Source organism: Heliorestis acidaminivorans (assembly GCF_008933955.1).
Classification (GTDB): domain Bacteria; phylum Bacillota; class Desulfitobacteriia; order Heliobacteriales; family Heliobacteriaceae; genus Heliorestis; species Heliorestis acidaminivorans.
The window spans coordinates 230,687-288,357 of the sequence record NZ_WBXO01000002.1; the positions used below are offsets into that span (position 1 = coordinate 230,687).

At 46.4% G+C, this 57,671-nt stretch carries 47 protein-coding genes (2 of these 47 running past the window's edge); 1 reads left to right on the top strand and 46 read right to left on the bottom strand.

What is annotated here, in order from left to right:
- Positions 1-633, top strand: the 3' portion of a protein-coding gene (locus F9B85_RS03975; RefSeq protein ID WP_151618761.1) for a zf-HC2 domain-containing protein. The gene continues 528 nt to the left of window position 1, outside the view; the window shows 633 of its 1,161 coding nt (coding positions 529-1,161); the start codon falls outside the window, past its left edge; its stop codon occupies positions 631-633.
- 179 nt (positions 634-812) lie between these two features.
- On the opposite strand, the gene F9B85_RS03980 is transcribed toward F9B85_RS03975, so the two are convergent.
- From F9B85_RS03980 to fsa, 46 genes are all read right to left on the bottom strand, one after another.
- Positions 813-4,568 carry a S8 family serine peptidase gene (locus tag F9B85_RS03980; protein ID WP_151618763.1) on the bottom strand — a complete coding sequence of 1,252 codons (3,756 nt, stop codon included), beginning with the start codon at positions 4,566-4,568 and terminating at the stop codon, positions 813-815.
- 129 nt (positions 4,569-4,697) lie between these two features.
- A complete protein-coding gene (locus F9B85_RS03985) occupies positions 4,698-5,474 on the bottom strand; it encodes a WecB/TagA/CpsF family glycosyltransferase (protein ID WP_243138054.1) in 777 nt (258 codons plus the stop codon).
- A 35-nt stretch (positions 5,475-5,509) separates the two neighbouring features.
- Positions 5,510-6,652 (bottom strand): polysaccharide pyruvyl transferase CsaB, encoded by a 1,143-nt coding sequence (csaB, locus tag F9B85_RS03990; RefSeq protein ID WP_170270160.1) that lies wholly within the window; start codon positions 6,650-6,652, stop codon positions 5,510-5,512.
- A gap of 201 nt (positions 6,653-6,853) precedes the next feature.
- Positions 6,854-9,016 (bottom strand): S-layer homology domain-containing protein, encoded by a 2,163-nt coding sequence (locus F9B85_RS03995; RefSeq protein ID WP_151618767.1) that lies wholly within the window; start codon positions 9,014-9,016, stop codon positions 6,854-6,856.
- Between the two features lie 89 nt (positions 9,017-9,105).
- A complete protein-coding gene (locus tag F9B85_RS04000) occupies positions 9,106-10,740 on the bottom strand; it encodes an S-layer homology domain-containing protein (RefSeq protein WP_151618769.1) in 1,635 nt (544 codons plus the stop codon).
- Between the two features lie 24 nt (positions 10,741-10,764).
- A complete protein-coding gene (locus F9B85_RS04005) occupies positions 10,765-13,485 on the bottom strand; it encodes a hypothetical protein (protein ID WP_151618771.1) in 2,721 nt (906 codons plus the stop codon).
- Between the two features lie 159 nt (positions 13,486-13,644).
- The gene (locus F9B85_RS04010) at positions 13,645-20,697 is read right to left on the bottom strand and encodes an IPT/TIG domain-containing protein (protein ID WP_151618772.1); all 7,053 of its coding nucleotides are present in this window, start codon (positions 20,695-20,697) and stop codon (positions 13,645-13,647) included.
- Positions 20,698-20,977: 280 nt separating this feature from the next.
- The gene (locus tag F9B85_RS04015; protein WP_151618774.1) at positions 20,978-22,438 is read right to left on the bottom strand and encodes a copper amine oxidase N-terminal domain-containing protein; all 1,461 of its coding nucleotides are present in this window, start codon (positions 22,436-22,438) and stop codon (positions 20,978-20,980) included.
- Between the two features lie 77 nt (positions 22,439-22,515).
- Positions 22,516-23,295 carry a flagellar basal-body rod protein FlgG gene (gene flgG / locus F9B85_RS04020; RefSeq protein WP_151618776.1) on the bottom strand — a complete coding sequence of 260 codons (780 nt, stop codon included), beginning with the start codon at positions 23,293-23,295 and terminating at the stop codon, positions 22,516-22,518.
- A 27-nt stretch (positions 23,296-23,322) separates the two neighbouring features.
- A complete protein-coding gene (locus F9B85_RS04025) occupies positions 23,323-24,192 on the bottom strand; it encodes a flagellar hook-basal body protein (RefSeq protein WP_151618778.1) in 870 nt (289 codons plus the stop codon).
- A 354-nt stretch (positions 24,193-24,546) separates the two neighbouring features.
- Positions 24,547-25,452 carry a UTP--glucose-1-phosphate uridylyltransferase GalU gene (galU, locus tag F9B85_RS04030; protein ID WP_151618780.1) on the bottom strand — a complete coding sequence of 302 codons (906 nt, stop codon included), beginning with the start codon at positions 25,450-25,452 and terminating at the stop codon, positions 24,547-24,549.
- A 133-nt stretch (positions 25,453-25,585) separates the two neighbouring features.
- Positions 25,586-26,614, bottom strand: a complete 1,029-nt coding sequence (mreB, locus tag F9B85_RS04035) for a rod shape-determining protein (protein ID WP_151618782.1) — start codon at positions 26,612-26,614, stop codon at positions 25,586-25,588.
- A gap of 289 nt (positions 26,615-26,903) precedes the next feature.
- Positions 26,904-27,152, bottom strand: coding sequence for a sporulation transcriptional regulator SpoIIID (gene spoIIID / locus F9B85_RS04040; protein ID WP_151618784.1), 249 nt, complete (start codon positions 27,150-27,152; stop codon positions 26,904-26,906).
- 96 nt (positions 27,153-27,248) lie between these two features.
- A complete protein-coding gene (gene spoIID / locus F9B85_RS04045; RefSeq protein WP_151618786.1) occupies positions 27,249-28,226 on the bottom strand; it encodes a stage II sporulation protein D in 978 nt (325 codons plus the stop codon).
- Positions 28,227-28,439: 213 nt separating this feature from the next.
- Positions 28,440-29,516: a hypothetical protein gene (locus tag F9B85_RS04050; protein WP_151618788.1), complete on the bottom strand. Its 1,077-nt coding sequence runs from the start codon at positions 29,514-29,516 to the stop codon at positions 28,440-28,442.
- A complete protein-coding gene (locus tag F9B85_RS04055) occupies positions 29,506-29,694 on the bottom strand; it encodes a hypothetical protein (protein WP_151618790.1) in 189 nt (62 codons plus the stop codon). The genes F9B85_RS04050 and F9B85_RS04055 overlap by 11 nt, the downstream gene beginning before the upstream one ends.
- Before the next feature lie 150 nt (positions 29,695-29,844).
- Complete coding sequence (murA, locus tag F9B85_RS04060) at positions 29,845-31,101, bottom strand: UDP-N-acetylglucosamine 1-carboxyvinyltransferase (protein ID WP_151619094.1); 1,257 nt, start codon at positions 31,099-31,101, stop codon at positions 29,845-29,847.
- A gap of 472 nt (positions 31,102-31,573) precedes the next feature.
- On the bottom strand, positions 31,574-32,632 hold the full coding sequence (locus F9B85_RS04065; protein ID WP_151618792.1) for a YwmB family TATA-box binding protein: 1,059 nt from the start codon (positions 32,630-32,632) through the stop codon (positions 31,574-31,576).
- 154 nt (positions 32,633-32,786) lie between these two features.
- On the bottom strand, positions 32,787-33,098 hold the full coding sequence (locus F9B85_RS04070) for an MTH1187 family thiamine-binding protein (RefSeq protein WP_151618794.1): 312 nt from the start codon (positions 33,096-33,098) through the stop codon (positions 32,787-32,789).
- 118 nt (positions 33,099-33,216) lie between these two features.
- Positions 33,217-34,773, bottom strand: coding sequence for a B12-binding domain-containing radical SAM protein (locus tag F9B85_RS04075; protein WP_151618796.1), 1,557 nt, complete (start codon positions 34,771-34,773; stop codon positions 33,217-33,219).
- A 222-nt stretch (positions 34,774-34,995) separates the two neighbouring features.
- Positions 34,996-35,430: a F0F1 ATP synthase subunit epsilon gene (locus F9B85_RS04080; protein ID WP_151618798.1), complete on the bottom strand. Its 435-nt coding sequence runs from the start codon at positions 35,428-35,430 to the stop codon at positions 34,996-34,998.
- Between the two features lie 17 nt (positions 35,431-35,447).
- A complete protein-coding gene (atpD, locus tag F9B85_RS04085) occupies positions 35,448-36,863 on the bottom strand; it encodes a F0F1 ATP synthase subunit beta (protein ID WP_151618800.1) in 1,416 nt (471 codons plus the stop codon).
- Positions 36,864-36,931: 68 nt separating this feature from the next.
- Positions 36,932-37,810, bottom strand: coding sequence for an ATP synthase F1 subunit gamma (gene atpG / locus F9B85_RS04090; protein WP_151618802.1), 879 nt, complete (start codon positions 37,808-37,810; stop codon positions 36,932-36,934).
- A gap of 74 nt (positions 37,811-37,884) precedes the next feature.
- Positions 37,885-39,393 (bottom strand): F0F1 ATP synthase subunit alpha, encoded by a 1,509-nt coding sequence (atpA, locus tag F9B85_RS04095; RefSeq protein WP_151618804.1) that lies wholly within the window; start codon positions 39,391-39,393, stop codon positions 37,885-37,887.
- 168 nt (positions 39,394-39,561) lie between these two features.
- Positions 39,562-40,116: a F0F1 ATP synthase subunit delta gene (locus F9B85_RS04100; RefSeq protein WP_151618806.1), complete on the bottom strand. Its 555-nt coding sequence runs from the start codon at positions 40,114-40,116 to the stop codon at positions 39,562-39,564.
- Positions 40,110-40,610 carry a F0F1 ATP synthase subunit B gene (gene atpF, locus F9B85_RS04105; RefSeq protein ID WP_243138055.1) on the bottom strand — a complete coding sequence of 167 codons (501 nt, stop codon included), beginning with the start codon at positions 40,608-40,610 and terminating at the stop codon, positions 40,110-40,112. Before atpF ends, F9B85_RS04100 begins: the two co-directional genes overlap by 7 nt.
- 106 nt (positions 40,611-40,716) lie before the next feature.
- Positions 40,717-40,953, bottom strand: a complete 237-nt coding sequence (gene atpE, locus F9B85_RS04110; protein WP_151618808.1) for a F0F1 ATP synthase subunit C — start codon at positions 40,951-40,953, stop codon at positions 40,717-40,719.
- A 69-nt stretch (positions 40,954-41,022) separates the two neighbouring features.
- Positions 41,023-41,751 (bottom strand): F0F1 ATP synthase subunit A, encoded by a 729-nt coding sequence (gene atpB, locus F9B85_RS04115; RefSeq protein WP_243138056.1) that lies wholly within the window; start codon positions 41,749-41,751, stop codon positions 41,023-41,025.
- Positions 41,748-42,161: an ATP synthase subunit I gene (locus tag F9B85_RS04120; protein ID WP_151618810.1), complete on the bottom strand. Its 414-nt coding sequence runs from the start codon at positions 42,159-42,161 to the stop codon at positions 41,748-41,750. Before F9B85_RS04120 ends, atpB begins: the two co-directional genes overlap by 4 nt.
- A gap of 18 nt (positions 42,162-42,179) precedes the next feature.
- Positions 42,180-42,458 (bottom strand): AtpZ/AtpI family protein, encoded by a 279-nt coding sequence (locus F9B85_RS04125; RefSeq protein WP_243138057.1) that lies wholly within the window; start codon positions 42,456-42,458, stop codon positions 42,180-42,182.
- 401 nt (positions 42,459-42,859) lie between these two features.
- Positions 42,860-44,017, bottom strand: coding sequence for a non-hydrolyzing UDP-N-acetylglucosamine 2-epimerase (wecB, locus tag F9B85_RS04130; protein ID WP_151618814.1), 1,158 nt, complete (start codon positions 44,015-44,017; stop codon positions 42,860-42,862).
- Positions 44,018-44,213: 196 nt separating this feature from the next.
- Positions 44,214-44,687 carry a deoxycytidylate deaminase gene (locus F9B85_RS04135; RefSeq protein WP_151618816.1) on the bottom strand — a complete coding sequence of 158 codons (474 nt, stop codon included), beginning with the start codon at positions 44,685-44,687 and terminating at the stop codon, positions 44,214-44,216.
- Positions 44,688-44,757: 70 nt separating this feature from the next.
- Positions 44,758-45,387 (bottom strand): uracil phosphoribosyltransferase, encoded by a 630-nt coding sequence (gene upp / locus F9B85_RS04140; protein WP_151618818.1) that lies wholly within the window; start codon positions 45,385-45,387, stop codon positions 44,758-44,760.
- Between the two features lie 292 nt (positions 45,388-45,679).
- Complete coding sequence (locus F9B85_RS04145; RefSeq protein WP_151618820.1) at positions 45,680-46,921, bottom strand: serine hydroxymethyltransferase; 1,242 nt, start codon at positions 46,919-46,921, stop codon at positions 45,680-45,682.
- Positions 46,922-46,994: 73 nt separating this feature from the next.
- Positions 46,995-47,537, bottom strand: coding sequence for a TIGR01440 family protein (locus tag F9B85_RS04150; RefSeq protein WP_243138058.1), 543 nt, complete (start codon positions 47,535-47,537; stop codon positions 46,995-46,997).
- 62 nt (positions 47,538-47,599) lie between these two features.
- Positions 47,600-48,076, bottom strand: a complete 477-nt coding sequence (gene rpiB, locus F9B85_RS04155) for a ribose 5-phosphate isomerase B (protein WP_151618822.1) — start codon at positions 48,074-48,076, stop codon at positions 47,600-47,602.
- Positions 48,077-48,304: 228 nt separating this feature from the next.
- A complete protein-coding gene (locus F9B85_RS04160) occupies positions 48,305-48,784 on the bottom strand; it encodes a low molecular weight protein arginine phosphatase (protein ID WP_151618824.1) in 480 nt (159 codons plus the stop codon).
- A 68-nt stretch (positions 48,785-48,852) separates the two neighbouring features.
- Positions 48,853-49,455, bottom strand: a complete 603-nt coding sequence (locus tag F9B85_RS04165; protein ID WP_151618826.1) for a manganese efflux pump MntP — start codon at positions 49,453-49,455, stop codon at positions 48,853-48,855.
- Between the two features lie 49 nt (positions 49,456-49,504).
- Positions 49,505-50,536: an L-threonylcarbamoyladenylate synthase gene (locus F9B85_RS04170; protein ID WP_151618828.1), complete on the bottom strand. Its 1,032-nt coding sequence runs from the start codon at positions 50,534-50,536 to the stop codon at positions 49,505-49,507.
- A 50-nt stretch (positions 50,537-50,586) separates the two neighbouring features.
- Positions 50,587-51,549, bottom strand: a complete 963-nt coding sequence (gene prmC, locus F9B85_RS04175; protein ID WP_151618830.1) for a peptide chain release factor N(5)-glutamine methyltransferase — start codon at positions 51,547-51,549, stop codon at positions 50,587-50,589.
- A gap of 1 nt (position 51,550) precedes the next feature.
- Entirely contained in the window at positions 51,551-52,618 is a 1,068-nt protein-coding gene (gene prfA / locus F9B85_RS04180; protein WP_151618832.1) for a peptide chain release factor 1, read from the bottom strand.
- Between the two features lie 154 nt (positions 52,619-52,772).
- A complete protein-coding gene (gene rpmE / locus F9B85_RS04185) occupies positions 52,773-52,970 on the bottom strand; it encodes a 50S ribosomal protein L31 (RefSeq protein ID WP_151618834.1) in 198 nt (65 codons plus the stop codon).
- A gap of 132 nt (positions 52,971-53,102) precedes the next feature.
- Positions 53,103-54,056 carry a peptidoglycan DD-metalloendopeptidase family protein gene (locus tag F9B85_RS04190; protein WP_151618836.1) on the bottom strand — a complete coding sequence of 318 codons (954 nt, stop codon included), beginning with the start codon at positions 54,054-54,056 and terminating at the stop codon, positions 53,103-53,105.
- 158 nt (positions 54,057-54,214) lie between these two features.
- Positions 54,215-55,846 carry an outer membrane protein assembly factor BamB family protein gene (locus F9B85_RS04195; protein WP_151618837.1) on the bottom strand — a complete coding sequence of 544 codons (1,632 nt, stop codon included), beginning with the start codon at positions 55,844-55,846 and terminating at the stop codon, positions 54,215-54,217.
- A gap of 185 nt (positions 55,847-56,031) precedes the next feature.
- Positions 56,032-57,036, bottom strand: coding sequence for a class II fructose-bisphosphatase (gene glpX, locus F9B85_RS04200; RefSeq protein WP_151618839.1), 1,005 nt, complete (start codon positions 57,034-57,036; stop codon positions 56,032-56,034).
- A gap of 255 nt (positions 57,037-57,291) precedes the next feature.
- Positions 57,292-57,671, bottom strand: partial view of a fructose-6-phosphate aldolase gene (gene fsa, locus F9B85_RS04205; protein WP_151618841.1) — the 3' portion only. 268 nt of this gene lie beyond the right edge of the window; the window shows 380 of its 648 coding nt (coding positions 269-648); the start codon falls outside the window, past its right edge — the gene reads right to left on this strand; its stop codon occupies positions 57,292-57,294.

Below are 57,671 nucleotides of genomic sequence, written 5' to 3' on the forward strand. Positions count from 1 at the left end.
TTCAATTCTAATGGCGCTGGTGATGAGTCTTCATCTATAGCTAGTTCTGATGACATAGGATCTATAGAAGGTAATGGTGCGGCTGGTTCTACAGGCTCTACTGGTACAGCTCCTGTAGAACAGAGGGCGCGAGATACTAGTTCAGGTCGAGATGCTGTACAAATGGCGGCTGTTGATGATAGTAAAGTCTTTTTGAGCAAGGAACGGGTTATTACGAGTACGCTCTTTAAGATAGCTGTTGATAATCTAGAGGCCGCACAAGCTGATGTAATCGCCTTGGCAAACCAGGCTGGTAACGCTGTTCATAAAGTGTCTACGCGAGATGATCAGGGAAATGTTGTGGAGATCTTACGTTTCTACGGTGCTGTAGGTGCTTCTGATTATTACGCTCAGCAAGCACAAGGCGTAGGTAATGTTCTAGAGCGCAAAGTAGAAAGCCAGAATATAACGGAAAGATTTAATGAAATGGTAGAACAGCGTCGTCAATTAATGGCTCAGCGAGATAGCACGAGTGATCTTGCAAAGCGACGTCATATTGATGGTCAGCTTAACTCCTTAGAGAAGCAGTTGGAGACATGGGAGAAAGAGTCTTCTAGTCATGTTATTGTCTTCTGGTTAACAGTTGCTAGGTAAAGCTCTAGGGTATACGGGTATACTTTAAGGATATGTTACAGTAGAAAAGAAGAAGGTAGTGAACGGAGTCTTGTAACTCCTGTCCACTACCTTCTTCTTTTTCTTCTTAAGTTTCTTTAGCTGAACTTTGTATTCTTTAGGAATTTATGCTTTAGCTTTAGCTTTATCTTATTGCTCTTTCAATCTACTTTGATATCTTGTTCTGCAAGATGGTGAAGCAGTTGTTCTATGAGAATAATACTTTGCGCTCTTGTAAGTGGTTCAAAAGGACGATAGCCTTCTTCTCCCCACTTTTCAGGAAACGGAAATGGTTGATTAGGAAGTCTAGAAAGAATAGACCAGCCTTCTCCCTGCTGTACTTCTTGTTGTGGAAAAAAGAAGTTGTGTTCGCTATTATGAAAAATTTCCCTTTGCCAACTCTGAGCAACAGCATGTTGAGCCCACAACGGGATAGCATCATGATCTTCTATTGTAGCTAAGATTGCAGAGACTTCTTCTTCCTGCGGCCAACCTAGGGCTCTTGATAGGAGTAAAGCAAATTCAAGGCGGTTGATGGCCTCATCTGGACGAAAATAGCGGTCTTCGTTTCCTGTGATGATGCCTTTGAGGGAAAGTCTTTGCAGGCTTTCTTCAGCCCAGTGTCCTTTTATGTCTTGTAGTGTCGATGCTTGGGTAGTTGGTATGGATACTTTTTGTCCCGTTATAGCACCTGTTGCCGCCATGGCTACTAGTTGGATCTCCTTTTCTCCTGCTGGATAGTCAAAATACCAGACAAATCTGCCCTGACTGTCTACTGTTACTTTTTCCCGTACTGTGCCGCTCTGGTAATAGGCATATAGCTTTGTTGCTGAAGTTTGGCCTGTTACAAAGAGTCGATTCTGGAGCTGAAAGAAGGATTGGATTTGCAGGTAAGGTGCTGTGAAAGCTTCTCTGCTTTTGCCTTGTACCATGGCGACAATTTCTTCTGTAGGCGGTGGTGCCATGAGAGTAGTTAGTTCTATTGTTTCTCCTACTACTAGATCAGTTGGTTCTATGAGGTAGCCGTTTTTTAGAATGACTGTTCGTGGGCTTAACTGATAGGATCTGCCACTTAAAGTAATTAGACTGTGATCACTGCTTCGATAGTTAGCAAAGATCTCTTCTCTTTCTTCAGCTACTTCTATGCTATCTATGCGTTTGACTTGTTGGCCTGTGGAGTTAAGAGTAAGCCAAGTCCAAGTGCCTAGTGGTACTGTAACCAAGTCGGCAGGCATGCCCCAGCGATATACTTGCAAATCTGGTGCTAATGTGTACTGCTCTAGTCGATTGTGTTGGTTGACTAGGTAGAGCTGTTTTTGTTGATTGTTGTGATAGACGACGCGACCCCAGCGTATCTGTGAGTAGGCTCTAATGTCTACTAAGCTCTGACTGTCTGGCAACACCATAGCGGTGATGTAGTCACCAACTTGAAGGTCTTCAATTACCGCTTCTTCATCGTCTCGATGTACCTGACTACCTTCAAGAAGTTGATAGGTGTCGCCACCTTCTACAAAAGTTAGTCTTTTGCTATTAGGATCGATGCTCTCAATAGTGCCCTGTATACTTTGGCGACGAATGGCTAGATGATGGATTTGTCCTGTCTGAGGTGATTGGACGAGACGGACAGCCATACCGGGTAAAAGTTCTTGAAAGTTAGTTGTACTGTGAAAAGGCATGTCTCGCCAGACTTTGCCGACTGGTGCATCTTCGAAGGTGACAGCTAGTTGAGGACTGCCTCTATAGATGGTACTGTCTCGGAGCAGGCGAAGCTGATTCTCTCCTTGATTGGCTCTTTCGACGATACCTTCTTTTTCTATGTAGGTGCTGTCAGCTTGCCAGATTGTTTGTGTGGAAGGGTTAACTATGGCTCTAATTTCACTGCCTGGTAAAAGGGACTGCAGGGTTTCTTGCTTTTCTCCGTTTACTGTTAAGGCTATCTGTGGTGAAAGGTAGTAACCTCCTTCACGGACAGCTGAACTCATCTCTAGAATCATGGCCTGTTCTCCATCGATGACTGCTTGGACAGCACCTGTATGCCAGATCCGAGAGATAAGGTAGGTGCGGAGGTTCGTCTGATAGAGATCTGCTCCGTAAGGAAGGCCCTCTATCTCTAGGTTTTTGATCGCTTCGTTTTCTACATAAAGGCTCTGGTAGGCTTTCCAGGGCACTTTCTTTCCATTGTCTAAGTGCAGGTAGGTGATTGTTTCCTTTTGGGCCGCTGAAATTTCATCTTCATCTTCTGGTTGGCTTTCTTGTGACAATGAGAAAAAGGGTTCTTCAGAAGGAATTGCTCCTCTTCCCTGTCCTGTGACGATGCCTTGTAAAGGTAATTGACCGTAAACAAGGGCATAATCCTGTGCTACTTGGCCCGTACTTTGGGTACTTTGCGATGCTTTTTCTGCTACTGTAGAAGCTCGGACAATGATCTGATATGTACCATATTGTGGTTCGGCTATGTAGACTTGCTCTACGTTATTAAGTCGATCAAAATCATTACTTCCAAGAAAGTGGTTGCCCATAAATTCTTGACCGTCCGGGGCAATTACGAGTAGATCTAGATCGTTTACTAATGTATTGCTCGTACTTGTGCCTGCCTCAGCGGCAGGATCGGTCCAAGCAAGTGTAATTTTGAGTGGTTCAGTAGAGTTATATACAGAGTAACGATAAATAGCTTCTTCGTCTTCTTGTAGGCCTTTGTGTTCGTCACGGTAGAAGAAACTTTTATCTTGTAAGGCCAAGATTGTGCTGGCTAGATCGATTGTGCCAAAGCCTTCTAGGGAGGGTCCGGCTTCATTAGTTCGAGCTCCGTTAATAAGCAGGGCTTTGATAAGGGCTGAGGAAGGAGATTCCTTTGGTCCGCTTTGAGGTCCTTGATTAGATGTTGTCATTAAGTATTGTCTTAGCAAAGCAACAGCACCGCCCGCAACAGCTGAAGCCATACTAGTGCCTTGCATGCGTGTGTATTCTTCATGAGCTGGAAAGTTACTTTCTATGTATCTAGAGCGAGGAGCAACTATAGAAGTTCCTGGAGCAAGTAATTCTGGTTTTATGCGTCCATCTGCTGTAGGTCCACGACTAGATAGTTCCACTGCTGAACCTAGGGGCAGTAAGGTACTGTCAAAGCCTGGTCGAGGACTCTGGGAAGCACCGATGACGAGGGCATTTTTGCTGTTGCTCTCTGTAGTTATAGTTCCTCTCTCTGGTCCTGAATTACCAGCGCCAAAAATAACGAGAAAGTCAGGGTTCTGTCGAATAAAATCGTCTATTTGAGCTGTTGTGACGCCATAGTAGTTACCGCGACCACCCCAACCGTTGACGTGAATCCGCGCGCCTGCTGAGTAGGCAGGATAAAAAAGTTGTTCTAGATTAGCCGGCGTTCTTAGTACGCCTTCTTCATTCAGAAGTCCTTGTATGTAAAGGCTAGCACCAGGTGCTAGTCCTTTGTATTGTCCTTTTGAGGCACTGCCTGTTCCAGCGATGATGCCAGCCATGTGAGTGCCATGTCCGTTAGTATCGTCGGCTCGATCTCTTCCTGCCCAGGATTGTAGTTGAATGACTTTAGGCATTTTACCTTCTTCAGAGTGAAAATCAGGATGAAGATCGCTAAGCTGACCGCTGTCAAGGCCACTGTCAGCTAGAGCAACTATTTGTCCTTCTCCTGTAAGTCCTTTTGCAGTGATTAGACCAGGCAGGCTAACAGGTGTTGCTCCAACTATGTCTCGAGCTCTATCGCTGAGCAGTTCTATTTCTTGATGAGGTTGTTCTATTTGTGCTTCGTAAGAATATGCAGTATTGGAATTAGCAGGTAGTGATATGAGTAATCCTGCCATGCATAGGACCATGAGGAGCAAGATTGGGAGGTAAGTTGCAGGACCTTCTTGATGGTTACTGCGAAGTGTTGGAATGGTTCTCTTCATAGAGTTCCACCTTCCGATAGGAGAATGTCTCCCCTAGCAATCTATCTTAGATTCTTTTAAATTCTTGAAGTAGTCTAGTCTAGATAGGGTAAAGGGTTTGCTGGGAGTTAGCCGGGAGTTAGCTGGGCGTTAGTTAGATCTTTTTTGTCTTAGTACTTCTAGGGCAAAAAGTGGTAGCCGTACTTGCCTTTTGATTCTTGTCGGTTGGCTGAGTAGGCGGTATAACCATTCGATATGCATTTTTTGAGTCCATTGGGGCGCTCTTTTTACAGTGCCGGCAAAAACGTCAAAACTCCCACCGACGCCCATGGCAATGTGACCTGCTTGTTGCAGGTTTCTCGCTTGCTTTTCTGTTACTGTCTTAAAGAGGTTATTGATCCATTTTTCTTGTCGCGGTGCTCCGAGACCGACGAATAGAAGTTGTGGTTTTTTTTCTAGAATTTCTTCTATGATGATCTGTTCTTCTTCTTTTTTAAAATAACCGTGTCTTGTTCCTGCGATGGACAGGCCGGGGTGAAGTTCTTTTATCTTTTGCCCTGCTTTTTCCGCTACACCTGGTGCGGCACCGAGGAAGTAGCAAGACCAGTTCTTGCTTCCCGCTACTGTCAGTAGTTCTGCCATAAGATCGATTCCTGTTACTCTTTCTCTAAGCTTTTCCCCTTGTTGACGGGCGGCCCAGACGACACCAATGCCGTCAGCTGTAACAAGAGAAGCTCCTGCGATGAGTTTTTGTAAGTCTTCGTCCTTTCTGGCGCTGTAGAGGATCTCGGGGTTAGCAGTAATGATCTGGTGTAGCCCTCCTCTTTCAAGCAACTTACTGATGTGTTGAACTGATTCTTGCAGGGTAAGTGTGTGAACAGGACTGCCGAGTATATAAATAGAAGGTACCTTATTGATGACGTGCAAGGCCTCCTTCGAGTGTTCTTCTTTCATGTATTTATTCATTTATTTTTTGTTTTTTTCTTTTCCATTAAGCTAATTGCTAGGGTGGCTGTTTGTTCAGCTTTGCTTTTCATTTTTTGTGCCCAGGTACGGAAGTGATGGGTTTCTTTTTCATACTCTTTTAGTATGCGGTTGGTTTCTTCGATTAAGTCTAGTCCTGTGAGGGGAGCGGTAGCACCGAAGGCGGGGCGACCGGAGTCTTCGAGAAATTCTGTTACTTTGGGATCGTAGGAGATTCCGATGACGGGAACACCTCTTAGTGTGGCGAAGATAAGGGCGTGCAGACGTACGCCCACTAAGAGTGAGGACCTTCCGATGATTGTCATGGCTTGTTCAAAGTGCAGATCGCGGCTGAGGGCTTTGGCTCTGGGGTGGTTCAGTTTTCGTTCCATTTCTTGCCCTAGCTCTACGTCTTCTCCGGCGTGCATGGGCAAGAAGGTGATGGTCCATCCTTGCTTGAGCAGATGCTGAGCCAGTTCAAAGGAAGCTTTTTCGATGCCCATGCCGTCCCATCTTCGGAGGCAGAATACGGCTTCAAGAGTACTGGTAGCATTCTCTTTGTTTTGTCCTATTAAATTATCATGATGCTTAGGGCAACAATTGTTCAAGCCTTGCGGCTCTTGCTTGTCCAGTTCAACAAGGGCAAAAACGGGATCGACAGTAACGTGGATTGGTGGTTTGTGTACGCCCATTTCTCTCAATCTTTGGGCAGAGGCTTTGTCACGCAGGGTGATGAGGTCAACATGGTTAGCTACATGTCGAATAAGGTTTTGGCCTAGTTGACCATTAACAGGTCCGATGCCCTGAGCATAGAACATAACCTTGCGTCCTAATAGGTGAGCAAGGTATACAACGAGAAGATAATAGGGTATGGTCATAGGCCCTGTTACGTCTTGAAGTAGACTACCACCTCCACTGATGACGAGGTCGGCTTCTAGGAGGACTTTCAAGACTGCTAAAGGGTTATAACGGTGAACGGCCTCAACGCCGTGATCGCGTCGCGTCACGGCTGGTTGGCCTGAAAGCACAATGATTTTCAGGTTAGGACGCAGGCGGCGCAAAGCAGTGATCATGGCTTTTAAAAGCGCTTCATCGCCGGCGTTATCATATCCATAGTATCCGGATAGTACAACTGTCGCCACGTATCTCTTCTCCTGCGCATTAACATCCAAATATAGCCGTATTTTAACACGTTTGAGTAATACTTGCCAATACAATGACGAGTATAAGGAAATGTAAAGTTAAAGGTACTGTTAATGGTACTGGTAAAGGTAAAGAAAAGACAACGACAGTGACTGTGCTTCTCTTCCTCTGTCTCTGTCGTTGTCTTTCGTCTATTTTTTCTATCGTATCTTTTCTATATAGTTTAGGATGATGACGGATGCTTCGGCTCGGGTGGTGTGGTTATGGGGATCGAAGGTGTTGTTGGGGCGGCCTTGGATGAGGCCTGCGCGGATGGCATTGGCAATATCAGGTCTTAGGTCAGAGCGAACTTGGTTCCAGTCGTTTAGGTATTCGGGAGTTATGGTGCTACTTTGGTTAGCAAAGTTTATTCTGCCTACGACGGCGCGACCTGCCCAAGCGGCCATTTCTTGACGGGTAATTGCTTCATGGGGGCGGAAGTTAGGGCCTTGCTCAGTGACAATGCCTGCCTGTAAGGCTCTCTGTAGTGGTCCTGCATACCATTCGTCAGCTCTTACGTCTCTAAATGGTGGTGCTCCAGGCATGGAGTAGCCGCCGCCAAGGTTGAGGCTGTTGGCGAGTAGGGTTATAAATTCTGCTCTTGTTGTCTTCTTGTCTGGCTCAAAGATACGAGGTGCTGTACCGTTAACGAGACCTCGGAAAGCTAAAGCTTCAATCTGAGGTCTAGCCCAGTGTCCAACGGTGTCGATAAAAGGTGCTTGAGCCGCACCGGCGTAGGGGTTGCCGCTGTAGCTAGGACCACCAGGGTAGTAGGCCTGTGGTGCGCCTGGGCTAAAGCCCTGGTGGTAGCCATAATAGCTTCCATAGTTAGCGGGATTGTATTGATAGTTAGGATCGTTATAGCCGGCTCCGTAGCCGGGGCCAAAGCCTGGTGGATAACCTGCTGGTGTAGGGGTATGGGGAGCAAATCCTGGGTAGCCGTAACTACCTGAGCCAGGAGTAAGAGAACTACCAGGGTATAAAGCAGGATTACCTGTGGGTGTTTCAAAGAGGGCGAAACGTCCAAAACTGGTTACACGACTGTGGACAGAGCGGTTGGCTGTGTTTACGGTGCTAGGTAGTTCACGCCATGTATTACCTTCTTGTTTGTAAATTTTTAATGAAGCAGGGTTACTGACATGCCAGTAGTCGTAGTAAAAGGTGATGTGCACAGGATCGTCAGAGGAAAAAGAGTTGACGGTGTATCCATTACGAGAGTAATCGGAATAGCGAATCAAATCTAATTCATAAGCTGTGCCTATGCGAGCTTTGCCTGCTGGTGCTGAGGTATTATCTATGTATTCTCTCAGGGCTACAACAGTGCCACCAGAGCTATCACCTCGGCGAAGCCAACGTGCAGGAATTTGCAGTTCTATATCTGTTGTGCTTACACGAACAGAACCGTCGTCGTAGCCTTGAAGAGCATCATAGGTAAAGGCAACGTATCGATTAATATTTGTTCTGATATTAAAGTTCCAGCGATCATCAGCATCACTTCGTCTTACTACGACGACGTCAGAAGAAGATACGCTGTGGTTTAGGGCATTGTCAATAGCTTCTGCGATGCGAGAACGGTCTGTAGTACTTCCGCTACTGCGACCTTCATCACGATAGTCAGTACGAACTTCTGCAGAGTTGGAACGGTTGCTTTCACGATATTCGTTACCAGAGACGCCTGCTTTATAGGCTCGAACATAACGGGTATAGTAGGTATCTGGTTGAAGCCCTGTTTCTAGAAAACTTGTTTTGTTAGGGTCAGTTACTCTTCCTACTAGATCTCCGCGATGATCGTAAATCTTATAGCCGCTTGCACCGTAGGCAAAAGAGTCCCACTGCCAAAGAATTTCTCTTGTGCCTTGTGCTTCGCCACGAAAGTTGATCGGTATGGCTAGTTCGGAAATAGTGACTGTCTTTGTACCTGATCGTTTCTGACTGTTATCAGGTAAAATAGCGGCTATTGCGATGTCGTAAGTGTTGTCTCCTAAAGTGGTAACTCGTGCATACTTCTTATTAGTTCCTGTGTAAGCCTGGGTAAATAAAACTTGTTCTGTACCGCCTCTTAAGTTCAAGACTCTGAATTCTTGAACAGTATCGCCACTATAGAACCACTCGATACGGACTACATTAGGACCTGTTACGGTCACCGTAGGCGTTCCCACATTGTAGGTGTAAGTTGCTTCTGCAACAGAAAGTGCCTTATTTGCAATATTTTGAAGGGTTTTGCTCTTATTTGTTATAGGTATGGATAGTTGAAAAGCAAATAAGAAGAATAAGGCCAACGATAAAGCCAGGGCTTTACGATAGCTAGTTATAAAATGGAACACCTTGGCTCACCTCCGTGGGTAGGTTAAACCACAGAGGCAGAGGAGCGGCGCTCACACTCTGCCTCTCTGTGGTTTTATTACACTCTTTTCTAGAACATATTGAAGAGTCTGTCTCTGTAGTCCTGCTTTAGGTCGTATTGGAGGAATTCGATGGCTTGGACTAGGACGGCGGCCGCTTCGGCTCTAGTTAGCGGTTCTTGAGGACGGAAGTTGCCGTAGCTGTCGCCTGTGAGGATGCCTAGTTCTTGGGCTACGTAGATGGAATCGCGAGCCCAGTTGCTAATCTGGTGGTCGTCGTAAAAGAAAGATGGTGTGTATCCTGATGGGGCTAAGTTGGCTAAGCCGAGGCCACGGACGATTAAGGTGGCCGCTTGCTCGCGCGTCATAAGGCCGTAGGGGTCAAAGCGTGTGTAGCTAACACCAGCCATGATGTTTTGCGCGTGAGCTAAGCGTACTTCATCAAAGCCTTCCATAGCTGGAGTAACATCGGCAAAAGGTGATGGATTGTTGGCTATAGCGGCATTTCTCTGCCTTGGTGTACCTGTTGCACCATCATAAGGAGCACGGGCTGATGGTCTGGTGGCATTTTGTGGTTTGGCCTTTTCCCCTGGCGCTGGCAAGTTGGGGTAACCGGCTGTATAGGCGATCATGCCTGATGGTCCTTCTGGTGAGACTACGCCGAGAGCTTGAACGAAGGCGCGAGCAAAATCTAATCTGGTAATAGGTTGAGTTGGTCCAAAGTACCCGTCATAACCATTCCAAGCTTTGATACCGGCTAAGCGGTTGACGTACGACTCAGACCAGTGACCGCGAATATCGGCATAGTTAGGTACGTAGAGACGGTGTAATTTAGGTACTGTTTGTAAGGAAAGTTGCTGTTCGTTACGGTTACGATATTCATTAGTAATCTGCCTATCAGCACCTTGGCCGCTGACCCATGGTAAGTTGTAGCGAGCTAAAGCGGTAGAACTCCCTTGTTCGCTAATTAAGTAGCCACCACTAAAGCTGATATTTACAGGATCGTTGCCGTGATAGCTTACGTGACGATCTGTTGATAAATTGATAGCGTAGTCAATCTGCCCGTCCCAAGCTGTAGCTAAAGGACCGTTTTGAGCATTTTGTGGTACGTTTACAGGTGTGTATTGAAGGATCTGGGTCATGCGTTGTGTTTCGGAGCGACCCCAGTTGTGGTCATAACCTACGGTGTGGCCGGAGATTTCTACAGTCAATCGACCAACATCGCGGTTGACGGTGTAGATTTTTCGGCCTTCCCAGTTACCACCATAGTAGTTGACGACAGGATGTTTGTCCTTGGTAACAGCTTTGGAAAGTTGGCCATCGACTAATTGGTAGCGTACGCCGTCTATGGTGATTGTTTCTGTGATGCGATCGAGTTGAGAATAGTGAACTGATTGTGCAGAGTCTTCTCGCGTTCTGCTTTCTTCTACATAGGTGGCGGAGCGACTTAATTTGTTCTGCCCTGTTACATCTGTGAGGGTGTAGGTAAAGCGTGTTGTAGTGCTATCACCACGACCGGCGCTAATGTTGACAGTAACTTTACCTTTCATAAGTATGGGCTGACCAGTGATATAGATGAATTCTTCATAGTCGTATTCGTTAGCTATGCCGCCTTCTAAGGGCAAATGGCTCGATGCTCCCCAGAGGGTGCTTGGTATGCTGAGAAAGAGGGCCAAGGCGATTAGTAAGGGGATGACTTTAGGCATCCTGGGACACCTCCCTTGGATATGTTATTGCACGAAGATAAAGTGGGCTTCGTGGGTTCTGGGGTGGCGGATTACTAGGATGGTGTCATTGGGACGAAGGTCTTCGAAGGTGATCTGCTCTTGGTTGCGCATGATGATTGCTTTTTGAGCATTTAGAGATAAGGTTACTGGATCGGGATCCCAGCGTTGACTGTTTTCTGTCCAGTCACGGAGATCTTTTATGACGATTCTCTGGTTAGTTGGGTTAATCTGGTCGATTCTAGCTAAGGTTGCTTTTTCTTGTGGTGGCTGATCTGTGGAAGGTGCTTGTGAAGCGTTATGCATGGTGATGGCTACAGGTCGACCATCTTGGACAAAAGCGTAGATGAAGCTGTGGTCAAAGCGTCCACTAAAGCCATCGGTGAGGAAGTCTCCAATGGTGTTTCTTTCTGGTACTAAACCACGATAGTCGTAGATGACTGTGTCTGGTGCTGGTTTGATAAAGGCTTTGTCATCTTGACGACTAAAGCTATCCCAGGTGTTATTACGCATGTGGCTGTAGAAGTAGAGTTCAATTGTTCCGTCATTGCTGATCTCTCTTATAGAACCTTGCACAGGACCGTCTGAGTGTTGTGCAATAGGCATGACATCTTTGTGAGCTACTATAAGTGCCGCTCTGTAGCCAAGAGCGGTAGCGTCAGCAAAGATATGAATAGCGTCGCCATTTTGCAGATCTCGTACGTCTGTAAGACGTCCATCTCGTAAGACTATAGTGCCATCGTCAAAGCTCATCTGGTCTCGCATTAAGTGCAGTCTTAAAGTACCACCTGGAATATCGAGAGCAGAAAAGCGGTCGTTAAAGCTCTGTGATGCTGGTGAAGCCATGACCGATAAGCGCGAGGCGCGGAGACCATCAAAGTTGTTACTTGCACTGAAGAGGACTTCTTGACCTCGTCCATTACGTAAGAAGGAGTCTGCTGTTACGGGGCGACCATGAATCATGATGGAGCTACTAGGTTGTAATCTAACTTGTACTTGCCCTGGTTGAGACTGCCACTGATTGCCGCTAAATTTCTGTACGTTCCGTAAGGTTGCTACTCTGGTGATCTGATTAATAAATTCTATAGTGCCACGGTAGACACCTTCGGCTACGCGGTTAATAGTTGGTATGTCAATGCGAGCTATTTCTGCTCCACGATAGTCGGAAAGGCGAATGACCACGGGGTCGCCAATACGAAGGTCACTGAGCCTACCAAACTGTTGCCCTACTCGAACTTCTAGGCCTGGTGAGAAAGGGTAGTAAACTTCTTGGCCATGCTGATCGACTAAGCGTAGGCCTTGAGGTTCGATGGCTCGTACTCTTCCTTCTCGGACTTTACTGTTTTCTGGAATAGTCCCTGGGTTCATAACAGGTAGATCAGCTTCTAGAGAAACGATGCGCTCTCCGACAGCGCGGGCTGTAATATAAGTACCGTTAGGAACAACATCCATTGTTTTTTGTAAGCCACCGATATGAACAGTTGCCCCAGGCACAACGTGACCATGACGGAGCTGACCCCAGGGGTCTTGCACAATTACATATCCTGAAGCAGGATCGTAGTCCATTAAAGTGCCTTCTAAGGTACTATCTGTAGTTAGTACACGGATAAAGTGAATTTGCAAAGGCTCTGTTGATGCTGTTGTGGCCTGCTGGGGATCACGAGTGGAAAAAGTACTAGGTAAACTAGGCTGACCGGCGATTGGTTGGTTAAGACCATTTGCTGTGGCACTTTGATTAGCATTGACAGAGTATACTTCAATCTGATCTCCTACGGTGAGGGCATAGCCATCAGTAGGGCCATTTTTCCAGACGGCAACGCCTTGTCCCCAAGGATTGCCACTGTAAGGGCCTGTTAGTAGGATGGATCTTTTTTCTCCTTGCGGTCCAGCTATGTGAATGCGCCGAACTGGTGTACCACCTGGGCCTGCGCCAACTTGGTCAATATCATAAATAGAAGCAACAAAAACAGAGCGCCCCTGATTAGCTAGAGCCTTAGGCAGGCTGTTTTTGAGTAAAAAAGCGCCTTCGGCACGAGTCATAGGTCTTGTAGGATTAAGTAGAAGACGACCGTTTTGAGAAGAACCATTGAGTAAACCTTGTTGTAATGCCCCTTCCATCCAGGGCAAGGTGTTGGCGTTGAGACTTTTCCAGTCATCAAAGCTATAGACTTTAGTTTGTGTAGCTCCGAAGACCGGTTCTATTTGTAGAGAGCGAGCTGTCCAGATGGCCATCTGTTCTCTGGTGATTGCTTCGTTCCAGTAAGGTGTTTGTGGGCCAAAGCGTCCCACCTCTTCTTGTCCTTCGAATAACCCTTTGTTGGTGGCTGTCTCTATCAGACGGGGTGTCCAGGTGATAAGAGGATCAGGTCGGTTGGGGTTATTCCTTGCTTCTTCTCTCTGAACTTCTTCCATCCAGCCGTTCATGTTGGCTAAGGCAAGGAGAGCGTCACGACGTGTGAGAGGTCCGTCGGGACGGATCTGTCCTTGGTCGGCTCGAAGCAAGTTATGTATACCAGCTATGTAGAGGGCTTCTTGTGCCCAATGGCCTGTCGCGTCGGTGTAGCTACCATTGAGTATTAGATTCTGGTAGTAAGGAACTCCTTCAATCTCTGGCGGTAAAATTACAGCTTGAGCTGAATTAGGAACGGGGAAAATTACAGAGGCACTGAGGACACAAATTATTATTTTTTTACTTATGTATTTTTTGTAATTATGTACATCTATCATGGGCGCACCACCCCTTTTATGCCTAGTTTTAAGATTGGGACGTGAGAGGTTGCAGATTAATTAATAGGCCTATGTGGAGGTTAATTAGTTAAAGGGGTAAACCACAGAGATTAGAAAGACCTTTTTTCTTCTGTGGTTTACCCTTTAGTTCTTTATGATTTAATCAGCAAAGACAGCGTAATAGCCTGCTCTGTTGATCGCGGCTGAGGTGGCTAGGGGGTCGGAGTAGCTTTCTACTCTGATCCAGTTGCGACTTTGGCCGTCGTACCAGTAGAGGCTGGGGCGGCGGTTTTGGCCTTGTATGGTGCTGTTGTTGTAGTTGAGAGTAAGGGTGATTGGTTGACGGTACGTAGCAGGGGTAAAGGTTTCTGTACCTTTGTCGTAGCTTATTTTTACTTCGTAGATAGGTGATAGAGGTCTGCGGTTGCGGTTAGCTAGTACGATTCTTTCGGCTTCTCTATCAGAGACAGGTCCTACTTGGAGAGTGGCGTAACTGTCCATCATGTGACTGCCGTTTGATGATAGGGCTAGTGGTGGTAGGAGTGCTTTCCAGTTGCCGCTGTCAATAAGTAGTGGTGTGGAAAAGCCTTGGGCATCGGGGCTAAAGGAGACTGCTTTCGTGCGGGCGGCACCCATGTTGTTTTGCCGTAAATCGAGGTGGTTTTCTAAATTTCCTTTGCGGATGAGCATTTTAAGGCCGTCAGGGATAATTACGTATTCGATTTCAGGGACTGTAAAGCCATCCCAGCCTCTTTCATCTGATGTGGTAGCGGAAACAGCTTCTGAATAAGGGCCTGGTCCAGCGGAAGAGATAGCTCGGACGCGGAACCAGTAGCGTGTCTCTGGTTGGAGTCCCCGAACGAGAATGTAAGGCTCACCTTGTTGCACACTGGTTGCGGGAAGGACTTCGTAGAGTCGGAAGTTGCCTCTATCGCCTTCAGAGACTTCGATCTCATAAGCTTGAGCCATGTTGACTTGCGGCCAGGTGATTCTAATGGTGTGGCGGTCTATGACTTTGGTTAGAATCTCTGGTGGATCTTCTGGTAGACCACCATCGCTGTAATAAGTAAATCCTGGCTCATAGGTAAAGGATTGCCCATCGGGGTTGGTAACGATAATAAGAACGGTAATGCGAATGTCGTTATCGGGGATGGTAGGACCAGGCGGTAAGATGACTACGATCTCTGTTGAGGTTACGGAAACAATTTCTGCTGTAGTGCCGCCAAAAGTTACGGTTATGTTCGGCATGAAGCCGCTTCCGCGAATAACAATTGGTATGCCACCTGCTTGTGGTCCACTGCTTGGTATTACCGATTGAATGTGAGGCATGTCAGCATAGGTAAAGGCATTTGTTAATATGCCATAAGTTCTACCATCAGGGTTAATAACTTTGATATCGACTGTGCCAATAGCATGAGGAGGCACGATTACTGTTAGTTCAGTCCTAGTGACGTTAGTAACAACAGCTTCTTCACTGCCAAAGAAAACGGTAGGTAGTTGGCCATTAATTTCTATAAAGCCTGGAGAACCTGGGTTGTTAGCATCAATTCGTGGTGTGAAGTTTGCTCTGATTATGGCTGTAATGCCACCTGCTGTAGGTGAACTCGTGGGGTTAATGTCAATGAGATCGATTTGGCGAGCACTTCTAAGGTAGGTGAAGTAGTCAGCTTTTAAGCCGCTTACACAGTCTGGCGTGATGATATGCACGTCCACAAGAAGATCGTCCACATCATTAGGAAGTGGATAGGGTGGGACTCGTACAGCCCAGATCCATTCGTCGCTTCTTGATTCCCCTGCTTTGATTAAGCGAATTGGTTCGTTACTGTCGTTTACTGTCGGATCGACAGGGTAGTTAATGTTGGTGGGATTGCTTGTATTTGGACTTACAGGAATGCCACCAAAAGCAAAGGAAGGCCAATTGCGCTTGTCTCTGTAGTCTAACTCAAGGTTAGTGACTGTGATTAAGACCGTTTCTCCACCTGTGGCAAAAGCTCTCGGAGGTTCAACAGAGATAATCTGTGGTGCTTCTTCACCTGAAAAAAGTCTTAGCTCTTTAGGAGAAACAGCTATACTTCCGTCAGGGTTGATGATTCGTACAGGAATGTATTTGCTGTCTGATAGTCGGTCACGAGTTGCGAAGAGATCTTGTAAAGGTGGTACTTTTACTTTTACGATCCATTTTCCCGTAGCTTCATCAAAAGTAACTCTTTCGATGCCGCCTCCTCCAGGTTGATTAAACTCTTCAGTAACATCGTATCTACTTCTCCCTGGCACCATTATGTCAAAGTCCTCATCACCAAAACGCACAGTAAAGCCAGGGAAGAAATCTGTACCATGGATGTAGATGTACTTGTCGATTCCTTGTTCTTGATCTTCTACATCAACACCACAGGGGACAATCATTTGAATTGTAGGATTAGATTGTACATAAGTGAAGTATTGTCGCAATATGCCTTCTGAACCATCAGGGTTAAGTACTCGAACATCAACAACACCTGCTCTACCAGGAGGCACAATGACGGTCAGTTCTGTTCTTGGCCAAGGTGCATCGGGATCTTTGTCAATAACGGTAGCTCTTTGATTACCAAAGTAGACTTCAGGATAGCGATTGCCTATTTTGATAAATCCTTCTGAGACGTCACTAGTTCGACCAGGTCGAGCAAATATTATTGCTTCCATTTCTTCTCCCTGGCGATATTGATACTGTCTAGGCCTCATCTCTACAAGATCAATTCTCTTATAGGAGTGTAGGTAGGTGAAGGCGTTTGCTTTTGTACTGCTAGTTAAATAGGTGCTATTGACAACCATAACATCAACAGGCAGTTCTGAAATGCCCGTACCGATAAGCTCATCAGGCCAGGGGTAGGCTGGCACACGGACGCGCCAGATAGCTTCCCCGATCGTATTGTTATCTTTTTCATAACCTAATGTCTCTGCAGGGACACCACCAAAGAAAAAGAGAGGCCAAAAATCTTGATCTTCGTAATACTGAGGCACTAGATTCCTAACGCGGATATTAACTTCAGCTCCACCGATTGCTGATGAGCGATCGGCATCAACATATTGGTTCGGGTGCTCTGCTGAGATAGCAATAATTTCAGGTACAGGGCCTTCCCTGATTAAGGTGAAAGCTTCTCGTCTTTCCGCTTTATTGCCATCTGGGTTCTCAATGATTAAATTCAGTTTGTTGCGAGCTGGATTGGGGTTATAAGCTCCTAGAAATCTGGCCATATCTTCGGGGCTAAAGATTACTTCAAAAACAGCTTGGTTCGGTCGGCCTTCACTGTTAATAGTCTGAGTGACAACTCTTTCTCTAGGAACTCGCACGATGAGGTTGTTGTTGTTGTCATAAAAACTTGCTGTCATACCAGGGAAGAGATCTGTTCCATAAATATAGACGCTTTCGGTTCTCCCCGGGTTGTCTACTTTGATCCCTGGTGGTGCTACCGATAGGATGTTAGGTAAGGATGTGACTAAGGGAAGGGTACGAGTAACACTGCGAGCATCGGCTTTGCGAATTATTAATAAAGTTGCTTCTGTAACTCGATCAATTCGCGATACGTCTAAAGGTGGTGCGTAAAATTCAATTACACCAGTTTGGAATACTTCATCAGCTGATTTTGTGATTAGGTATTCTTCTTCGATCAGAACGTTTTGAAGATATATTTCTGGTAATTGACGAGGATCGTCATTGACGACAAATTGTACACCTTCTATGCGAATGCGCTGTCCACCAGTAGAGCGTAGCACTGTGGGGGGACTTTCTTGTCCATCAATTAGTACTCTTGTGATCTGGGGGTCTCCTGTATCTTGACCTGCTAGTACTCTATAGGGAGTCGGGAAGGTTAAGACATCTTTGGTTATGGGGTTGGCAATGGTGATTTTGTATTCACCACGTTGTAACGGTGGTGTTCTAAAAGAAAGTACTTGACCATTTTCTGATACGGTTATGTCTAAAGCAGGTAGTCCACCGATATAGACTTCTGGCAGGCGGCCTTCTGCTCTAAATCCTGCGCCTTCGATAGAGATGGGCATGGAAAAGCCTTCTGGTCCTGTAAGAGGAGCCATTCTTTCTAGTCGCAGACGGTCATCGTTCTTGTAAAGGGTGAAGGCTCTTTCTTTGTGAGCTGTCTCGTCATTAAAGACTAGGAACAGAGTCATATCAGTCCGCAGTTGTCGCTCTATCTCGGCATTGCTAGTGTCGAATTTGATACGAGGTAAGGTAAAGGCGATATATTCACTAGTGACTCCATTCGTTGTTAGGCGATAGACTTGTGGTTTGTCGTTTTGATTCAAGCCATTTTCACTAGTAGGTGGCCAGACTTGTTTGTTATTGAGCCAGATTTCTTCTAGCTCTCTAGCGCTACCTGCTGAGCCATCTCCAGGAGATAGGAAGTTATTACCTTTGACGAAGATGATAGGCTTGTCATCTGTGTTGTATGGTCCGTAGGCAGGAAGAATCTGATCTATAGTAGGTTGAGTATATCTTTGTTCAATAAAGGTCAGAGCAAGTGGTGATGGTACTCCCCAGTTGTAATAGGCTCTGCCGTCAGCAAAGATTAGTGTTACTGGTTTGGTACGAGGATAGCGTTGTCCATTGGTGTTGTATTCATCATCACGATAAGTTTGTTTGGTCGTTGTGAAAAAGAGCATAGACTCATCATGTTGATTAACAAACAATTGTTCAGAAGAGTGAAAACCCATAAAAACTTTGGTGACGTCGCTAAATCCCTCACCATTGCTTATGCTTACCATGCGTCCATCAACGTCAGGTACTTGTGTAGGGGTGATCTGAAGATCTGGCGGCATGATAATGGGAGAGTCACTTTTTATTCTTAAGGCTCGGGGAATGATAACTTCTTGATTATCTACGTTGATAACTTTGATGTTGACCCATCCATCACTAGGCAAACTGCCACTTTGCGAGAGATTGGGTAAGCGAAAATGCAGTTTCTGGTTGGCTAGTTGTCCGTCTCGAATTGGATCGTTAGGTTCTTCTAAAAAGACTTCTGTAGAGGGTACTAGTCTACTTGTCCCGTCATCTTGTTCCCATTGGATAAAGACCTGGGGATGATAGAGAGTTCGAGAGTTGTTTTCTTGAAGCCAGAACTGAAAGAAGTCCTGAGCTGAGGTGAGGGTGATGATGTGGCCACCATGATGACTGATTGGTTTGTCTGGTTCTTCGTAAGGAGTAACAACTGTAGTTTTTAATCTATTAAGGTAGTCAGAACCTACTACAATTGGTTGGCCTGGCTGGTGTAAAGCTGGAAAATGGGGTGTGCTTAAAAAGCGAAAACCACCTGTTATTACGAATTTATCTACTGTTGTACCATCTATTGTTTCGGCTACTTTTTCTACTTTGAATTCGTCGACATTGCGTAGAGCAACTTCGCCTGTTCCTGTAATTACTACAAGATTCCAGTCAGAAGGAGCTTGTTGAAAGTTATTACCTTCTGCTGTAAAGCGTGCTCGGATGATGCCAACGTTTTCTCCGTTATGTTCTCCTGTTCTGTAATTGACGTTAACAGGTTCTAAAGTTTCTAATGTTCCATTAACAGTTCTTTCTAAGCGGACTGTGCTATTAGGTCCCATGTTTCTTGCTTTTACTTCTAAGTCAAATTGATCTACTGTCCTTAGAACTGTGCGCGATGCTGGTTCTACTGCTACAATGTCTACATCGCTGTAAGGGCTGTAGACTTTAATTCTTTGGTCAACAGGGCTTCGTCCCCAAGGAGAACTAATGATTATAGATTCAAGTACGTTGGTGACTGTTAAATCACTAGGTGTTTCAACTTCTATGCTTACTGGTGTGACGTTGAGGATGGTTAATCTCTTCGCACCTATAGCAACTGTGACTTGATCTCTTAGAGCTTCTGTCTTAAATGACTTGGTAAGGGGATCCCAATCTTCTGCTAGATCAGCAAAGACTTGGTTAGCACCTGTAAAACCTGTTCTATCTTTGGCTTCGATTTTGAATCTTTGCTTTTGTCCTGATGCTAACCAGAAAAAGGATTCGCCATTTTCCTCGTCTGGTTCAATGCCAGATCCTACTTCTGGTACAACTTCTAAGGTGTTACGGTAGCGGTGGTAGGGATCGGCCCATAAGGTAATGCGAAATGGATCTGATAGAGCGCCATCGCTACGCAAAATAGTAGCATCTACGATTTCATAACCTACCGCTAAATTCAGGTTAGGAGGAATACCAAATTTCACTTCTGTTGGGGTAGTTGGGTTTGCTTGAGTTGAAATAGAGCCAATTTGTCTTCCTTTGATAAGGAGTATTACAGAATCTCCAGCATTCTCTACTAAGTTTTCACCTGTTACAATCACTTCAATTTGATTGCTTGATTGTACGTTGATTTCTTGTTCTATACCTAAGCCTAATAGTGGTTGCGCTTTCACGTTTTTAATCACAGGTACAGAGCCTTCAGGGTTGTATATGTAAAATTCTCCTGGTACAGTAGTTCTTTCTTCAATTATTGTTTTTGTTTGAGTACCATAGTGCATCTCTCTTTCTAAGAATATGGTCATGATGTTGTTATTACCTTGAGGTAGACTGGGGCTTAAAAGAGATACTCGATATACGCCCTGGGGGTCTCTCCAGTAGAAAGCTTTACTTGGGTTTTCTTGTAGGTTAGTTTCTAGTTGATTTTGTCCATTTGGCTCAACAATATATGTGTAAGTGTGGTTATCTGCTGTTGTTAGTATTACTTTTCGCTCTATTGATTCATGTCCATCAATATCTATAAAATCATTAGCGATGATGTCAATTTTCTGACGTTCGTTGGGCTTGGCATAAGATGGCGTAAAGTGAGTGTTACGAACGTTGGCAAATTGGTAGTGAAAAGCGTTGGGAACGGTGATTGTTTGCCCCAAAACAAGATCTAGTTTTACACCTTGATTGATTTCTGTATCAATATGTACAGAGCCTTTAATTTTGTAACGGTTTCCTCCTAGAGGTTCTCTACTTGTACCATAAACAGGGTACTCATTGGTGCCTCTAGCTAGTTTGATCTCCGTAAGGTTTACTCTGTCAAGATTAGTTCCAGTAAATTCGAAATGTAAGGGTTGTCCTCTGTCTTGGGCTTTATAGTAGATTGTTTCAACAACGATATCTTGGGCAAAAACATGGATAGGAAAAATACTCATGATGAAAAAGCAGAGGAGTAGCCAAGATATTATTATCTTTCTTTTTTTACTATTTTCACTCACGGCGGCACCTCGTTTTCCGTAATTAAAGTACAATTAACCTTAAATTTCAACTTTGCTCTTAAGTCCCTGGCTTCCAATTACTTAAAGAAAAGCCTGCTCCTAGGTTTTATTTATGGGTTCGCCATCTGCTTAGGTAGTTCCTGCATCTTGTCCTATAGATTCCTGTCTTTGTAGTTACTTTGCTTTTTTGCTTGCATTTGGATATTATTATTGTGATAGAAAGACCCTTTTTCTTTGTAAGGAGAAAAAGGGTCTTTTTGCGCGATGCTATTTTAGTGTTTTAACGATTTCTTGGTCTTACGTCAACAATTTTATTGAGTGGATCCCAGGTGACGTTAATATCTAGAGCTTGAGCAAGAAAACGCAGGGGCACTACTGTGTGATCTTCAATAACACGAGCTGGGACATCTACTTCTATCATAGGTCCATTGGTGATGACACGTTTTTGTCCGATCCAAAAGCCAATCTGGTGGCCACCTCGGTATATTTCTACTTTGCGCTCTTCGTCGGTCCAACGAACGGTAGCTCCTAGTGCCTCAGCGATAGGTCGTAAAGGCACCATAACTCGGTTGTCTTCTAAATAGGGCTTGGCATCGCCTTCAAAATTGATGGAGCGACCGTTAAGGGTGACAGAACGAATCTGTTCAAAGCTTTCGAAGACAGATGGTTTTTTGCCTGGTTCTTTTACGGGATCTGCAAATAGATTAGGGAAAAGCGCAAAGTCGCCTATTACTTTAACTTCACTTTCAATGTACCGCTGGTTATTTTTTTCTACGATTTCACCTACTAAGGGAATCCAGCTTTTCTCTTTTTCATCCCAGTAGCCGATGGTTGGTTCTGCCATACCTTTGGGAGCTTGAAAGCTAATAGTTATGGGTCTTGTAAATGGCGAACTACTGCTGTAACGGGGATCACGGTTCGTTACCAAGCGTACACCAGCTACGGGTATGGCCTCTCTGTTTCCACGGGTCACCAATTCATTCATGTCTAAGCGATTTAATCGCAATGAGATGATGCGGTCAACTGAAAAATGCGGAATATTTGCTTCAAACCCAGCTACTGGTTCTGCGATTTTGGCAGAGCGATTTTGGCGTGGGTCGATGAGAGTTGCGTAGTTTACTCGATCAGCTACATATTCGTTTGTTAAAAAGCCTATACGAAAGAATGAGGGTTGATTGGGATAGGTTGATTCAACTACCCAACGAGTCTCTGGAAAACCTTCTTTTCGCAGTTGAAAGATGGTGCTATGAACAATGCGGTAGCCTGGTGTAATTTCTCCGAAGGATACTCTACCTTGAGAGCTTTCCAATGAGCTTACTTGTAAGGGTTCAGTGGTGTTAACTCCACTGATGAAGTGCACACCGTAAAGGGCTCGATTAGAGTCGCGACGTTTGGCCATGTCTTTCTCGTCTTCGCCTTCTTCTATTCTGTCGCGGTATCCGCCGTAACCGAGCATGGTCATGCCTGCGTAGCCTCGTAAAGTGCTGTTATTTCTTATGTAGGCTTCTACAGTATCGTGAATCTGTTGCATTTCTGTTTCTGATCCGATGCCGTGAACCCATTCCATCTTGTATCCTTGGGGAGATGCTTCTGCTGTTAAAATTCCCATAGGGAGAAATATGGCAGATAGCATGAATAATATTGCAACGCTGAGGGCCATGATGCCGTGCTTGAAACCTTGTTTTTTGAATGAGGCTGATGTTGATGCAACCTGTGCCTTGACTGCCTTATCTGTGTTCATAATGACGGATTCCTCCCTCCTAGTTATATGTCGATCTTATTCGACTTGGCAGAAGGATAATCCTGCTTTTTCCTATCTTACCTCTTCAACGTATTAGCTTGGGAGAGCATTTCGTCGGACGTTTGAATCGTTTTGGTGTTTACTTCGTAGGCTCTTTGGGCGGTGATCATGGCGACCATTTCTTCTACTACTTGTACGTTGGAAGACTCCAGGAAGCTCTGGGCTAAAGTGCCACGTCCTTGTTCGCCAGGGAAGCCTTCCACTGCTTCGCCCGATGCTTCAGAAGCAAGTAGGAGGTTGCGGCCGGCTTTGGTTAATCCTGCAGGGTTATTGAACATGAATAGCGGGATTTGTCCTGCTTCTGCTAGTTCTCCATCACCGTCAGCATCGCGGAAGGTAACCATGCCTTCGGCGGTGATGTTAATGTCGTAAGCGCCTTCTGGTAGGGGCGCTATGCCATCGAGGATGTAACCGTCGGCGGTGACAAGGTTGCCTTCTACATCAAGCTTGAAACTGCCATCACGAGTGTAGTAAGGTACAGCGTCGTTCATGGGGTTGACGAGCTGGAAGTAGCCTTGGCCCATGATGGCGATGTCAGTGGGGTTTTCTGTTTGAATTAAGTTGCCGTTAGTTGTAATAGTGGTGATGGAGCTAGGTTTGACGCCCATACCAACTTGCATGCCTGTGGGGTTTTGCATGGTGGCAGTGCGTAAGTTTTGATAGAGTAGGTCTTGGAATTCAGCACGGCTTTTTTTGTAGCCGAAGGTGTTGACGTTAGCTAAGTTGTTGGCGATGGTGTCAATGTTTAATTGTTGGGCTTTCATGCCTGTCGAGGCGGAGTAGAGGGCGCGGATCATGGCTTTCACCTCTTAGTTTTTTTCGGTTTAGGCCCTGCCTAGTTCGTTAACGGCTTTGTCTAGAGTGCCGTCTTGGGCTTGGATGCTTTTCTGATTAGCTTCGTAGGCTCGGGAGGCGCTGATCATCTGGACCATTTCTTGTATTACGTTGACGTTAGACCGTTCTAGAGCTCCTATGCGCACTTGAACTTCTCCAATTTCCATTTCTCGAATGGCTGGTGCGCCTTCGGCTTCGTTGATTCTATAGAGGCTGTCGCCCATTTTGAGCAGGGCTGGTGGTTGACCGACTTCGAGAGGACCGGCTTGGATGCCTGCGGCGGCATTTTCAGGTCCGACGGGGTCATTGTATGTAATAAAACGAAGGCTGTCGAGTTGTGCTCCTTCTACAAGGATGCGTCCTTCTGTGTCGATAGTGTAGTCGCTACCTACAGGGATGACGACACTACCGTTTTGCCCTTGCACTTCATAGCCTTCTTGTGTAGTCAGAGTACCGTCATTGCGGAAGGTGAAGTGACCGTTTCTTGTATAGCGTTCACCTTCTGGTGTATCAACGACAAAAAAGCCTTCTCCGACAATGGCTAGATCGGTCGGTGTGTCTGTAATGGTGACCATGCCGGCTGTAAAGTTAGTGCTGATCTCATCAAGAGTAGCACCTGTGCCTAGTCTACCTAGGAGCACTGGCCGTCCTGCAGGATTGACAGGGCCTGCTGAAGGGCCTGGAACAGCAGGGCTGATATCGTTAATTCGTGAGAGAAGCATGTCGGGGAAAGCTTGGAAGACAGCTTGGTCTTTTTTGAAGGCGTTAGTGTTAACGTTAGCTAAGTTGTTAGCTGTAACGTCTTGGTTATGTTGTTGAACGAGCATGCCTGAGGCTGATGTGTAAAGGCCTCGGATCATTTTGGTTTCGCCTCCCTTGGTTTTGGGGCTACATCTGGAGGCCGGAGAACAGTTTCCTGCGAACGGGCGTCTCCCACGCCGTTTCGACAGCAGAGCTGTCGACGGCTGAGGTCGCCAAGCCCTCTCTCCGGAAAATGTTCTCCGGCCTCTCGGTGTTTTTTGCTGTGCATTGAACAGGCTAGTTCTTTAATGTAGGTACTGGAGTATGCTTACTTGTTGTCTTCATAGGTTAATATGTATGAATGAACTTCTAAAGATGAATTGCAGGGCGTGACAATAGTCTTCATATGGAAATATCGTAAAAAGCCTAAAGAAACTTTAGGCTTTTTACGTAGTTAATTTATGGCAAGAGGGCTATTCTTTGCAGGTCTTCCCAGCAAGTACGTCTTGTAGGTATGCTTTGAATTCTTCAGCTAGGTCCTCTCTGCGGAGGGCAAAGTCTACGGTAGCTTTGAGGTATCCCATGCGATCACCTACGTCGTAACGACAGCCTTGGAATTGTAAGGCGTAGAGGTCTTTTTGTCGTTCTGTATGTAGGGCTTGTAGGGCATCGGTTAGTTGGATTTCCCCACCTTTGCCTGGGGGAAGGCTTTCGAGTACGTCAAAGATTTCTGGGTCAATGACGTAGCGGCCCATGACGGCAAGGTTAGAGGGAGCTTGGTCTGGTGCTGGTTTTTCGACGATGGAGTTAAGTTGCCAGAGGTGTTGCTTAACTTCTTGAGCTGGGGCGATGATACCGTAGCGGTCGCTGTGCTCTGCAGGTATTGGTTGGACACCTACGATGGTGCTTTTTACTTCTTGGTAGGCTTCGATAAGTTGGCCGATGCAAGGTTTTGGTCCTCTGATGACGTCGTCACCGAGGAGCACTGCAAAGGGCTCGTCACCGATAAAAGTGCGAGCGCAGTAGATGGCGTGTCCTAGTCCGAGAGGTTCTTTTTGGCGCACGTAGTGGATATCGACGAGGTCACCGATGTGGCGAACTGTATCGAGCAGTGTCTTTTTACCTCTTTGCTCAAGGAACGTTTCTAGCTCGATGGAGCGATCAAAGTGATCTTCAATTGGTCTTTTGTTACGACCTGTGACGATTAAGATATCTTCAATGCCTGCATCGATAGCTTCTTCAATAATAAATTGAATCGTCGGCTTGTCGATAATGGGCATCATTTCTTTCGGTTGCGCTTTCGTGGCTGGTAAAAAACGAGTACCTAACCCTGCGGCAGGGATGATGGCTTTACGAACTCTGCTTTTCTTAGGGGTCAAGATAGGTCACCTTCCTCATCACAATGTTTTTGCTTTACCCATAGTCCCTGCTTCTCTTTTTTTTAAGCAAAACAATTGATGACAGAAGCAAAAGATAACTGGCCTTAAAGTTACATAACCTTCTTACTTAAAGCTACATAACCTTTTTAGTCAAAATTGTGTTCTTCTGCAGGTAGTTTAGCATACCTAGGGCTAAGCCTGTTCCTAAAGCAACGCTAGAAACGGCATCTTCGGCTATATGCACTGGAAGTTTCGTTTCCCGTGCTATTAGTGTGTCAAGTCCTTCTAAAAGAGCGCCGCCGCCAGTCATGACGATACCTTTGTTCATTATATCGGCAGAAAGTTCCGGTGGTGTGCGTTCTAGGACTTCTTTGACACCACTGACGACTGATTCAATGTTCTCTTGCATAGCTGTGTAAGCTTCTAAGGAAGATACTTTTACTGTTTTGGGTAGGCCAGAGACGAGGTCACGGCCTCGGATCTCAGCGTATTCTTCGCCACGGCGACCGGATGGGTAGGCTGTGCCGATTTTTATTTTTAGTTCTTCTGCTGTTCTTTCGCCAATCATGAGGGAATGTTCTTTGCGAATGTAGCGTACGATGGATTCGTCAAATTTGTCGCCACCGACGCGCAGGGATTTGGAGCAGACGATGCCGCCTAAGGAGAGGACGGCAATATCGGTAGTGCCACCACCTATGTCTACGACCATAGAGCCGTTGGCTTCGGCAATGTCTAAGCCAGCACCTAAAGCGGCGGCAAGGGGTTCTTCAATTAGGTAGGCTTGGCGTGCACCGGCTTGTAAAGCGGCCTGACGTACTGCACGTTCTTCAACGCCTGTTACGCCGGAGGGGATGCAGACCATGACGCGAGGTTTGAAAAAGAATGATTTGCCACAGGCTTTGGTAATAAAGTAGCGGAGCATGCGCTCTGTGACATCATAGTCGGCAATAACGCCGTCTCGCAGGGGTCTGATGGCTACGATGTTGCCGGGAGTACGTCCAAGCATGCGTCTTGCTTCTTCACCTACGGCGATGATGGAACCGGTGTCTTTGTTAATGGCGACGACTGATGGTTCCATAAGTACGATGCCTTTTCCTTTGACGAATACAAGCACACTGGCGGTGCCTAAATCTATGCCAATATCTTCACTAAAGCCAAACACAAGCTTGTCCCCCTAGTATTTACATTTGTTATGCTTTTTTCTTTCGTTTCTCGGACTATTGCTTCATTACTTATCATGTTTCGATTCTATTTTACTCTGTTTTCATTCTATTTACAGTATAACCTGTCGATTCCAATGATCCAAGTAAAAAGGCGGGGAAAGGTGTGAGAAGTTCAAAACACAAAAATGGCAAAGCCCTTCTGATGCCTTTCGGCGCTGACTTTACCTTAAGTATTCTTTCTATTTATTATACGATTTTTTTGTACTTTATGGAAGGTTGTCATTTCTTCTATGCTTCTTGATATTTTTTCCTCGTGGCTTCTCCGCCACGAATATGTCTCTCTAGCTTGTTTTTTTCGAGGACCACTTTGACCTCTTGGGCTAACTGGGGGTTGATCAACGGAAGGCGTTCAGTGACGTCTTTGTGAATCGTGCTTTTGCTAACTCCGAATACGGACGCCGTTTGGCGCACCGTTGCGGTAGCTTCCATTATATATTGAGAAACTTCTAACACGCGCTTTCTTATATAATCTTGCATGCCCGGCCCTCCCTCGCCCTGAGTCATTAGAGTATATTTAGGTCGAGGGGAAAAAAGAACGACTGGCATGGGCTTGCCAGTCATTACTAATTTTTTTTAATAGGCTTTGGTTATTGTTGTGTTTTGGTAGTAGTGCTGGAGGATTTCTTGGTAGCTGTGGCCTTCTTGGGCCATGAGGGCGGCGCCGGTTTGGCACATGCCTACGGCGTGACCGTTGCCTACTGTTTTGATGAGGAGTTCATTGTCTTGCCAGTCTAGTTCTACGTTCGTTGATGACAGGCCTAGGATGCTTCGGAAGTTGGTGCCAGCTATTTCTTCGTTGCCAATACGGATGCTTTGGGCTCTGCCTGTATTGGTGGTGGCTAGTACTGAGATGGCTTCGGTGCGGTTATGAGGGCTCATGGTTGCTAGGGATGTGCCTAAGCGGCTATCTAGTTCGTCATAGGTGAAGCGCTGTTCGCGTGTTGATGGTTCTTCGATGCAGGCTACGCTTTGTAGATACGGGATGTCCCAGCCCCAAACGTTTTTGGCTTCTTCGGTGTGACCGCCACAAGAGCCGTGGTAGGTCGCTTGTATTACGTGACCTTCGTAAGTAATTAGTTGACCTGTGGTAGCGTCAACAGCAGAGGCGATGCGTGCTGTGTATTCTGCTGTTTGGTCTCCCCAGCGTTCTAAGCGCTGTTCTGGTGAAAGCCAGACTTGGCAATGTACGGTGGCGCAAAGGTCGATACCTCGTTCCATGCGATCCCAGGAAAAGGTACGTGCCGCTACGGCCATTGCTTTGAGCGCTTCCATGTCGTTGCGCGGTGAGATTTCACCTGCTATGACTCCAATGAGGTATTCTTCCATAGGTAAGGTTACGATTTCATCGGCTGAGACGTGAATGGTCACCATCGGTTCTCCTGGGCCTAAGCTTCTACGCATGGGCATCTCTTCTTCCCCATCTTCTGTGCTCCCCTGTTGTGGGTGCAAGTTAAGAACCATCCAAGGGATGCCAAGAATCATGATCAGGATCAAAAAAAAGGCCAGCCCTCCCCAGAGGAAAGGCTTCAGCCTGTTAGGTATTGGCGGCATTTACGTACCCCCTTGTCAGTCTTGGTCATAAAAAATATATGCTTTAGATTTTGCTAATATGACCGCAGAGCTTTGAGGGCGCAGAGGTTTCTAATAAAAAAAACTCCTCCTTATGGTAGACAATTTTTTAAACTGTCTACCATAAGGGGAGCATATCATGACGTGATCCCTTGGCTTTTTTATATTTTTTTAGCTTCTACATATTATTAGTCTCTACTCCATGAATTGACCAGTATGGGCATTGATAAGAGTCTTATTGGCGTTGAATTGATTCGGCATGAAGATTAGTTGTGGTGCTGGTGCTTTTTGACCGAAGTATTCTTGCCAGATATAAGCGAGTTCGGGCTTGTTGGCATCTAAGTATATCTTCTTGGCTTCTTCTGCTGAAATGATGCCTTGCTTTGTTGCAAATTCTAGGCTTGCATAGTTTAAGGGGTTGCCATAGAAGCTAATCATTTGGCCTGTCTCAGGATCAAATGTTATAGAGTAAGAGCGCTGTGGATAAGGTATGCCTTCATGGATGTAGGAAATATTTATGTAGATATTCTGTTGGTGGGCGAGGTTTTGTTCTATTTTTTCCTTGTCTATCCATTCAGGTAGTTGTTCTAGGTACTTTTCATTTTCTATGATTGTCAAGTTCCATGTGGTAGTGCCTTCAGGTAACTGCTTTTCTAAAAAGGAGATTGCTTTTTCTAACAGCTTAGTTTTTTCTGTTCTTGTTGTATGTTCTGCTACTTCTGCTGTTTCAGTTTCTTTTCCTGTTACTGCTTCTGTTTTCTTTTTACTTTCCTTTTCGATAGCCTGTTCCGAAGCTTTATTAGGAGCTCTATTTTCCATTTGAAAGCCCTGTAGTTTGCCTGTATCTGCACAAACTTCTACTGAAAGATGAGGGAAAAAGTTTACTTCATTGCTCAAGGATGCTTCATTACTTAAAGATGCTTCATCGTCTAGATTTCTGATTTCTTTGCCCTGCCAGAAGTAATTCTGTGTTATTAGGCCTTCGCTTGTGCCTTGAAGGTAAAAGTGATTACGACTATGTACTTCTACTTCTTCGAATTTACTTAAGTCAACGCCAAGAATTTCTCGCACAAATTGCTTTGCTTCTTCTTCAGAGTGAATATAGTAACCTTCCTCTTGTCCAGTAAGTTGAATAATCTCTTCTTGGTAGCGTTCTTGTAGCTGTGGAAGAATATCCTCTAAGGCCGATTGTCCTGTGGTGGCATCGATGAAAGTACTTTGAATGGGCATGTAAATAAGAAGAAGCTCCTCTTGTGCTTGGTCATTCTCCATCAAAGGGTTCCTCAAATGCTTCCACGTAAATGGCTTCTGCATCAAAAGTTTCCTCGCCTACTCTCTTCACTTCGACCATTTCCGTTACGGTTACGGTGTTCATGGCCCAGGCTGATGGCGACAGTAGGAGTGTCCCTGTTAAGAAGAGAGAGGTCAAGATTGTCCCTTTCTTTCCCATGATAATCCTCCTTCAAAAAGTAATAGTAAAAAAGCCAGGGGATTCTTTTTCTTTTTATCCCTTGGCTTTTTTATTTATGATTATACTTTTTACTAACTCTGCGCCCTCTGCGTCTCTGCGGTTTCTAAATATCTGCCCTTTTCTCCGTCTCTACCCGATCCGCTCAATTGAAGCGCCTACTTCTTGTAGTTTGCCTACGATGTTGTCGTAGCCGCGATCGATGTGTTCTAGAGCACCTATTTCGGTGGAGGCTTCGGTGCTGAGGGCGGCGATGATTAGAGCGGCGCCTGCCCGAAGGTCTGTGGCTTTGACGGGTGCGCCGGAGAGGTTTTTGACGCCTTCGATGATGGCACTGCGGCTTTCGACTTTGATTTTTGCGCCCATGCGTTTTAGTTCGTCTACGTGCATGAAGCGATTTTCAAAGACTGTTTCTGTTACGACGCCAGTTCCTTTGCAGATGCAGTTGAGGGCCATCATTTGCGCTTGCATGTCTGTGGGGAAGCCGGGGTATGGTAGTGTTTTGATATCTACTGCTTTAAGCTCTTCCTCGCCTGGTCTAATGCGTAGGCTACTTTCATGTTCGTCTACTTGGACGCCCATTTCTTTTAGCTTGGAGATGACTGGTTTGAGGTGTTCTGCTATGACGTTTTCAATGGTGAGATCACTTTTGGTAGCGGCGGCGGCGACCATGTAAGAGCCTGCTTCAATGCGATCAGGTATGGGGGTGTGGGTTGTGCCCAGTAGTTCTTTGACACCTTCTATTTTGATAATCGGTGTGCCTGCTCCTTTTACTCTAGCGCCCATGGCGTTGAGGTAGTTGGCTAGGTCCACGATTTCCGGTTCTTCGGCGGCATTTTCTATGATTGTTTGCCCTTTGGCTAAGGAAGCGGCCATCATGAGGTTTTCGGTAGCGCCAACGGAAGGAAAGTCAAGGTAGATCTGAGCTCCCTTTAGTCGGCGGCAATTAGCTTCTACATGTCCATGCTCAAGATTGACTTTCGCACCTAGTGCTTCTAGTCCTTTGAGGTGGAGGTTAATAGGTCTAGAGCCAATGGCGCAACCGCCAGGCAATGGTATTTTGGCTCGTCCGTAGCGAGCAAGTAAAGGTCCAAGAAGTAAAAAGGAAGCTCTCATGCGCCTGACGTATTGATAAGGTGCTTCGAAGCTAGTCGGTTCTACAGTGCGGATCATGATGTGGCCATTTTGCCTAGCCACTTCTTGTCCTAAGTGCTGAAGAACTGAACAAGTTGTGTCCACGTCTGTTAAGTGGGGTACGTCGAGTATTTTCGATTCACCGTCGCCTAGAAGAGATGCGATTAAGATGGGAAGGACGGCATTTTTGGCATTGCTGACTTTTATTTTTCCTTGCAGGGGTTTTCCCCCGGTAACTACAATTTTTTCTTCCATAAACTTCTCTTTTGCCGTTCTCATCTCGTTGGTAACAACAGGAGAAAGCCGGCAGGCACCCCCTTTTCTGTTGTATAGTTCTGTCATTGCTGGCCACTAGGACGGTTATTGGGAATGAGGAAGTTAAAAGGGTATACTTAATATTTGCTATGTATGTGGCAAGCGGAAAAGAGAAGGTTAAGGCATCGAGTCCATTTGTAGCTAATAGTGGTTAATTGTCCTAAATGGTACTTTCGACGTTCTTACTACCTTTCCTGCTTGCACTTACTTTTTCCTTAAGGAGAGAGTGATAAACAAAGTTCTTCCTAAGAAATAATAGCGCTTGTGGAGATTTTTAGCCAGATCTTTTTCTTGCTTTAGGAGATAAAGTTCTTGCTTTAGGAGATATAGTTACCGATTCTTCATAAATGAGACTATCTGGTCTCCTTTAGTCTCATATGGTCTCATGCTAGCATGCTAAGGTCTATTGGCTTTAGATTTCTTGCATGATTAAGGGGTAAGCCAGAACAAAATGAGTTTGACCATCTGTACCGTGGTAACGAGCCAAGCCTTGTAGGTTGATCGCTTCTCCCCCTAGCGATAAGCCTGTGGGAAGCATTGGCGATTGTCCACTGATCAGCAGGCTTCTAGGACCTGCTGTTTCGATTTTGGTGGCGTGCAGGTAGTCAAAGCATTGTAATAGTACTCTTTCCTGATCTTCTGCGGTGAGCCTTCCTGTACGTTGACCTTGTAAGGTAATGGTGTATTCGATACGGTTAGAGCGAGTAGCTAGTTTGTTAAGTTCTTCAAACCAGTTGCTTTCGGCAAAAGCGGGCATGGGTTGTCGGACGTAGGCTGATAAATGACCCTGATTGCCTTTCATTTGTAAGGTTAGTTCCACGTAAGAGCCGTCAGGCTGTTGATCACGCACTTGTCCAAATATATGGTCGCCTTCGACTTTTACTTGTGGCGTTTGGACGCTTAGACGGCCTGTTACTTCATGATATAGCTGGTAGAGATAAGCTTCTGCGGCCATGCGTCGCTCAATGGGGTTAGCTAGGGGGCGATCAAAAGGTCCTCCTGTGAGGGGTAACCAGAGACTTACTTGCCCTTCTGTTGGTGTGATGGCCGATTTCTCCATGGCATTACGCATTTTTTCGGCAATTAGAGGGTCGATTCGTCTTTTTTCTACTGTAGCTACTTGAGAATCTTCATGGTTATCTCTCTCATAAATAAATGAGTCGAGACTGTTTTGTCCAGTCTCTTTAGGTATTTCTGATCCTTTAGGAACTAAGGGGCCATTGTCTAGATTGGGCTGGCCTTCTCCTTCTTTGATTTCAAAAGGAATGAAGTCCTTGCCGCTAATTTTTCCGGTCAGAAAATCTGGTACATCTTTTACATGGTCTACGTAAAGACCAATTGTATATTTGGCTTGTGGCACTTCTTGTAATAACCAGCGTACGCCTGCTCCATCGTTACGAAAAAGCAGAAAAAAAGCGATGAGCAAGATCATTACTGTTTGCAGGGCCATAATTGTTATAATACGAAGCATAGAAAACACCCTCTTTGGCACTCTTCCTCACAATTATTGCCATTAAGGGTGGTGTATATACACTATTTGGTATGATAGGAAAAATCGATTTAGGATATGGAGTTTGGGAGTAGTTAGTATTTAGTAGTTAGTAATTACTAGTTACTAGTTAGCTCTATTTTTTCTCGATTCTTTTTACTACTGCTGATACTTTTCCTTCCATTGTTAGGGCTTTGTCTCTGCGGTCGTCGATGCGAATGGTTGTCGAGACTCGTTGAGCGCCTTCGTCAAAAGGGACTTGGTGCATTTTCTGTACTATATCTAAGACGTCTGTGAGCTCGCCTTCTATAATTGTTGACATGGGAGTCAATTGGTAACGTATTTCTTTAGCTTCTTGCAAGACACGGTGGCAAGCGGCTACATAAGAGCTTACGCTTGTTGTTGCTGTTCCTAGAGGTACAATGGTAACCTCGGCAATTACGGCCATGGAGGTATTCCTCCTTATATAGTTTATAGTTGATTTTAGTAATAGTTAATATTAGCTGTATCTATTTAACCACAAAGTCACAGAGAAAAAACAGAGTTCTATAGAAGGCTTAGGCTTACTAGGTTAGACCTAGCTTCATAAGAGCTTTGCGGCTTGCTCGGCGCATGAGATTCCAACCGTTCGCTGAGGTACGTAGAATGTTCATTAGTTCTGGTTTGCGCTTGAAAAGGTCTCGTTGGAAGACAGGCATCATGCGAGAAGTCCAGCCAAATTGGGTTAAGTAGATCATGATTTTCCAGTAAGCTCTTTCGCGGTCTTCATGAGATCCTGTGTGAGTCCACCATAAGAAAGAACGGTATTGTTCTTCAATTGGTCTGTTTTGCTGTTTTTTCAAGTCTTCCCAGGAAAGAACGCCTTTGCGGACGGCTACTTTTTCGATGTCTGTGCCTGGTAGGAAGTGAAGACCGTGCATTTGTAGTTTAAAAGGTTTATGAAGTTTCATGCAGAGATGATAGGTCATCTCCAGATCTTCAACACTTTCAAAGGGGCTGTCGAGGATCAGATCAAAGATAACTTCTGGTACTTTAGCTTCTGAAAGTACTTTGCTCATTTCAATGATTTGTTCATCTGTTTCTGGTCGGAAGTAGATCTCTTTACGAATCCGTGGTGAGCCATGTTGTAAGCCTACGACAATTTGATGTAAGCCTGCATCAACGAGCATGTCCATGATATTTTTCTTGATTTTGAGAGGATGACCCCAGATGTTAAAAGGTAAGTTGATTTCTTTTTTGTAGGCTGTGACAAACTCTTGTACCCATTCTTCATCGTCAGCAAAGATTTCATCCCAGAACCAGACCATACGCAAGTTTTTCATCTTGCTTTTGGCCATAAGTAGTTCTTCCATGGTGTTTTGGACAGAACGTTGACGAACGAAAGGTCCTTTGCCTTTATAGAGGCGCTTCATGTTAAGACTACTACAGTAGGAGCAGACGTAGGGACAGCCTCTTGAGGCGCTCATTTCATAAGAAATACTGCTTACTTGTGGATCACAGCAGTTGACTTTGTCGCCGGTGATATGCACCATGTTGTTGCCGCCCATGTCGGGAAATGGGATTGTATCGAGATGGGCTGTTAGAGGTCGCAAGTCGTTTGTAATGATCTCGCTAGCAGAGCTTGCTACTGTCGAAGAGTTTGCTACTGTGGAAGAGCTTGTTATTTGCTTTTGGCGAAAAGTTAGGTTGGCCACGTTAGTAAAAGCACGTTGCCCTTGAAAAGCTTCGACGAGCTCTAAAATAGCTTCTTCACATTCACCGCGCATGAGATAGTCGCAGTATTCAAGACTTTCATCAGGAATTAAAGTGGCATAAACGCCGCCCCAGATAAAAGGAGTTTCTGAAAAAGTCTGGCGAATACGACGAGACATTTCTTTGGCAACTTCTATATAAAAGGAAGACATGACGCTAAGACCAATCATGTCTGGTGCAGATTTTCTAATTTGTTCGAGAAGCAATTCGTACTCTCGCTCTGTAGGACTAGAAGCATTCAGACTGTTAAAATCTTTGAAGTAAATAATATCAACTTCATGACCAGCCTGTTGGAGCACTGAGGAAAGATAGCGAACGCCGAGGGCTTTGGAATTGTAGAGACCGATGAGGAGCACCTTGAATTTTTTCACTTATAACACCATACCCTTGAAAGTATTATGGTTGCACTTTTCTATTATCGCACAAGCAAGGGGAAAGTACCATAGAAATGTACTTTTTACCAAGTAATCTTAGTATACAGGTCTTAAGAAATAGACAAAGAGCGCCTTGACTCCATTATAGGGAGTTCAAGGCGCTCTTTCAAGCAGACTGCTTTTGGCAGGCTACTTTGTCTTTGCTTGGCGTTTTTCTGCTTATTCTGCGTCGAAACGCTTGTCTTTGGCTGCTTCGAGACGAAGGATAGCTCTCTTGAGAGCTAGTTCCGCACGAGCTAGATCGAGATCTTCGTTGCTTGATGGCGCTATTTCGATGCGCTCTTGGGCGCGTCGGCGAGCGGCTTCGGCACGAGTTATGTCGATCTCGACAGTTTTCTCAGCGGCATTAGCAAGAATAGTCACTTTGTCGCCGGAGACTTCCATGAAGCCGCCTGTAACGGTGAGTTTCTCTTTTTTGCCACCTGGTGCTTCGTATTCGAGCATGCCAATGGTTAGGGCGGTCAGCATAGGGGCATGGTCGGCCAGTATGCCGAGGCTGCCCTCGATGCCGGGAGCAGAGGTGAATTCCACGTCCTCGGTGACAACAACCCGCTCGGGTGTGACAACCTCGAGTAGGTAGGTCTTATTGGCCATAACTTGTTAACCCCCTCTTAGCCTTCCATCTCTTTTGCTTTGGCAATGGCTTCTTCAATAGTACCAACCATGTAGAAAGCACTTTCTGGCAGGTCGTCGTGCTTGCCTTCAATGATTTCTCTGAAGCCTTTGATGGAGTCTTTGAGAGGTACAAATTTGCCGGGGAAACCGGTAAATACTTCAGCAACGTGGAATGGCTGAGATAAGAAACGTTGTACTTTACGGGCACGAGCAACGACGAGTTTGTCTTCGTCGGAAAGCTCGTCCATACCCAAGATGGCGATGATGTCTTGCAGTTCTTTGTAGCGCTGTAAGAGCTTCTGTACGCCACGGGCACAACTGTAGTGTTCTTCACCGATGATGTTAGGATCGAGCAAGCGGGATGTGGAATCTAGTGGATCCACGGCAGGATAGATACCTAACTCGGCGATAGAACGTGAAAGAACGGTTGTCGCATCCAAGTGAGCAAAGGTGTTCGCTGGAGCGGGGTCAGTCAAGTCATCGGCAGGCACGTATACGGCCTGAACGGACGTGATGGAGCCGTTCTTAGTTGTAGTAATACGCTCTTGAAGCTGACCCATTTCAGTGGCCAGAGTTGGCTGGTAACCAACGGCAGAAGGCATCCGACCTAAGAGAGCGGAAACCTCGGAACCGGCCTGAGTGAAACGGAAAATGTTATCAACGAAGAGCAGAACGTCCTGTCCTTCGCGGTCACGGAAGTATTCAGCCATAACGAGACCAGTCAAGGCAACACGCTGACGAGCACCTGGTGGTTCGTTCATCTGACCGAAGACCATGGCCACGTTGTCCAAAACGCCAGAGTCTTTCATTTCGTGGTAAAGGTCATTACCTTCACGAGTCCGCTCACCGACACCGGCGAAGACGGAGAAACCGGAGTGAGCTTTGGCTACGTTGTTGATCAATTCCATGATCAAAACGGTTTTACCAACACCGGCACCACCGAAGAGACCAATCTTACCACCTTTGGCGTAAGGAGCGAGCAAGTCAACGACTTTAATACCTGTTTCTAGGACAGTCGTGGAAGGCTCGAGGTCTTCAAAAGTAGGAGCTGGGCGGTGAATAGGCCATTTTTCTTCACTTTTGGCTTCTTCTTTTTCGTCAATGGGGTTACCCAAGACGTTAAACATACGACCTAATGTAGCACGACCAACGGGAACGGAGATAGCCGCGCCCGTGTCTAATGCTTTCATGCCTCGAACCAGTCCATCGGTGGAGGACATGGCAACGCAACGAACTGTATTGTTACCTAAGTGTTGCGCGGCTTCTAAGGTCAAATTGATCTCACTGCCATCCCAATTGTCCTGATCGGCAGAGGAGATTTTGATGGCGTTATAGATTTCAGGTAATTGACCTGGGAGGAACTGCACGTCCACAACCGGTCCAATGACCTGAACAACTTTACCGAAGTTCATCGAGGGTACATACCTCCTCCAACTAGGGAGTCGAATTTTTTTGCTTCTATGCGATTTTCCTCTTATTCCTAACCGAGTGCCGCGGCACCACCAACAACTTCGGAGATCTCCTTAGTAATGGCGGCCTGACGTGCACGGTTGTAGGAGAGGGTCAGTTTATCAATCATTTCTTTGGCGTTGTCTGTTGCAGAGCCCATAGCTGTCATCCGTGCGCCTTGCTCAGAAGCTTTGGCTTCGAGAAGAGCTCGGTAGATCTGGTTCTCTACATACTTGGGAAGCAGTTCGTTTAGGACAGCCTCCATGCCGGGTTCGAATTCGTACAAAGGAGCTGGGTCAGTTTTGCTATCCTGAACTTGTTGCCCTTTGTCTTCACTCTTTTCAGCCGGAATGGGTAGCAGTTGCATCGATGTTGGACGCTGGGTTAATGCAGAGACAAACTCGTTGAAGACGAGATGAACTTCGTCAAAGACGCCTTCTTCGTAGATTTTCATGATGTCGCCAGCAATTTCTTTGGCTGTTCCGTAGCTAATATCTTCACCAAGACCGACATAGTCTTGTTCTATCTTCTGGCCTGTTCGACGGAAGAAGTCTCGACCTTTCCGTCCGATACAGATCAAGGAGATATCGTCGCGACCTTTGACTTGACCGTTCACTTTCCTGATCACGTTGGCGTTATAACCGCCACAGAGTCCTCTGTCTGCTGTGATGACAACGTAGCCAATATGTTTGACTTCGCGAGTCTCCAGGAGCGGATGGTTGGCGTCTTGTGCCGCTTCGACGAGGCGAGAAAGCACACCCTGAATGCGGTTGGCATAGGGCCGTGCCTGGCTGACCTTGTCCTGGGCACGACGGAGCTTGGCGGCCGCAACCATTTTCATGGCCTTGGTAATTTGTTGCGTATTCTTGATAGACCGAATGCGGCGCTTAATATCGCGCATACCGGACATATACTTTCACCTCGCTCTCGCAATTCTCAGAGAAGGACTTCCGGATCCTCGGCCTTATGATTAGGTCAAGAAGATTAAGCTACAAAAGTTTTCTTGAACTCGTTGATAGCGTCTGTAATCTTCTTAGTGAGGTCGTCGTTCAGTGCCTTCTTCGTACGAATTTCTTCGAGAATAGAGGCTTTAGCAGAGCGCATATAGCTCATGAAGCCTTCTTCAAACTTGAGTACGTCAGCCACTTCGATGTCATCTAAGAAGCCGTTAACGGCGGCATAGATAACAACTACTTGCTCTTCAACAACTAGCGGCTGGTACTGTGCTTGCTTAAGGATCTCAACCATGCGCTGACCGCGGTTGAGGCGAGCTTGTGTAGCCTTGTCCAGATCGGAGCCGAACTGAGCAAAGGCGGCTAATTCACGATACTGAGCTAAGTCAAGACGTAGACGTCCTGCTACTTGCTTCATCGCTTTAATTTGGGCGGAGCCACCAACCCGTGATACGGAGAGACCGACGTTAACAGCAGGACGGATACCGGAGTAGAAAAGGTCTGACTCCAAGAAGATCTGTCCGTCTGTAATGGAGATAACGTTCGTTGGAATGTACGCAGAAACGTCACCAGCCTGGGTCTCAATAATGGGCAGAGCAGTTAATGAACCTGCGCCCAATTCGTCGTTCAACTTAGCGGCACGCTCTAAGAGGCGAGAATGCAAGTAGAAGACGTCACCAGGATAGGCTTCACGGCCGGGAGGACGACGAAGCAAGAGGGAAAGCTCACGGTATGCAACGGCCTGTTTGGACAGGTCATCGTAAATTACCAGGGCGTGACGTCCGTTGTATAGGAAGTATTCACCCATGGCACAACCGGAGTATGGTGCAATGTAGAGAAGTGGTGCAGGCTCGGAAGCTGTTGCACTGACGACGATGGTGTAGTCCATAGCGCCGTTTTCTTCTAAGGTTTTAACTACGCCTGCAACGGTAGAAGCTTTCTGACCGATAGCAACGTAGATACAAATAACGTCTTGACCTTTTTGGTTCAAGATGGTGTCGATGGCCACAGCTGTTTTACCAGTCTGACGGTCACCGATGATTAATTCCCGCTGGCCACGTCCAATGGGAACCATGGAGTCAATAGCTTTTAAGCCTGTCTGCAATGGTTCGTGAACGGACTTTCTGGCGATAACGCCAGGTGCTGGGGATTCAATAGGACGGAATTGCTTAGCGTTAATTGGGCCTTTTCCGTCTAAGGGTTGTCCCAATGGGTTGACTACGCGACCGATCATCTCGTCGCCAACTGGAACTTCCACAATGCGACCTGTTCTCTTAACAGTGTCGCCTTCTTTAATCTCGGTAAAGGGACCGAGAATAACGCATCCGATGTTGTCTTCTTCGAGGTTAAGGACCATGCCGTAGACCTGGCCAGGAAACTCGAGAAGTTCACCAGCCATGGCTTTTTCTAGACCATAGACCCGGGCGATACCGTCACCGACCTGGATGACCGTACCTGTGTCGGCGGCCTCCAGTGGCTTTTCATAACGCTCGATCTGTTGCTTGATGATGGCACTGATCTCTTCTGGACGTAGACTCATGGACGGTTAATTCACCCCTATCCTCCAATGAGTATTTCACGATATGAGTCATATAAGGCCATGGAAGCTGTGAGAAACTTCTATGCCTTCGGTTCTTACATTAGATAGCACTTTACTTCTGAAGCTATGGATAAACAACTTAGGCTTACAAGCTTCAAGTAGTCTTGACTAGACAGTCAATGGTGCTTTCAGCAGAGCTTCGCGCATTCCTTGAAGCTTACCAACGACGGAGCCGTCAATTACACGGTCGCCGATGGTGATTACGATGCCGCCAATAAGAGCTGGGTCAACTTTCTGCTTCAAGATAATTGTTTTGCCTGTAAGGCGAGCAATCTCCTTAGTCAGTTTCTTAACTTGCTCTTGTGATAGCTCAATGGCGCTTGTAACTTGCGCTTCTAAAAGGTTGCGGGCCTGGTTAGCCAGGCGAACGAATTCTCTGTAGATGTCTTTCAGGTAGTTTTCACGGCGTCGCTCTATTACGAGTAAGATGAAGGAGCGAGCCACTTGTGAATAGCCATCTTTGGTTAAAATGGCGTCCACCAATTCTTTTTTGGCTTCTACCACAATAGATGGGTGGTAGAGGTGTTGCTGTAATTCGCGGTTGTCGTCAAGTAGGACAACAAAGCGACCTAGTTCATTTTCCAATTGATCAAGGGAGTTGGTCTGCGTACCTATCTCCAATAAAGCCTGGGCATAACGACGGGATACTGCTCCTGTTAACATGGCAGTCTCCCCACTTCTTTGATCGCTTCGTCAACCAGTTTTTTCTGAGTGGAAGGATCAATGTTTTTCTCAATCGCTTTTTGTGCGGCCAGGATGGAGATGTTTACAGTGTATGTGCGCAACTCGTCGATTGCTTTTTCTTTCTCCCTTTCGATCTCGGCACGAGCTCGGTCACGCAGGTTGTCCGCTTCTTGCCGAGCCGCAGTGACAATCTCCTGGGCTTTTTCTTCTGCAATTTTAGTTGCATTGGCCATGATATCGTGTGCTTCTTTACGAACACGGGTCTGTTCTGTTACGTATTCTTCACGTAACTTGCTTGCTTCTACAAGTTCTCTTTCGGCTTTGTCGAAGTCAGACTGGATCTTGGCTCGTCTTTCGTCGATAGCTTTGATCAGGGGACCAAAAGCATACTTGTGAAGCAGGCCAACGAGCAGCAAGAAGCTGATAACCATAGCTAAGATAGAACCAAATTTGATGCCTAATGCCTCTAGCAACGCGTAACCTCCTTTATGGAGCCGTTATGGGTTCGCTCCTGCTTCGCTACGCTCATGATTGAGTGAAATTAAAAATCTCGGTAATAAGGATCTGTAAAGCTGTCGATTAGGCAGAGCCTACGCCGTAGAGCAAGAAGGCGATAACGACTGCGATAATGGGAAGGGCTTCAACCAGACCAACGGAAATGAACATGGTTGTTTGTAGAGGACCACGTGCTTGTGGTTGGCGAGCGATACCTTCAACCGTTTTGGATGTGACCAATCCAACCCCGAGAGCTGCACCTAGAGCAGCAAAACCTGTGGCAAGACCAGCACCTAAAAGAGCATAAGCTTGAACGTCCACTGATAGATTCTCCTTTCACTTTTCCCCTGTAAGTTATAGATTTTTTTATGGTTCAACGCTTCTGAACAATTAGTGGTCAGATGCATTGACGGCTTGGGAAACGTACACAATCGTTAAGATTGTGAATACGAAGGCCTGGATAGCTCCAATAAAGAGTGAGAAGCCAAGCCAGATTACGTGGGGGATAAATCCACCCAGGACAAAGATTAAACCGAATGGGATAAATTTGAGCAAGGTGCCCATGAGAATTGATTTGGCATAAATGTTTCCGTAAAGACGGAAAGCCAGCGTCACCGGTTTGGTAACTAGCTCGATGAGGTGTAAAGGCAAGAAGAGCCAGTGCGGCGATGTGAAGTGGGCAAAGTAGTGCATGCCGTTATACCGGACGCCCCAGATCTGAACGAGTACGATCGTCAGTAAGGCTAGAGCTAAGGTGGTGTTCAAATCACCAGTAGGTGAAGCCATGTTCTCCTTGGTAATAATTCCACCAAGTCCAAAGGTAAAGTTAGGGAACAGACCAATCGTGTTGCTGAAGAAGATAAAGAGGAGCAAGGTTAGGATATAGGTAAGCAAGGCTCCCATCTTCTTATAGTCGGCATTTTCAGCGATCAGGTTCTTGATGTATTCGAGAACCATTTCGAAGGCTACGACCAGTCGACTTGGTACGCCCGAGGTTGCTCCTCGACCGACACTAAAACCAACGGCGATGAGGATGGCCATGGTGATCCAGGTTGCAACTAATGTGTCTGCCCAGAACTCCATACCCATAAAATGCCATACTTCTCTTTCGTATGTCATTGTTGTTCCATTGTCCCCCCTTTCGCTTCGTTATTCTCAATGGTCGAATCTCTTGCTTGCAAAACACCTACGATGACAGTCATCACTGTAGGCATCAGCAGTCCAAGACCCGTAGCCAAAATATGGAACTTTTCGGGGGCTCTGGCGGCAATCAGTAAAGCTCCTATGGCCAGCACCATTTTTACGAGAAAGCCGCTGAGTATGTTTTGGACTGTTTGTTCAGTTCCTTTGGCTTCTGCGCGTCGTTCTCGTATGTAGGTAATCCAAGTTGCTATACTGCTGAGAAACCATCCCAAGGCAAATCCAGCCGGGATGGCCGGTCTATCTATGAAGGGCACGAATACCAAGCAAACCCCCACCCCCAGAAGGTTCAGGTAGACGAGCCGTGCCAGCATTTGACGAAGTTCCATTGCTTTTCCCTTTCGAAGTTATCGGTCCTGAGGACTCTCTGGAGGGACTTCTTCTTCCGTTTCTTCTCGGAAAAAAGTGCTAACGAGGTAATAGACACCGAAAAACCCGCTGACTACACCCAGGATTACTCCGATGAGCATAAGCCACGGGTCCGTTCCCAATTTGCTGTCACCATAACGGCCTACAGCAAATCCAAGATAGACTGCCACTGCGAATTCAGCTCCAATAGAGGAGCCTATTCCAATCGCTTTAAGGACCTGACGCGGTCTGTTGTTGGGACCTTCTTTGTCCCGCAAGAGCCCTTCCCCCTTATAAAAGATGGGTGGCTTTTGTAGCATTCCCTGTAAAATTCGCCGTCATTCCGTAATTCTACCATTTTTTCGCTACTTAAGCAAAGAAAAGCGTGCAAGCGTAATAAATTATTTGTTAGAAAGGCTTTTACGGTGATGATGTATTGAAAATGTTTATTAAAAAATGCTTGAAGGTCTGCTTGCTGATATGAACTTGTGCATCAAAAATACAATTATATTTCAATAGTTGTTGCGATATAAGTCGAAAAGTAAGTCTGGTAGATAGCATGATTGTAGAAATTAGGAAGTATGGTTTCGCATCTTAGAATGCCAACATAGGTTATTCGAGGTAAAGTTAAAAAATCCTTTTTGAATTTGTAAAAAATTCTTTTTGAGTTTTTTACTTTTTATACAAGTCCGTATTCATCTGGTAGTTGATCGCTTTGACGGAAGTGGTAGAGAATGGCCTGGGCTATTCTCTGAGAGGCTTTGCCGTCTCCGTAGGGGTTTACAGCGTTGGCCATAGCTTTATAAGCTTCAGGGTTCTTGAGAAGCGTTAAGGTTTCGTTAGTAATTATGGTGGCACTAGTTCCTACTAACTTTACGGTGCCAGCTCGAACTGCTTCTGGTCTTTCGGTGGTGTCTCGTAAGACGAGGACAGGCTTGCCTAGTGAAGGTGCTTCTTCTTGCATACCGCCTGAGTCAGTAAGGATGATGGTAGCTTGATTCATGAGGTTGACAAAAGGTTCGTAGTCCATTGGTTCAATAAGTTGCACTCTAGGGTGTTGTCCTAGTTCTTCTTCTACGACGCGACGGACGGCAGGGTTTTTGTGGACAGGGAAAATAATGAATGCCTGCGGTCTTTGAGCCAAGACTTCTCGCAGAGCTTGGTATACTTGACGCATTGGTTCGCCAAGGTTTTCACGGCGATGAGTCGTCACGAGTAGAATTTCTTTTTCTTTTTGGACTATTTGTTGGAGATTGGGATCGGCAAATGTATAGTCTGGACGCACTGTGGCTAAAAGGGCATCGATAACGGTGTTGCCGGTTACATAGATTGCTTCAGGATCTACTGCTTCGTCAAGTAGGTTTTCTCTCGATGTTCCTGTAGGAGCAAAATGCATGTCCGATAGTGAGCCCGTTAGTTTGCGGTTCATTTCTTCTGGGAAGGGCGAGTACTTGTTATGAGTTCGCAATCCTGCTTCTACGTGGCCCACAGCGATTTGCTGGTAGTAGGAAGCTAATGAAGCGATAAAGGTGGTTGTGGTGTCGCCGTGAACGAGCACAATATCGGGCTTTTCTTGCTCTAAAATGGGCTTGAGTCCTAGCAGTGCTTTAGCGGTGATATCGTAAAGCGTCTGCTCTGGTGCCATGATGTTAAGGTCGTAATCTGGTTGAATATCAAAAAGGCCAAGTACTTGGTCAAGCATTTCTCGGTGTTGAGCTGTTACGGCTACTTTCGAGATGATTTGTTCTGTTCGTTCTAGTTCTTTGACGACAGGGGCCATTTTGATAGCTTCGGGGCGCGTGCCGAAGATGGATAGGACTTTGATCGGTTTGGGCACGATTTAGTACCTCCCGTTCACTGTTCGATAATTGATTGCCTGGGGTTCGCTCTTTTCGCTTCCTACGCACGGACTGTTCCCACGCCGTTACCGCCAGCAAAGCTGGCGACGGCTGAGGTCGCCAAGTCCTCGCTCCGAAAGCGAAAAGCTCGAACCCTAGAAACTACTTTGGTTGTTCCTGCTTTTTTGGGGGATCTTATTCTCCCCAGCGTACTAGTTCTACACCGGCTTCTTCTAGCATGGTGCGGGCTAGGTCGTCGGGGTAGTCTCCTTGGTAGACGATGCGGTGGATTTGGGCGTTGATGATCATGCGGGCGCAGAGGACGCAGGGTTGGGTGGTGCTGTAGAGAGTGCCTCCTTGAATAGGTACGCCGTAGGCGGCGGCTTGCAAGAGGGCGTTTTGTTCGGCGTGGACGGCTCGACAGAGTTCATGCCGTTCTCCGGAGGGGATGTTTCGTTGGTTGCGGAGACAGCCGATTTCTTGGCAGTGCGGTAGTTTTCTTGGTGCTCCGTTGTAGCCGGTGGCTAGGATACGCTGTTCTTTGGTGATGATAGCTCCAACTTGGCGGCGTTGACAGGTCGATCTGGTTGCCACGAGGGCTGTAATGGCCATGAAGTATTCGTCCCAGGTGGGGCGTTCTGTTTTTTCTTGAATCTTTTCTGATGCCATTCCTATCTTCCTTGCCAATTAAGTTAGTTACCTTAGTTACCTTAGTTTGAATAAGTCTGAATTAGGTTTTCTATTTGGTGCCGAAGAAACGGTCGCCAGCGTCGCCGAGGCCTGGGATGATGTAGGCGTGATCATTAAGTCCTTCGTCGAGGGCGGCGGTAAAGATTTCTACGTCGGGGTGATCTTTTTGGATGCGGGCGACGCCTTCGGGGGCGGCGACGAGGACGACTAGCTTGATTTGTCTAGCCCCTTTGTTTTTGAGTACACTGAGAGCGGCTGACGCTGAGCCACCTGTTGCTAGCATGGGGTCAACGACGAGTATTTCGCGGTCTGCTACGTCTTGGGGCAGTTTGCTAAAGTACTCGACGGGCTCTAGTGTGTCAGGGTCACGGTAAATGCCAATATGGCCTATTTTGGCGGCGGGGATTAGTTTTACAAAACCGCTGATCATGCCAAGACCGGCTCGAAGGATGGCGACTACGCCTAGCTTCTTGCCGGCCAGGATGTTGGTTTTGGCGATGGCGACGGGGGTTTCTATTTCCACTTCTTTAAGGGGTAGGTGGCGGGTCACTTCATAGGCCATAAGCATGGCCACTTCTTCCACTAGTTCGCGAAACTCTTTGGCACCTCTGTCTTTTTGACGGATCAGGCTGAGTTTGTGTTGAATCAGGGGGTGGTCCATGATTGTTAGTTTGGCCATCGTTAATACACCTGCCAAGTAAAATATTGTCTATTTTTTTGCTTAAGTTTTTTGCTTAAGTTACTTTGTACAGGGGGTAGACTTTTTAATTCCTCCGAAGGGACTGGTCCCACGCCGTTTTCGACAGCAAGCTGTCGACGGCTGAGGTCCCAAGTCCTCTCTCCGGAAGTTAAAAAGTCTACCCCTAGGTACTTTTTTTTTGCTAATTGGCCTTTGCTTTTGTTATTACAACTGCTAGCAGATATTTCTAGCAGATAGCTTACTTATTCTATGATCTTATCCCGAATTCTATTTATTGGTAAAGGGGGAATTTTTCACATAATTCGTCGACAATAGCTTGAGCTTTTTGTTGAGATGCTTCGGCGCTGTCGCTGAGGCAGTAGTCGATGGCTTCGGCGATTTTGGCCATGGCGGCTTCGTCCATGCCACGAGTAGTGGCGGCTGGTGTGCCGATGCGGATGCCGCTAGTGACGAAGGGGCTTTGGGGGTCAAAGGGGATGGAGTTTTTGTTTACTGTGATACCGGCGGCGTCGAGGCGGTGTTCTGCTTCTTTGCCAGTTAGTTCTTTGTTGCGGAGGTCTAGAAGCATAAGGTGGTTGTCAGTGCCACCAGAAACTAGGTTGAAGCCTCTTGCAGTGAGGTTCTGAGCTAGGATGGCGGCGTTTTTGACGATTTGTTGTTGGTAAGTTTTGAAGGATGGGTCCATTGCTTCTTTGAAGGCAACTGCTTTGGCGGCGATAACGTGCATGAGAGGGCCGCCTTGAAGGCCTGGGAAGATGGCTTTGTCGATTTTGGCTTTCCATTCTTCTTTGCAGAGGATAAGTCCGCCACGAGGTCCACGGAGGGTTTTGTGGGTTGTGGTGGTGACGAAGTCAGCGTAGGGAATGGGGTTAGGATGGAGTCCGGCGGCGACGAGGCCTGCGATGTGGGCCATATCAACCATGAAGAGAGCTCCTACTTCGTCGGCGATGGCTCTAAAGCGGGCAAAATCAAGAGTTCTAGGGTAGGCGCTAGCTCCGGCAACGATAAGTTTAGGTTGGCTTTCACGAGCGAGACGTGCTACTTCATCGTAGTCGATCATACCTGTATGTTCTTCTACGCCGTAAGAGACAAAGTTGTAGTATTTACCGGAGAGGTTTACTGGCGAGCCGTGTGTGAGGTGTCCACCGTGAGCAAGGTTCATGCCGAGGACGGTGTCGCCTGGGTTGAGACAGGCAAAGTAAACGCCTAGGTTGGCGTTAGCGCCGGAGTGTGGTTGAACGTTAGCGTGGTCAGCACCGAAGAGGGCTTTGGCTCTTTCGATGGCCATAGCTTCTACTTCGTCAACAAATTCACAGCCACCGTAGTAGCGCTTGCCAGGGTAGCCTTCAGCGTATTTGTTAGTTAGTACTGTGCCTGTCGCTTCCATAACAGCAGGGCTGACAAAGTTTTCAGAGGCGATTAGTTCAATGTTTTTCTTCTGACGATTTTCTTCCCGTTCAATAGCGGCGGCTACTTCGGGATCGATCTTGTTAAGGTGTTGCCATTGGCTCATGGGTGGTTGCACCGTTCCTTTCGTTCGTTCAACGACTTTTGTGTCTTATTTTTTTACTGGGGACAGGGTGTTTTCAGTCATAGCAAGCACGATGGCCGCCGATTAGTTTAGGTCTTGTGCGGGCGGCGGTAAGTCGGGCGTTGCCGATTTGGCGGATTGATAGTCTGACGGGTACGGCCACTGCTTTGAGGTGCATGCCGATGAGAGTTTCGCCAATGTCTAGAGCGGCGTGGGCTTGGATAGTTTCTATGACTGTTGGGTCAGCGTAGTGCTCTATGGCCTGAGCGGCTAGCGCTCCACCGGCGGCGGCAATAGGTCTGACTGCAACTTCTTCTAAGAAGGGGTAAGTTTGTAAGAGGGCTCGTTCTACGACGAGGGCTCTGTTGAGGTGTTCACAACACTGAACGGCCAGGTAGATCTGGTTGTGGTAGGTTGCTTCTAGAAGGGGTCTTATTATAGCTTGTGCGATTTCTTGGGAGCCTGATGTGCCGATAGTAGATCCGCGCACTTCGGAGGTACTACAGCCAACGACGAGGATCTGGCCTGCTCTCATCTTGGCTAGATGGATCAATTCTTCCACAGCCCATTTTACTTGTGAAGCTATGGTTTGTTCCAAAAGTCTCCCATCCTTTTTTATCTTAGCTTATTATGACTAAGCATCTTTTGCTTGAGCTTGCTTTAGCAGGAGCAACCGCTTTTGCCGATTTTATTCAGTTTATCCACTCTGCGGGCATGACGTTCCCCTGCAAATTCTGTAGTGAAAAAGGCATTGACGATGTCGATGGCTAAGCCTGGTCCTGTTACTCTTTCTCCAAGGGCTAGGATGTTGGCGTCGTTGTGTTCACGAGCCATGCGGGCGGAGAAGGTTTCGTGGCAAAGGGCGCATCGGATGCCCTGAACTTTGTTAGCGGCGATGGAGATGCCTATGCCGGTGCCACAAACAACGATGCCGTACTGGTATTCTCCCTGGGCTACGCCACGAGCTACAGCTTCTCCGAAGTCGGGATAATCTACTGATGCTTCGCTGTAAGTGCCTAGGTCTATGATCTCAGCTTGTCCTAGTTTGGCATCTGCTTCTTTTTGTGCTTGAAAAAAGGCCAAAATCTCTTTTTTTAAGCGGAAGCCACCGTGGTCGCTTCCGATGGCGATTTTCACTGTTTTTCACTCTCCTGTGTTGCGTCTGCATGATGTCATTTTACAAAATATGACGTAAAACTACAAAGTTTTTCCTAAACAAGATTCTATTCTACAGAAGTTATCGTTTCCCTTTTCTATTTTTCACATTTGTGTAAAAGAAAAAAACATCGCTTTTCATTAAAGGCGATGTTAATAGTCAAAAGCTAATAGGGAAAGGCAGATATTAAAAATGTTGAGTTATTCCTCTTAGGCTGGTAACTTGTTGAGTGCGGTGATGATGATGGCGCGAAGTTCTTTGGAGCATTCGTAGTAAACTTGTTCGTCTTGACCGAAGGGGTCTACGACGTCTCCTTGGTCACCGCTGTATTCTTTGAAGGTAAAAATCTTGTTTTTCGTTACTTCGTCGGAGGCCATTTCTAGTAGGAGATGTTTTTGGTTTTCTGTCATAGTTAAGACAAGGTCTGCTTTGTGAAGTTGTTCTTCTGTGATAGATGTGGCCTTGTGGTTTTCGATGTTCAAGCCTTGATTAAGCATTACTTGTCGGGCTTGTAGTGAAGCGGGGCTGTTGTTCCAGGCAAAAGTTCCTGCTGAGAGAACTTTTATTGTTTCACTTTTTCCCTTTTCTTCGAGCAAGGTGCTTGCGATGGCTTGTGCCATCGGACTGCGGCAGGTGTTGCCGGTGCAGACAAATAAAAGAGTGAATTGTCCTTGCGACTGGGTAGACATGACAAATCCCCTCCTTATTTCGTTACGTATTATAGCTTACGGTGTGAGCTTTTATTTTATTTGTAAGCTTACCATAGTAAAAGCTTAATACCGATGCCGATTAAAATCAAGCCACCAACTACTTGGGCGTGTACGCCTAGTGTTGGTCCGACTCTTCGTCCGATAAAGCAACCGATGATGGTCATGATGGCGGCGACGATGCCAAAGGTTAAAATGGTTGTGACTAGTTCAGCGCCGACAGTACCTAGGGAAAAGCCTACTGTCAGGGCGTCCATGCTAACGCCGGCGGCGAGGATGACGAGGGTGTAGAAGGATGGACTAAAGTGAGTTGTCATAGGATCTGGCCTGAGGCCACCGGCTGTTGCTTGCCCATGGCCACCAAGGCCAATTGTAGGCCCTGCTTCTTTGAACCAGGCTTCGTAGAGAATTTTGCCACCTAAGAAAAAGAGTATTAGGGCACCGATGATGACAGCTAGTTGCCCGATGACGGCACCGAGAGCGCCACCGGCGATTAGTCCCACCCAAGGCATGATGACATGGAAGATGCCAATAATTGCACCTAAAATGTAGATGTCACGACGACGAATACCTTCAATGCCAATGCCAATGGCAACAGAGAAGGCATCAGCACCTAAGCCTATAGCCAGAATCACAAGGGTCCCTATATCCATGGAGAACCTCCTGTTTTATCTGCCGATTTCACCTTCTTAGAGCTAGCGTTTATTCCCAGGTGCGACCTCCAGCGGCTTTGCTCAATCGATTCATAAGGGCTAAGCCGAGGCCTTTTGACGGGTATGTTTCGGCAATAATTAGGTCTACTTCTGTTTCGTCGAAGGCCCGTAAGCTGTCAAAAAGGCCCGCGGCAATCTGCTTTAAGTTTTCCCGTGAACCTGCTACTTGAACCACAAAATTAGCTTCATTTTCTATCCTATTGTAGCTTTCTTGAGTTATGAGAAGGCCAATATTTCTTGCTTTGCTTTTATTTGCTTTTTGAAGTTTATGAAGCTCTTCAAGCTGTTCTTCCCAGCTTCCGCTGAGTAAGTATAAGGGGGCTTGGGGGGCATAGTGTGTGTATTTCATGCCTGGAGAGCGAGGTCTTTGTAGGTTTTGGTTAGCATCGCTAAATGGGTCTGCTGATTCCCCTAAAGCTTCTGATAGCATTTCAAGGGTGATGCCACCTGGTCGTAGGATGACTGGTTTCGCTCCTGTTACATCGACAACGGTGGATTCGATACCTACGTCACAGGGTCCACCGTCGATGATGGCGGCGATTTTGCCGTCTAGGTCTTGGCTGACATGTGCCGCTTTGGTGGGGCTTGGTTTGCCTGAGCGGTTAGCTGAGGGGGCGGCTAGTGGTATTCCAGCCGCTTTGATAAGTTGAAGTGCAATAGGATGATCGGGCATACGTAGGGCAACGGTGTCAAGGCCTGCTGTTACTTCTGCTGGTACATCTGGTGCCGCTGGTAGTACTAGCGTTAATGGGCCAGGCCAGAATTTTTGGGCTAGTAGTTGGGCTAGTGGTGGAAATTCGGTAGTTAGTAAAGACAGGTCTTCTAGTTGGGCTATGTGGATGATAAGGGGGTTGTCGGAGGGTCGTCCCTTGGCTTGAAATATCTTGGCTACAGCTTGGCTGTCTAGGGCATTAGCTCCTAAGCCGTAGACGGTTTCTGTGGGGAAGGCGACTAGTTCTCCCTGACGAAGTAGTTGGGCAGGTTCTTCTAGTTGATGGGGTTGTAGGATTTTTGTTTTCATCTGTGATCATCCTTTGGAGGGTTTAGCAGAGACGCAGATTGCGCAAAGTTTTAACAGTTCTGGGGTTGTAATGCTGTGACTATGCGGTCGTGGTTTTGGTAGTCTTGGTGAATTTGAATGTTGGTGAAACCGGATTGTTGGAGGAGTTTTTTGATGGCTTGGCCCTGGTTGTAGCCGATTTCTAGGGCCATGAGGCCTTCAGGGTGAAGTAGTTGGGCCCCTTGGGGGATTAGTCGGCGGTAGAGGTCGAGGCCGTCGATGCCGCCATCAAGGGCTCTATGTGGTTCGTGGTGGGCTACTTCTTTTTGTAGTGTGCCGATGATTTCACTTTCAATGTAGGGCGGGTTGGAAACGATGACGTTGAATTTATGGTTTAGGCTCTTCTTGGCTAAAAACGGCTCAAGTAGGTCGCCTTGAGTAAATTCAATAGTATCTTGCAGGCCTAGATTTTTGGCGTTTTCTTGAGCTACAGCGAGCGCTTCTGGGGAGATGTCGATGGCATGGTAAGCGCTATGGCTTTGGCTTTGGCTTTCGTTTTGGCTTTCGTTTTGGCTTTCCCTTGCCCTTTCTTTTTCTTTTACACTTTTTTTCATGGCTAGAGCTATGGAGACAATGATCGCACCTGAGCCTGTGCCTACGTCTATCACTTTGAAGTTTTTTTGACTTTTTTGCAGGTATTTGAGGACGATTTGGACTAGTTCTTCTGTTTCTGGTCTAGGGATGAGGACAGCTGGTGTTACTTGAAAGGTGTGGTCACAAAACTCTTGCTTCCCTGTAATGTATTGCAGGGGCCAGCCTGCTTGTCTTTTCTGGATATAATCTTGCCAGGCTTGCTCTTTTTCTTCCGGAAAAGGGTCGCGGAGTCGGGCTAAGAGGCCTGTACGGTTTGTTTTTAGGAGATCTGCTAGGAGAAGTTCTGCTTCGAGGCGGGCGCTTTCTATGCCTTTTTGCGTAAAAGAAAAAGCCGCCGCCTGCAGTTTTTCCCCTACAGTCGCCGACTTATTGTTTTCCATCTTAGTTCTCCATGGCCTTCATTTTTTCCGCTTGTTCGGTCGTAATGAGGCTGTCTATGATTTCTTCGATATCCCCTTCTAAGATGGCTTCTAAGCGATGGAGTGTCAGTCCGATACGGTGATCGGTGACTCTTCCTTGGGGGAAGTTATAAGTACGTATCCGTTCGGAGCGATCGCCAGAGCCGACCATGGATTTGCGGGCACTGGCCATCTCACCATGTGCTTCTTCTTGCGCTTTTTCCAGCAAACGGGCTCTCAGAACGCGCATGGCTTTGTCGCGGTTTTTGTGTTGTGATTTTTCGTCCTGACAGCTAACGACAAGACCTGTAGGTAAGTGGGTGATGCGCACGGCAGATTCGGTTCGGTTAACGTGCTGTCCACCAGCACCGGAGGCGCAGAAGACGTCGATACGAAGGTCGTTAGGGTTGACGTCGACTTCTACTTCTTCAGCTTCTGGTAAGACGGCAACGGTAGCCGCTGATGTATGGATGCGTCCGCTTGATTCGGTAGAAGGAACGCGTTGTACACGGTGTACGCCTGATTCAAACTTGAGTTTGGAGTAGGCACCTTGTCCCTCGATGAGGAAAGATACTTCTTTGAAGCCCCCGATGTCGGTGTAGTTAGCGGAGAGGACTTCTGTTTTCCAGCCCTGTTGATCGGCATAGCGGCTGTACATGCGGTAGAGGTCTCCAGCAAAAAGAGCGGCTTCTTCCCCACCTGTGCCGGCACGGACTTCTAAGATGACGTTTTTGTCATCGTTAGGATCTTTCGGTAGGAGAAGGATTTTCAGTTCTTTTTCGAGCTCTTCTTTTTTGCTGTTGAGCTCGCTTAGTTCGAGACGAGCCATTTCTCGAATCTCCGCATCCTCTTCTTCTAACATTGATGTGGCATCTTCTATGCCTGTGAGGACGCTTTTGTAAGCCCGATAAGCTTCAACGATTAAGGTCATACCTGATTGCGTTTTGGCATGGCGTTGCCAGGTACTTTGATCGCTGATTACTTCGGGATCACTGAGAAGTTGTGTTAACTCCTCGTATTTTTGTTCTATTGAATCTAGCTTGCTAAGCATTTTTCTTCACCTGTATTTATGATTTAAAACCTAGTGGTAAACTACAGAGGCACAGAGAGTGCAAAGGAGTACCTTTGCTTTGGTTGTAGAAATTTTTGGTTGTTAAAATTACATAGAAAAAGAGCAGAGCTCTTCGCTGGCTCTGCTGATCTTTTTAGAGTCCGTATTTTTTCTTGAACTTGTCAACCCGTCCACCGGCCTCGATAGCACGGGTTTGACCGGTGTAAAAAGGATGGCACTTGGAGCAAATCTCTACTTTGATTTCTTTGCGAGTTGAACCTAGTTCAAAGTTCTCTCCGCAAGCACAGCTTACTTGACTCCGTTGGAAATTTGGATGGATACCTTCCTTCACTGGCGTCACCTCTTTCATATATGACCGAGCCCTTTGTGCAGGCTGTCAGTTTTAATCTTTGATTCACAAAGGGCATTATAGCATGGCTTCGCCTGCTGTGGCAAGGGGGTTTATGGAAGAAAATTATCCTTTTTACAGCCCTAAGCTACGGATGTGCGCTAAGGGGTTGACTGGTTTTTGGTCTATATGGATTTCAAGATGTAGGTGAGGTCCTGTAGAGACGCCTGTAGCACCAACTTGGGCTATAGCTTGGCCTTTTTCAACGCTTTGGCCTTCTTTGACGAGTATTTTAGAGGCGTGGGCGTAGAGTGTTTTGACGCCGTGAGGGTGCTCGATGATTACGGTTTGTCCGTAAACTGGTCTCCACCCAGCGAAGGTTACTTTGCCTGATTGTACGGATCGTATGGTGTCGCCTGTATCGCCGGCGATGTCTACTCCATGGTGGAAGTTATTGTTTCTTGGTCCAAAGGGCGATGTAATTCTTCCTTGCAATGGGGCTTGCATGGTGGAAAGCACTGCACCTCGAGAAGCAAAGGTTCTTGACGTTGCTGGACTTTTGACGTTCTTGTTGTTGTGGACGGCGATGACTTGACCTGGTTTGATAAATGTGTCGGGGTTAAGGTTGTTTATTTTGATTAAATCGTCTAGCCTCATGCCGTAGTAAATGGCTATGTCGTAGAGGGTATCACCTTGGACTACTTTATGGGATTGATTTTCTTTTGATGTTGTTTTAGTTGTTGCTGTTTGTTTCGTGGCAGTTGTTGCTTTCGTTGCTGTTGTAGTTGCTGTGGTGCTTGCTGTTTTGTTTGTTCTTGGGGCTGTTGTTTCTTCTGTGATCTTAATGTTACTAGAAAGGGTTGGTAGGGTTGTTGTGTTTTTGTTGTTTAGCGCTACATGTTCTATAGTTCTAATGGGTAAACTTTCTTTAATATGTTCGCCTTTGAGGAGGCGAAGTAGGGTGTCGTTGTTTACATAGCTTTCGCTGGCTAAGGGATAAATTAGCTGTGTCGCGAAAAGACTGAGGCACAAGAGACTCGAAAGTACGATAGAACCTTTCGTTTTCCAGCCTCTTTTTAGGGGTTCCATAAAAATAATCACCTCGGAATAATCTAGCGGTCCATGGATAGGCTAACCAGAAGCTCCATGGGTTATTCTTGGTGAGGCCTTCTTTCATGGAAACTTTTTCTAAAAAATTTTTCTAAAGTCAAGCCACAGAAGTACAAGAGGGAGCGCTCTGACTAGGGCTATTTCACTTCTATATTGAAGATCTTGCCACCTCTAGAGGCTATCACGATCTGATTGTTAAAGATGGCGGGGCTGGCTTCAATATTAGAGCCTACATTAATTTTATCAATGATGATTCCTTTTTCTGCATCGATTAGGAAGATATTACCGACTGAATCGCATTGTATGAGATAGCCTTGCCCTTCTGCTGTATAAAAGTCTACTGGTGAGGACCAGGCGTATTGTTGCATTTCCCAGCGCCATATTTCTTCACCACTATCTTTATCTAGAGCTACCATAAGACCTCCGTTGTGTGTCTTGTAACGCGATAAAGTAAAGATTACGAGGTTGTTGATCTTCTTTTTGCCCACTACTGGTGTAGCTAAGAGGCCTCCGTTAACATCAGCATTGTAAAAGGCAGGGTATTCTTTGGACCAGGAGGTTTCGCCTGTGAGGCCATCAATTTTTCTCAATAGAGCAGAGCCATTTCTTTTGATTTTATCTACTTCCGTGCCCGTAAAAAGATAGGGTTTTTCTTCTTCAATGTCCAAAACGATGGTGGCGTCGGTGTCATCGGTCATGGGCAAAGCCCAGAGGGGTTCCATATTTTGCAGGTTGATGGCTTGCACACTACCACCATTGTCAGCAAAAAAGGCAATATTTCTGTAAAGGGCTACGGAGTTCTCGATGCCTTGATAGGGGTTACCTCTGATCTGATAGCGATATTTTATTTCTTCAGGTTCAATGCTGATAGTACCTTTTTCGAGGTTAAAGTTCGTGTTCAGTTTTAGATTGTAGAAAAAGCCATTTTCTCCACCGACGATTAAGCTGTCTGTTTTGCTGTTGACTACAGCTGAGCTATCGAAAGCGCCCCAATTACTGTAGGCTAGACGATCTCTGCCGTTGATAAAGTGGAGAAGTTGTCCGTCGATTAAACTATAGATATAGAAGCCGAATTTGTCTGTTTCTTGTATGCCTTGACCTACATATAGTAAGGGATAGCCTCGAGGATCGACGGAGATAGAGCCTTTGATGGGGTTACGTATGTCGATAGGATCGCGTGTAGCTTTGCCTGTTGCTAAGTCTAGAAAATAAATTCGTCCGTCTAAAGAACCTTGTATGACTTCGACGAGGTCTTGGTCTTGAAATTCTTCCTTGATATTCATGATTTTGCGAACTTTTTCTTCCCACTTTACAAGGACAGGTTGGCCTGTCCAGCCTGCACCGGGACCCCAAGAACGTGAGCCTGTTGTAAAGTCCCAGTTGATATGTAAGTTTTCCGGATTTTTATTAACTTGGCCGTAGGCAGGTTGGTTTCTTAAGTGGTTACCTCGAAAAGTTAAGACTCCTTCTAGGTTCGTATAAGTATCATCAAAAAATTGTGATTTCTTATCGTCATAGGAGTAAGTGTCGACTTTGTTGTTATTGATATAGAGGTCATAGGATAACAAGTCTAGGTTCTGCGCTTCTACATCGAGGTAAGTTGAGTTTTTGGCTTTTGCTTCATTGGCTGATGCCGCTGTTAAGCTATCTGCGCTGGTTGTGGAGGTCTGCTCTAATTCTGTCTTTGGATTGACTTGTGCTTGAGAAGTACAGGCTGTCAAGATGAAGGTACATGTTAAGAGTAAGAGAAAAAGTATTTCTTTTTTCACGAGAGGACCGCTCCTTTGTTATCAAGTGGAAATACATCCCAAAGACAACCTATGAAGGTATCTGTAAATCGATGAGTCCTTTCGTCTACTATGCGACCACTAGAGGATAATTAATGCAAAAAAGAGGAAGGCCTTATATGGTAAGGCTTTCCTCTTTTTGTTCTCTTTTTACAATTTTTCTGATTTTATTTGTTTTCTTCTTGCTCTTCGCATTCACAACGACCGCGTCCAAAATAGGGTTTATTTTCGAGGCGGTGTAAGGCGTTGATAAAGCGTACTGTTCCTGTTCTTCCGCGGATGACTACGGTGTGGGTAAGTGCTCCCTGAGAAGTTATTTTTACGCCTTTTAGCAAGCTTCCATCGGTGATGCCTGTAGCGGCAAAAAGGACGCCTTCTCCGCTTACTAGGTCATCGAGATATAAGATTTTGCGGGGGTCTTCTAAGCCCATACGACGACAACGTTCTTCTTCTTCAGGAGATTCGGGGTAGAGTCGAGCTTGCATGTCTCCACCGAGGCAACGTATGGCGGCGGCGGCAATGACGCCTTCAGGAGCACCACCAATGCCCATCATGACGTCTACACCAGAGTCTGGGAAGGCTGTGGCAACAGCTGGCGCTACGTCACCATCTTGAATAAGTTGAATTCTAGTGCCTAGGGCGCGACAGCGACGAATCTTTTCTTCGTGGCGAGGGCGATCAAGAATGACGACGGTGAGGTCCTCTATATCTTTGCGTAAGGCTTCTGCAACGTTTCTGAGGTTTTGCTCTACAGGTGCATCGAGATGGATTTTTCCGACTGCGGCAGGGCCTACGGCTATTTTGTCCATGTACATATCAGGAGCGTGAAGGATACAACCACGTGGCGCGGCGGCTAGAACGGCAATAGAGCCGTTGAGGCCTTTGGCTACTACGCTAGTTCCTTCTACAGGGTCTACGGCAATATCGAAGTCCATATCGCCAGGCTCACAAGTGCCTAGCTTTTCTCCTATGTAGAGCATAGGTGCTTCGTCCATTTCCCCTTCTCCAATAACGACTCTTCCATCCATGCGAATGGTGTCAAAAACAGCGCGCATGGCTTCTGTGGCGGCTTCGTCGGCGGCATTTTTGTCGCCTCGTCCCATCCAGCGAGATGATGCTAGGGCGGCGGCTTCGGTTACACGAGCAAATTCTAGGGCTAGTTCTCTGCTCAAGTCATCTACTCCTTTCTGGTCAGGGTGGTTGGTCTGTGTGGCAAGAGCTTATGACTTCGCTTTGCCATGTATGCCATGATTTAGTTTTGCTCGGGACAGGTGAAAGTCCTTTCCTGCGAACGGGCGTCTCCCACGCTGTTTCGACAGCAAGCTGTCGACAGCTGAGGTCGCCAAGCCCTCTCTCCGGAAAGGTCTTTCCCCTGTCCAGGCACTTTATTTTCTAGAGGTTATGGGTTTAAGAGCTTCTCTCTGTCTCTACTTATCTTTTACGGTTTCCCAGTCTTTGAGAAAGCGTTCTATGCCTGAGTCGGTTAGGGGGTGTTTGATCATTTGTTGCAGTATTTTGTAGGGTACAGTTGCAATGTGAGCACCTGCTCGGGCTGATTCGGTGACGTGGAGAGGGTGTCGGATGCTGGCGGAGATGATTTCTGTTGGGAAGTCATGGATGCCAATGATTTCTGAGAGTTGATTGATGAGGACCATTCCGTCTTGTCCGATGTCATCAAGTCTTCCTACGAAGGGGCTAATGTAGGTAGCGCCAGCTAGGCAGGCTAGGAGGCCTTGGTTGGCCGAGAACACTAAGGTTACGTTGGTGCGGATCTGCTCTTTGTGTAGCTGGGCTGTTGCTTTTAGTC

Bases quoted from the DNA above. Each gene is read 5' to 3' on its own strand.
- F9B85_RS03980 (WP_151618763.1), bottom strand. From the start codon at position 4,568: ATGAAGAGAACCATTCCAACACTTCGCAGTAACCATCAAGAAGGTCCT.
- F9B85_RS04000 (WP_151618769.1), bottom strand. From the start codon at position 10,740: ATGCCTAAAGTCATCCCCTTACTAATCGCCTTGGCCCTCTTTCTCAGC.
- F9B85_RS04005 (WP_151618771.1), bottom strand. From the start codon at position 13,485: ATGATAGATGTACATAATTACAAAAAATACATAAGTAAAAAAATAATA.
- F9B85_RS04015 (WP_151618774.1), bottom strand. From the start codon at position 22,438: ATGAACACAGATAAGGCAGTCAAGGCACAGGTTGCATCAACATCAGCC.
- flgG (WP_151618776.1), bottom strand. From the start codon at position 23,295: ATGATCCGCGCCCTCTACTCCGCCTCGACAGGCATGAAAGCCCAACAA.
- F9B85_RS04025 (WP_151618778.1), bottom strand. From the start codon at position 24,192: ATGATCCGAGGCCTTTACACATCAGCCTCAGGCATGCTCGTTCAACAA.
- spoIIID (WP_151618784.1), bottom strand. From the start codon at position 27,152: ATGCAAGATTATATAAGAAAGCGCGTGTTAGAAGTTTCTCAATATATA.
- spoIID (WP_151618786.1), bottom strand. From the start codon at position 28,226: ATGCCGCCAATACCTAACAGGCTGAAGCCTTTCCTCTGGGGAGGGCTG.
- F9B85_RS04050 (WP_151618788.1), bottom strand. From the start codon at position 29,516: ATGGAGAATGACCAAGCACAAGAGGAGCTTCTTCTTATTTACATGCCC.
- F9B85_RS04055 (WP_151618790.1), bottom strand. From the start codon at position 29,694: ATGGGAAAGAAAGGGACAATCTTGACCTCTCTCTTCTTAACAGGGACA.
- murA (WP_151619094.1), bottom strand. From the start codon at position 31,101: ATGGAAGAAAAAATTGTAGTTACCGGGGGAAAACCCCTGCAAGGAAAA.
- F9B85_RS04065 (WP_151618792.1), bottom strand. From the start codon at position 32,632: ATGCTTCGTATTATAACAATTATGGCCCTGCAAACAGTAATGATCTTG.
- F9B85_RS04070 (WP_151618794.1), bottom strand. From the start codon at position 33,098: ATGGCCGTAATTGCCGAGGTTACCATTGTACCTCTAGGAACAGCAACA.
- F9B85_RS04080 (WP_151618798.1), bottom strand. From the start codon at position 35,430: ATGGCCAATAAGACCTACCTACTCGAGGTTGTCACACCCGAGCGGGTT.
- atpD (WP_151618800.1), bottom strand. From the start codon at position 36,863: ATGAACTTCGGTAAAGTTGTTCAGGTCATTGGACCGGTTGTGGACGTG.
- atpG (WP_151618802.1), bottom strand. From the start codon at position 37,810: ATGTCCGGTATGCGCGATATTAAGCGCCGCATTCGGTCTATCAAGAAT.
- atpA (WP_151618804.1), bottom strand. From the start codon at position 39,393: ATGAGTCTACGTCCAGAAGAGATCAGTGCCATCATCAAGCAACAGATC.
- F9B85_RS04100 (WP_151618806.1), bottom strand. From the start codon at position 40,116: ATGTTAACAGGAGCAGTATCCCGTCGTTATGCCCAGGCTTTATTGGAG.
- atpB (WP_243138056.1), bottom strand. From the start codon at position 41,751: ATGACATACGAAAGAGAAGTATGGCATTTTATGGGTATGGAGTTCTGG.
- F9B85_RS04120 (WP_151618810.1), bottom strand. From the start codon at position 42,161: ATGGAACTTCGTCAAATGCTGGCACGGCTCGTCTACCTGAACCTTCTG.
- F9B85_RS04135 (WP_151618816.1), bottom strand. From the start codon at position 44,687: ATGGCATCAGAAAAGATTCAAGAAAAAACAGAACGCCCCACCTGGGAC.
- upp (WP_151618818.1), bottom strand. From the start codon at position 45,387: ATGGCCAAACTAACAATCATGGACCACCCCCTGATTCAACACAAACTC.
- F9B85_RS04145 (WP_151618820.1), bottom strand. From the start codon at position 46,921: ATGAGCCAATGGCAACACCTTAACAAGATCGATCCCGAAGTAGCCGCC.
- F9B85_RS04160 (WP_151618824.1), bottom strand. From the start codon at position 48,784: ATGTCTACCCAGTCGCAAGGACAATTCACTCTTTTATTTGTCTGCACC.
- F9B85_RS04165 (WP_151618826.1), bottom strand. From the start codon at position 49,455: ATGGATATAGGGACCCTTGTGATTCTGGCTATAGGCTTAGGTGCTGAT.
- F9B85_RS04170 (WP_151618828.1), bottom strand. From the start codon at position 50,536: ATGAAAACAAAAATCCTACAACCCCATCAACTAGAAGAACCTGCCCAA.
- prmC (WP_151618830.1), bottom strand. From the start codon at position 51,549: ATGGAAAACAATAAGTCGGCGACTGTAGGGGAAAAACTGCAGGCGGCG.
- prfA (WP_151618832.1), bottom strand. From the start codon at position 52,618: ATGCTTAGCAAGCTAGATTCAATAGAACAAAAATACGAGGAGTTAACA.
- F9B85_RS04190 (WP_151618836.1), bottom strand. From the start codon at position 54,056: ATGGAACCCCTAAAAAGAGGCTGGAAAACGAAAGGTTCTATCGTACTT.